This window comes from Paenibacillus sp. J22P90 (assembly GCF_059692195.1).
The window spans coordinates 1,095,760-1,153,430 of record NZ_JCAUAY010000001.1; the positions used below are offsets into that span (position 1 = coordinate 1,095,760).

43 protein-coding genes (2 of these 43 only partly in view) are annotated in these 57,671 nt (G+C 44.3%); 26 read left to right on the forward strand and 17 right to left on the reverse strand.

Annotated features, from left to right (window positions below):
* A protein-coding gene (locus AC58UX_RS03830) for an LTA synthase family protein (protein WP_497249764.1) crosses the window boundary here: on the forward strand, positions 1-234 show its 3' end. The gene continues 1,602 nt to the left of window position 1, outside the view; 234 of the gene's 1,836 nt are visible here — the last part of the coding sequence; its start codon lies off the left edge, out of view; it ends in the stop codon at positions 232-234.
* Here AC58UX_RS03830 and AC58UX_RS03835 read toward each other — a convergent pair.
* From AC58UX_RS03835 to AC58UX_RS03850, 4 genes are all read right to left on the reverse strand, one after another.
* Positions 187-717, reverse strand: coding sequence for a DNA-binding response regulator (locus AC58UX_RS03835; RefSeq protein ID WP_497249765.1), 531 nt, complete (start codon positions 715-717; stop codon positions 187-189). The two genes, AC58UX_RS03830 and AC58UX_RS03835, sit on opposite strands and share 48 nt — an antisense overlap.
* Before the next feature lie 134 nt (positions 718-851).
* Entirely contained in the window at positions 852-1,430 is a 579-nt protein-coding gene (locus AC58UX_RS03840; RefSeq protein WP_497249766.1) for a Uma2 family endonuclease, read from the reverse strand.
* A 536-nt stretch (positions 1,431-1,966) separates the two neighbouring features.
* Positions 1,967-2,953 (reverse strand): GNAT family N-acetyltransferase, encoded by a 987-nt coding sequence (locus tag AC58UX_RS03845; protein WP_497249767.1) that lies wholly within the window; start codon positions 2,951-2,953, stop codon positions 1,967-1,969.
* 111 nt (positions 2,954-3,064) lie between these two features.
* Positions 3,065-3,967: an AraC family transcriptional regulator gene (locus AC58UX_RS03850; RefSeq protein WP_497249768.1), complete on the reverse strand. Its 903-nt coding sequence runs from the start codon at positions 3,965-3,967 to the stop codon at positions 3,065-3,067.
* 117 nt (positions 3,968-4,084) lie between these two features.
* On the opposite strand from AC58UX_RS03850, the gene AC58UX_RS03855 reads away from it, so the two are divergent.
* From AC58UX_RS03855 to AC58UX_RS03905, 11 genes are all read left to right on the forward strand, one after another.
* The gene (locus tag AC58UX_RS03855; RefSeq protein ID WP_497249769.1) at positions 4,085-6,598 is read left to right on the forward strand and encodes a glycoside hydrolase family 2 TIM barrel-domain containing protein; all 2,514 of its coding nucleotides are present in this window, start codon (positions 4,085-4,087) and stop codon (positions 6,596-6,598) included.
* Positions 6,599-6,634: 36 nt separating this feature from the next.
* Positions 6,635-7,777, forward strand: coding sequence for a glycoside hydrolase family 88 protein (locus AC58UX_RS03860; RefSeq protein WP_497250052.1), 1,143 nt, complete (start codon positions 6,635-6,637; stop codon positions 7,775-7,777).
* 121 nt (positions 7,778-7,898) lie between these two features.
* Complete coding sequence (locus tag AC58UX_RS03865; protein WP_497249770.1) at positions 7,899-10,202, forward strand: helix-turn-helix domain-containing protein; 2,304 nt, start codon at positions 7,899-7,901, stop codon at positions 10,200-10,202.
* 219 nt (positions 10,203-10,421) lie between these two features.
* A complete protein-coding gene (locus tag AC58UX_RS03870; RefSeq protein WP_497249771.1) occupies positions 10,422-12,044 on the forward strand; it encodes a type 2 periplasmic-binding domain-containing protein in 1,623 nt (540 codons plus the stop codon).
* A gap of 76 nt (positions 12,045-12,120) precedes the next feature.
* A complete protein-coding gene (locus tag AC58UX_RS03875; protein ID WP_497249772.1) occupies positions 12,121-13,089 on the forward strand; it encodes an ABC transporter permease in 969 nt (322 codons plus the stop codon).
* 12 nt (positions 13,090-13,101) lie between these two features.
* On the forward strand, positions 13,102-14,016 hold the full coding sequence (locus tag AC58UX_RS03880) for a carbohydrate ABC transporter permease (protein WP_497249773.1): 915 nt from the start codon (positions 13,102-13,104) through the stop codon (positions 14,014-14,016).
* Between the two features lie 15 nt (positions 14,017-14,031).
* On the forward strand, positions 14,032-16,260 hold the full coding sequence (locus AC58UX_RS03885) for a glycosyl hydrolase family 95 catalytic domain-containing protein (protein WP_497249774.1): 2,229 nt from the start codon (positions 14,032-14,034) through the stop codon (positions 16,258-16,260).
* 889 nt (positions 16,261-17,149) lie between these two features.
* Positions 17,150-18,250, forward strand: coding sequence for a nuclease-related domain-containing protein (locus tag AC58UX_RS03890; RefSeq protein WP_497249775.1), 1,101 nt, complete (start codon positions 17,150-17,152; stop codon positions 18,248-18,250).
* 295 nt (positions 18,251-18,545) lie between these two features.
* Positions 18,546-22,565, forward strand: coding sequence for a DEAD/DEAH box helicase (locus tag AC58UX_RS03895; protein WP_497249776.1), 4,020 nt, complete (start codon positions 18,546-18,548; stop codon positions 22,563-22,565).
* Between the two features lie 121 nt (positions 22,566-22,686).
* Positions 22,687-23,283, forward strand: coding sequence for an ATP-dependent Clp protease proteolytic subunit (locus tag AC58UX_RS03900; RefSeq protein ID WP_497249777.1), 597 nt, complete (start codon positions 22,687-22,689; stop codon positions 23,281-23,283).
* A 126-nt stretch (positions 23,284-23,409) separates the two neighbouring features.
* Positions 23,410-23,661 carry a hypothetical protein gene (locus AC58UX_RS03905; protein WP_497249778.1) on the forward strand — a complete coding sequence of 84 codons (252 nt, stop codon included), beginning with the start codon at positions 23,410-23,412 and terminating at the stop codon, positions 23,659-23,661.
* Between the two features lie 803 nt (positions 23,662-24,464).
* Here the strand turns inward: AC58UX_RS03905 and AC58UX_RS03910 are convergent.
* Complete coding sequence (locus AC58UX_RS03910) at positions 24,465-25,025, reverse strand: helix-turn-helix domain-containing protein (protein WP_497249779.1); 561 nt, start codon at positions 25,023-25,025, stop codon at positions 24,465-24,467.
* Between the two features lie 180 nt (positions 25,026-25,205).
* On the opposite strand from AC58UX_RS03910, the gene tdh reads away from it, so the two are divergent.
* A complete protein-coding gene (gene tdh, locus AC58UX_RS03915; protein ID WP_497249780.1) occupies positions 25,206-26,294 on the forward strand; it encodes an L-threonine 3-dehydrogenase in 1,089 nt (362 codons plus the stop codon).
* Positions 26,287-27,468 (forward strand): glycine C-acetyltransferase, encoded by a 1,182-nt coding sequence (locus tag AC58UX_RS03920; protein WP_497249781.1) that lies wholly within the window; start codon positions 26,287-26,289, stop codon positions 27,466-27,468. The genes tdh and AC58UX_RS03920 overlap by 8 nt, the downstream gene beginning before the upstream one ends.
* A gap of 75 nt (positions 27,469-27,543) precedes the next feature.
* Here the strand turns inward: AC58UX_RS03920 and AC58UX_RS03925 are convergent, their stop codons facing one another.
* From AC58UX_RS03925 to AC58UX_RS03935, 3 genes are all read right to left on the reverse strand, one after another.
* A complete protein-coding gene (locus tag AC58UX_RS03925) occupies positions 27,544-28,020 on the reverse strand; it encodes a CBO0543 family protein (protein WP_497249782.1) in 477 nt (158 codons plus the stop codon).
* A 65-nt stretch (positions 28,021-28,085) separates the two neighbouring features.
* The gene (locus tag AC58UX_RS03930) at positions 28,086-29,168 is read right to left on the reverse strand and encodes a YncE family protein (protein ID WP_497249783.1); all 1,083 of its coding nucleotides are present in this window, start codon (positions 29,166-29,168) and stop codon (positions 28,086-28,088) included.
* A gap of 87 nt (positions 29,169-29,255) precedes the next feature.
* Complete coding sequence (locus tag AC58UX_RS03935; protein WP_497249784.1) at positions 29,256-30,122, reverse strand: helix-turn-helix transcriptional regulator; 867 nt, start codon at positions 30,120-30,122, stop codon at positions 29,256-29,258.
* 145 nt (positions 30,123-30,267) lie between these two features.
* On the opposite strand from AC58UX_RS03935, the gene AC58UX_RS03940 reads away from it, so the two are divergent.
* Complete coding sequence (locus AC58UX_RS03940) at positions 30,268-32,244, forward strand: glycoside hydrolase family 127 protein (RefSeq protein ID WP_497249785.1); 1,977 nt, start codon at positions 30,268-30,270, stop codon at positions 32,242-32,244.
* A gap of 159 nt (positions 32,245-32,403) precedes the next feature.
* Here the strand turns inward: AC58UX_RS03940 and AC58UX_RS03945 are convergent, their stop codons facing one another.
* The gene (locus AC58UX_RS03945; RefSeq protein ID WP_497249786.1) at positions 32,404-33,273 is read right to left on the reverse strand and encodes a phytanoyl-CoA dioxygenase family protein; all 870 of its coding nucleotides are present in this window, start codon (positions 33,271-33,273) and stop codon (positions 32,404-32,406) included.
* 141 nt (positions 33,274-33,414) lie between these two features.
* Here AC58UX_RS03945 and AC58UX_RS03950 point away from each other — a divergent pair, with 141 nt between their 5' ends.
* From AC58UX_RS03950 to AC58UX_RS03965, 4 genes are all read left to right on the forward strand, one after another.
* Positions 33,415-34,269, forward strand: a complete 855-nt coding sequence (locus tag AC58UX_RS03950; RefSeq protein WP_497249787.1) for an AraC family transcriptional regulator — start codon at positions 33,415-33,417, stop codon at positions 34,267-34,269.
* 61 nt (positions 34,270-34,330) lie between these two features.
* Positions 34,331-36,265: a hypothetical protein gene (locus AC58UX_RS03955; protein ID WP_497249788.1), complete on the forward strand. Its 1,935-nt coding sequence runs from the start codon at positions 34,331-34,333 to the stop codon at positions 36,263-36,265.
* 89 nt (positions 36,266-36,354) lie between these two features.
* Positions 36,355-37,065 (forward strand): YebC/PmpR family DNA-binding transcriptional regulator, encoded by a 711-nt coding sequence (locus AC58UX_RS03960; RefSeq protein ID WP_497250054.1) that lies wholly within the window; start codon positions 36,355-36,357, stop codon positions 37,063-37,065.
* Positions 37,066-37,445: 380 nt separating this feature from the next.
* On the forward strand, positions 37,446-42,833 hold the full coding sequence (locus AC58UX_RS03965; protein WP_497249789.1) for a S8 family serine peptidase: 5,388 nt from the start codon (positions 37,446-37,448) through the stop codon (positions 42,831-42,833).
* A 71-nt stretch (positions 42,834-42,904) separates the two neighbouring features.
* Here AC58UX_RS03965 and AC58UX_RS03970 read toward each other — a convergent pair whose 3' ends face one another.
* From AC58UX_RS03970 to AC58UX_RS03980, 3 genes are all read right to left on the reverse strand, one after another.
* Entirely contained in the window at positions 42,905-44,137 is a 1,233-nt protein-coding gene (locus AC58UX_RS03970; RefSeq protein ID WP_497249790.1) for a helix-turn-helix domain-containing protein, read from the reverse strand.
* An 85-nt stretch (positions 44,138-44,222) separates the two neighbouring features.
* A complete protein-coding gene (locus AC58UX_RS03975) occupies positions 44,223-44,915 on the reverse strand; it encodes an LrgB family protein (RefSeq protein WP_497249791.1) in 693 nt (230 codons plus the stop codon).
* Complete coding sequence (locus tag AC58UX_RS03980; RefSeq protein ID WP_497249792.1) at positions 44,912-45,319, reverse strand: CidA/LrgA family protein; 408 nt, start codon at positions 45,317-45,319, stop codon at positions 44,912-44,914. The genes AC58UX_RS03975 and AC58UX_RS03980 overlap by 4 nt, the downstream gene beginning before the upstream one ends.
* 161 nt (positions 45,320-45,480) lie before the next feature.
* Between AC58UX_RS03980 and AC58UX_RS03985 the strand changes: the two genes are divergently transcribed.
* Together AC58UX_RS03985 and AC58UX_RS03990 are read left to right on the forward strand one after the other, a co-directional pair.
* Positions 45,481-46,293 carry a helix-turn-helix domain-containing protein gene (locus tag AC58UX_RS03985; protein WP_497249793.1) on the forward strand — a complete coding sequence of 271 codons (813 nt, stop codon included), beginning with the start codon at positions 45,481-45,483 and terminating at the stop codon, positions 46,291-46,293.
* 154 nt (positions 46,294-46,447) lie between these two features.
* The gene (locus AC58UX_RS03990; protein WP_497249794.1) at positions 46,448-48,736 is read left to right on the forward strand and encodes a copper amine oxidase; all 2,289 of its coding nucleotides are present in this window, start codon (positions 46,448-46,450) and stop codon (positions 48,734-48,736) included.
* A gap of 106 nt (positions 48,737-48,842) precedes the next feature.
* Here the strand turns inward: AC58UX_RS03990 and AC58UX_RS03995 are convergent, their stop codons facing one another.
* Positions 48,843-49,649: a helix-turn-helix transcriptional regulator gene (locus tag AC58UX_RS03995; RefSeq protein WP_497249795.1), complete on the reverse strand. Its 807-nt coding sequence runs from the start codon at positions 49,647-49,649 to the stop codon at positions 48,843-48,845.
* Between the two features lie 140 nt (positions 49,650-49,789).
* Here AC58UX_RS03995 and AC58UX_RS04000 point away from each other — a divergent pair, with 140 nt between their 5' ends.
* Positions 49,790-50,554: a phytanoyl-CoA dioxygenase family protein gene (locus tag AC58UX_RS04000; protein WP_497249796.1), complete on the forward strand. Its 765-nt coding sequence runs from the start codon at positions 49,790-49,792 to the stop codon at positions 50,552-50,554.
* Positions 50,555-50,611: 57 nt separating this feature from the next.
* Here the strand turns inward: AC58UX_RS04000 and modB are convergent, their stop codons facing one another.
* Both modB and modA read right to left on the reverse strand, forming a co-directional pair.
* Positions 50,612-51,283 (reverse strand): molybdate ABC transporter permease subunit, encoded by a 672-nt coding sequence (modB, locus tag AC58UX_RS04005; protein WP_497249797.1) that lies wholly within the window; start codon positions 51,281-51,283, stop codon positions 50,612-50,614.
* 2 nt (positions 51,284-51,285) lie between these two features.
* On the reverse strand, positions 51,286-52,089 hold the full coding sequence (gene modA, locus AC58UX_RS04010; protein WP_497249798.1) for a molybdate ABC transporter substrate-binding protein: 804 nt from the start codon (positions 52,087-52,089) through the stop codon (positions 51,286-51,288).
* Positions 52,090-52,261: 172 nt separating this feature from the next.
* Here modA and AC58UX_RS04015 point away from each other — a divergent pair, with 172 nt between their 5' ends.
* The gene (locus AC58UX_RS04015) at positions 52,262-53,218 is read left to right on the forward strand and encodes a substrate-binding domain-containing protein (protein ID WP_497249799.1); all 957 of its coding nucleotides are present in this window, start codon (positions 52,262-52,264) and stop codon (positions 53,216-53,218) included.
* A 40-nt stretch (positions 53,219-53,258) separates the two neighbouring features.
* Here the strand turns inward: AC58UX_RS04015 and AC58UX_RS04020 are convergent, their stop codons facing one another.
* Complete coding sequence (locus AC58UX_RS04020) at positions 53,259-53,531, reverse strand: hypothetical protein (RefSeq protein WP_497249800.1); 273 nt, start codon at positions 53,529-53,531, stop codon at positions 53,259-53,261.
* Between the two features lie 344 nt (positions 53,532-53,875).
* Here AC58UX_RS04020 and AC58UX_RS04025 point away from each other — a divergent pair, with 344 nt between their 5' ends.
* Together AC58UX_RS04025 and AC58UX_RS04030 are read left to right on the forward strand one after the other, a co-directional pair.
* The gene (locus tag AC58UX_RS04025) at positions 53,876-54,604 is read left to right on the forward strand and encodes a hypothetical protein (protein WP_497249801.1); all 729 of its coding nucleotides are present in this window, start codon (positions 53,876-53,878) and stop codon (positions 54,602-54,604) included.
* The gene (locus AC58UX_RS04030; protein ID WP_497249802.1) at positions 54,570-55,403 is read left to right on the forward strand and encodes a hypothetical protein; all 834 of its coding nucleotides are present in this window, start codon (positions 54,570-54,572) and stop codon (positions 55,401-55,403) included. Before AC58UX_RS04025 ends, AC58UX_RS04030 begins: the two co-directional genes overlap by 35 nt.
* Before the next feature lie 324 nt (positions 55,404-55,727).
* On the opposite strand, the gene AC58UX_RS04035 is transcribed toward AC58UX_RS04030, so the two are convergent.
* Positions 55,728-57,239, reverse strand: a complete 1,512-nt coding sequence (locus AC58UX_RS04035) for a sulfatase family protein (protein WP_497249803.1) — start codon at positions 57,237-57,239, stop codon at positions 55,728-55,730.
* A 153-nt stretch (positions 57,240-57,392) separates the two neighbouring features.
* On the opposite strand from AC58UX_RS04035, the gene AC58UX_RS04040 reads away from it, so the two are divergent.
* On the forward strand, positions 57,393-57,671 hold the 5' portion of the coding sequence (locus tag AC58UX_RS04040; RefSeq protein ID WP_497249804.1) for an AraC family transcriptional regulator. The gene runs 570 nt beyond the window's last position; only the first 279 of its 849 coding nucleotides appear in the window; it begins with the start codon at positions 57,393-57,395; the stop codon falls past the right edge of the window.

Consider the following 57,671-nt stretch of genomic DNA (forward strand, 5'->3'; position numbering starts at 1 on the left):
ACATTTTATAACCTGCTGCCGCAGCGTTATTATTTGCCTACAGGCTCATTTGTGAATAATGAAGAGCTCTTCATGTCTGGTAAAGGATTTGAGGATGGCAGTTATTTTACACTTGCCGGCAATGCCAATGATCATCAATCTGCGACAGAAGATGAATTTAATCATTCCTTGAAGCTGCTGCAGTTATCAGATAGCTACGTTAGTCAGCTGCCGGATCGTGTGGAGCCGGAATAAAAGATGTAAGTAAAGTCTTGCGATTATATCGCAAGGCTTTTCTTGTTCGACCATAACACTGCCGCCGTATAGTTTGCCTAGTACTTGCTGGATGAATTGTTGACAGCGTCTTGGTTTCTCTTTAATGGAATCAAGCGGGAAACGGTAAATTTGCCAGCCGTCCAGCATCAATTGGTTTTGTCTTTCTCGTTCGTAATCAAAGCTACGACGAGTCACATTTTTGGCATGCGAGTTGAAATCATCGACTTCCCAATTGATCAGATAGGGTGGTCTAATGTAGGCGAAATCCAAGTAGAAGACACCGTCTCGATAATTCATAACTTCGTACTCCGCATGCAAAAAGTCTAAGCTGCCGACCGCAGGCAACCAGATGTCTTGGGCAAACAGTTTCTCATTGTGAGCATGACCTTCGTTTAACCTGCGAAGCGCTTCACCTTCCCGATTTTTCCTCTGATTGGCTAACCATATCTCATATTGATCCATTGTATTCCCTCCTAAGTTGAGACAAAAAAAGCACACCGCCCTCCCAGTTTGGTAAGGAGCGGTGTGCTTCACGCGCAACAATATATAAGGTTAACTATAGCTGAAGGATTGCGTATTGTCACGAGATTTGAAAGTTAGTTTTCTTGGAACCTAGCAATAGCTGCAAATAACGAGTTAAGATCAATATCAAGGCAAGTCATGATGTCCGAAGAAAGTCTGTCCCCAGTCCCGTAAGTAGCATGCAGCTGCAGCTTCTGTCCTTCAAGCATAAATTGGTCAATGGTGTGTATCACCGGATCGACAATCCAATATTCCTTAACACCGAATCGTTCGTATAATGATTTTTTGCGGATTTTATCATGGCTCCCCGTACTTGGGGAGAGAATTTCAACCAAAAGATCGGGTACGCCTACAATTTTGCGGTTGACGATGATATGTGCGTTTTCATTTGAGATAAAAATGAGATCGGGCTGAACAGTGTTTTGTTCGCTCAAATGTACATCCATTGGTGCCACGAGAATGATGCCGTTCTGGCTGCAAGTTGTCCGTAATGCATAATTAAGTTCGGTTACCAACACTTGGTGATCAACTGCAGGAGATGGCTTACAATCGTAACGAACGCCGTCAATAATTTCATGACGGTCATTGTGATCGTAGACTTCTTGATGTTCTTTTACCAAATGGGATGGTTTGGATCGGTTTTTATCTGTCACGGACATCACCTCCATTTACTACTACTTGTATCCAGTATAGCATACGAAAACGCTCGTGAGTAACGTACCGAATGGACTTTAGAACATACAATCCCCTAATCATTCACTAATCCAGGAGCTAAGAATTAGGAAGTTGCGACCGTACATCGGTTGAAGCGAAGAGAACTGACCGATTCTTAGATGAGTTTCAATTGTATTTAAAAAGCTTGTACGGCATGAAAATAGCGGATGTCAAGATGGCGGTTGTTTAAAACGCGCGGAAGTGTTAGTTACCGATAATATAAGCAAAAGTGCAAATAGGCATCCTTTTTTATCCCTATAAGGTCTTGTTTGGAAATGCGTGCAAAAAAGCACTTATTTCTGCCAGTACTCCTCTTTTTGGCACCTTTTTGGGTTTAAAGGTTGCGCTTTCGCAATAATTTCTCATATTTAGCTCATTTTCCCCGAAAATAAGTGTACTTTCGCATTTTTGCCCAGCCATGAGCAGGCAACAAACAAAAGGAGCTAAGCGCAAACATGCCACTTAGCTCCATTTCTCATCCAAGCTCACAAACCATCTTATAGCTGCCCGGCTCCGCGCGGAAGCCGATGATATCGCGGTTGATATGCAGCATTGGGCCATTCATGGAATCATTGTGAGTTTTCAAGTAGGGTACACCGCATGCGAGTGCGGTTTGGACACCGAGCATCTTCAAAGCGAGTGCAATCCGGCGGCCTCGGTATTCGGGAAGTACACCGGTGTATTCATGATACATCGCTTTGGTCTGCTCATTTTGCTGCAAGGTGACAACACCGATGTAGCGGTCGCCATCTTTGGCGATGTGGATCCATTCGGGGCGTACACCGTTTTGCGCGATGGTCCACTTTTTCCATTCCTCGAACCAAGGAAAGTCGCCGGAGTAGCCCGGGATATCTGGATGCGTGATCTTATACAGCTCGTGTAACTTCCGCTCACTTGCCTCCCCAGGCTCATCCGCGAGTGTGATGAACTGGATGCCCGCGCGTTCTGACTCTTGAATCGCATCAACAAGTGAACCGCCATCAAAAGAGGCCAAGTCAAGAACGGATTCGAACAAGTGGCGATCTTTGACGTGGTTGCGACGCTCAGCAAATTCAAGTGACCGCTCGTCGGTCTCTTTCATGTGTCCAATGAGCCGAGTGGCTTTAACTTCAAGAGCCCATTTACGAAGCACCTCATACAAGGCATTTCCTACACCGTTCCCACGTATTTTCGGGTCAACAACAAGGTTATAGATCAGTGCGCCAGGCTCCGTCCATGGAGCACGCCAGGCAATGGCATAGGCCACCACTTGTCCGTTCTCGTCTTCTGCCACCCATTTGGGACGATCCCATCCCATTAGTTGTCCTTCTTCATTATAATGCAGCTTGCCGGGTGGAATTTTGTCCTCATCTTCATTTAGCTGTTCCGCTGTTGTAGGCTCCGACCAGATCAGATTGAGAAGAGGTGCTACAGCGATGAAATCGTCGGGTTGCTGTAATTTTCGAATGAACCAATTTGGCACGTGATGACCCCCATTAAGGTTTAGAATCTTTTGATGTCATTATCACATGCCAAGAGAGGGGTTTCATGGTAAAGTCTGGATATAATTAAACATTCTACCCCCAACCTCAGATCACTCGATAAAAATCGTATAAGCACTCATCCCTTTGAATTTGTAGGGCGTGAACCCCACATGCTTCTTAAACAGTTGACAGAAGTAAGAGAAATTACCTAAACCGACAGCCTCTCCGATATCTTGAACCGACATATCCGTCGTGCGTAGAAGCCAGCAGGCTTGCCTGATCCTTCTGGCGGTTAAATACTCCGTAATTGTGCTGCCAATGGATTGATGAAATGTAGCGGATACATGGTTTGGCGACAGGTGAACCGCCGAAGCAAGCTCGTCCAGTTTGAACGGCTCCATGTAATGCGACTCGATCCAAGCAAGCATTCGCTCAGCTGTTGATGAGCCTTTCAGAGTAAGCATAGGAATGGAATCCGATTGGGACTTAGCGGCCTTGTCCGAATCCGTGCGAAGCTGGTGCAAGAAGGCGGTGAGGAAGAGCACCTGCTCTTCCAGCAGTCGTTCCGGCCCACGGTCCTTGGCCGCAACAAGCCTAGACGTGTAGCTCCGCAGTAAAACTTCAAGCTCCGCCAAGTTTTCGCTTCGGAATGCCTGCGGCATGAAGGGGTCCTTCCATAGCTTCCTAAGAAACTCGCGGAGTGCTGGGAATATGGCATAAGCGGACTCCAGCAAGGCTGGCTCCAGTACAAATAGCGATCGAACGTAGCGATCCTGAGGCAAATTATGGATACGTATTCGATGCAGCTGAAAAGGTCTGAAACAGAAAATCGTGCCAGGCTGCAGCTCGACAATTTGTTGTTCTATTACGACAATCCCTGTGCCTTCATGGACGACAAGCAGCTCCATGCCTTGATGGGCATGAAACACTTCCTCGAAGGTGTGGGTTCTATCTTTGAAAAACGATAGTTGCACAGGATGCACATTTAAGTTTAAGTAGTTCATCAGCTTCATAGGTGATCTCCTCGCCGTAATCTAACAACATTTTATCATAAGAGGGCTAAACTTTTTTAGCCTTTTTTTTGATACGATGGAGACAAGTGAAAGCGCAACTAGGAGGAGACAAGTAACATGTTGAAGCAACGTTTAATTGAGCAATGGGAGCACTATCGCGGATCCTTAGGAGGTGTCTGGGAGGTGTGGCGTTCAGATAAGCTGCAAAATCATTATAATGTGCCATGGGAATCGGTTACGCTTCCACATACATACAACGGGTATGATGTGATGGACCCGGATACCAAATATTATCAAGGACAAGGCTGGTATCGAACCAAGCTGGAGGTGAATAACCCGTATCCGAAGGGCAGAACGCTGCTGCATTTTGAAGGCGCGGGGCAGCGGACGGACGTGTATGTGTACACGGAGAAGGTGGATTCCCACCTTGGCGGATATGATGAATTTACGGTTGATATTACGGAAGCAATCGAAAAAGCCAAAGGTATTGAGCGATATGCGGGCATTACTCCCGTCGCGATTGCTTGTGATAACAGCCGAGAGCTAGAGACGATTCCTTCGGATGCGAGTGATTTTAATCTATATGGCGGTGTCTATCGCTATCTAAATCTCGTGTATGTGCCGCAGATTTCTTTGGCTCAAGTACATGTGGAAACGCAAGTGGAAGTTGTCTCTGCACATACAGCAGGAAGCGGGAATGTAAAGGTACGTGCGAAATTATACAATCCGGATCAGCTCGCAGAGAATATCAAACTCACCATCGAGCTGAAGCAGCAAGACGGAACGATCGTTGATCGTAAGGAGATTTCGGTGCCTGCCTGGCAGGGTGAGAAAGAGATCGCGGCTTTCGATGTGTCGACTCCACACCTATGGTCAGTTTCTGATCCTTACTTATATTACTGCTCCGTTTCCCTCCTCTGCGAAGATGGCGAAACGACAAGCCAAGAACGGTTCGGCTTCCGCACGTTTGAATTTCTCAAACAAGGTCCGTTCAAGCTGAACGGCGAGCGCCTTTTGCTGCGTGGCACGCATCGCCATGAGGATCACGCTGCAGTCGGGGCGGCGATGACCGAGGACATGCTCAGAGAAGAGATGCAGCTAATCAAGGCGATGGGGGCTAATTTTATCCGCCTCGGTCATTATCAGCAATCTCGCATTGTGCTCAATCTCTGCGATGAATTAGGGATTCTCGTCTGGGAGGAAATTCCATGGTGCCGCGGTGGACTGGGTGGTCCAGAATACCGTGAGCAATGCATTGATATGCTTACGGCAATGATTGAACAGCATTATAATCATCCATCTGTAATTTTATGGGGACTCGGCAATGAGAACGATTGGGAGTGCGATTTCGATCATTTTGATCAGCAGGAAATTCGTACCTTTATGAAGCGATTGCATGATCTCTCACATGAGCTTGATCCTAGCCGATTAACCGCGATTCGCCGATGTGAATTTTGCAAGGATATTATTGATGTGTATTCGCCTTCCATTTGGGCAGGCTGGTACCGGGGTGTTTATACCGACTATGAGTCAAGCTGTCAGACCGCATTTGAAAATGTGGATTCGTTCTTCCATATGGAGTGGGGCGCGGATAATTTACCAACTCGGCATGTAGAGAAGCCGTACACGGGCTTTGCCTTTATGAAAAAAGCCGATGGTGTCACGGACGAGCGTGACGGGGATTATTTGTTAACTGGCGGCGAGCCGCGTGTATCCCGTGATGGCGATTGGTCAGAAACGTACTTCTGTGAAATGATCGATTGGTACTTGAAATCCCAGGAGAAGATGGATTGGCTGACAGGTGCAGCCCAGTGGTCGTTCAAAGATTTTGCCACACCGGTACGCCCGGATTCACCAATTCCGTATCTGAACATGAAGGGAATCGTCGAACGTGATCTGACGCCGAAGGAAGCCTTTTATGTGTTCCAATCGTACTGGTCAGAGAAGCCAATGGTTCGCATCTACGGTCATACGATGCCGATTCGTTGGGGCGCTGAGGGCGAACGCAAGCTAATCAAAGTGTATTCCAACGCTGAGCAAGTTGAACTCTTCCTGAATGGAGAGAGCTTGGGTGTGAAGCAGCGCGATTCACAGGATTTCCCTTGTGCGGGACTTCGTTGGGAGACGGAGCTTCAAGCAGGAGAGTACCACTTGCGTGCAGAAGCAATCTGCAACGGCGAGGTTGTGAGCGACGAGCTGCAATTCACGTATCAGTCCGAGGCTTGGGGAGAGCCGACAGAGATTCAATTAACGTCGGAAACTTTAGCGGATGGACGGGTTTACGTGGAAGTGCGCGCGTACGACGCGAATGGTGTCTTTTGCCCAGATGCAGCAAGCTTTGTGCGATTTGGATTAGCTGGAGATGGGAAGCTGCTCGATAATCTCGGCACGATCCGTGGGTCTAGACAAGTGCAGCTGGCCGGGGGACGTGCAGGCATCTATGTGGATACCTGTGGTGGATTGCCCGCTGGGATTACGGTAACTGATTTCGTGAGCGCAGGGGGTCCAGCCTCCTCATTGGCTTCCAAGTCTAATGGCGCTGGAACAGATCAGCGAAAATACACCTCCGTGATCAGTGCAGCATGCGAAGGAATGTCTACGGTAACAGCTATTATCGAAGTTTTGAAGTGAAAACCACTTAGAGGAGGAAATAAGATGAGTGAACTTATGGAAGTATCACAGTGGCAGGGCGCTAAGAAGCTAGAGGACATTTTGCCTGACCTATGGAAAGAGCTGCAAGTGAAGGTTGACCGAATGATCGAGCAGATCGGGGAGAAATCCCCTCATGTTGCCAAAGATGACGGCATCTATGATGATTTGCGGGTCGATTGGTGGACGTCAGGCTTTTGGCCAGGCATTCTTTGGATCATGCATGACATGACGGGCAAGGAACACTACAAGGACGCCGCATGGGAGTGGGACGGCAAGTTCGAAGAAAAAAGCATCCAGGATAATAATTTTCATCATGATGTCGGTTTCCAGTATTTGCCGACAGCGGTCATTAAACATAAGCTGACAGGTGATTCAGATGGGCTGCGTCGGGGATTGCAAGCGGCTAATTTCCTGGCAGGTCGATTCAATATCGCCGGCAATTTCCTGCGCGCATGGAACCAAGATAAGCTAGGTTGGGCCATCGTGGATTCAACGATGAATCTGTCTATTTTATTTTGGGCAGCTGAAGTGACAGGCGATCCGCGCTTTGAACATATCGGCAGAGCGCATGCTAACACAGTTGTAGAGAAGTTCATCCGTGAAGACGGCTCGGTGAACCATATTTTGAGCTTCGATCCGAAGACAGGCGAGCTTATTGAATCACTAGGCGGTCAAGGCGCCGGACCGCACTCGGCTTGGAGTCGAGGGGCATCTTGGGCGCTGCATGGTTTGGCCAATGTATACCGTTTCACTGGGGATACACGGTATTTGAAAGCGGCACAGCGTGTAGCCAACTACTTCTTGGCAAGTCTGCCAGAAGACTATGTGGCGCATTGGGACTTCCGCGCGGAAGAGTCGCTAGATAACGAGCCTAGAGACACCTCGGCCGCTGCCTGCGCAGCTTCTGGTTTAATTGAACTTGCGGCTGCCCTGCCTGGTAAAGAAGGCGCCTTGTATCGCCGTGCCGCAGAACGGATGCTGTTGTCACTGACACAGCATTATGGGACATGGGATCAGCCGGAGCACCAAGCTATCCTGCGCCAGGGTACAGGGCACAAACCGGCTGGACAGAACGTGAACGTATCGCTCATTTACGGCGATTACTACTATGTTGAAGCACTTGCGAAGCTTATCGACTGGAAGCAACGAATCTTTTAAGCATCTGATGACGAAGCAACACCACTTTTCTTTCAATAGGGAAAGCGGTGTTTCTTTTTGCTTTTCGTGTATAATTAATTGAAATCAATTTAATTTGAACACGGGGGAACTAGCAGTGACAATGAAAAATTTACGATTTAGCACGCGGAGTGTCATGGTGAATTGGCTTATTTCCTACATTTCTGTGCTGCTCGTTCCTATACTGATCAGCGGTATTATTTATACCGCAACCTGGCATGTGATTGAATCCGAAGTCAATCGCGCCAATGAATCGATGCTCAAACAGATTGAGCAAGCCATTGACAGCAACTTGGCTGGTATCGAACGCTTAAGTGTCGAGATGGCTTTAAGCAAACGTCTTGCAGGCTTCATTACGGTATCAAAACCGTTGAAGGATGAGCAATATTATGATGTCGTTGAAATCGTAGACGATTTGCGCAAATATAAAGTGGCTAACGATTATATCGATCAAATTTATGTCTATTACAAAAATAGTGATACCGTGGTCTCCACACGCGATCATATGAACAGTCGTCAATTATATGAGCGTGTTCGGGCGCGCGAAGACATGAGCTATGAGGAATGGCAGGCTACTTTTGATAAAAGATATATCCAAGAGTACGCGCCAGTGACGATTCGCGAAGATGGACAAGCGGTCAAAGCCGTGATGTATGCCAAATCGATTATTCTCGATACCCCAGAGCAGCCAGGTGCTATTATCCTATTTACGATTAAAGATACAAAATTGCTTGAGGATATTATGTCACCTAATCACTCTTCAATAGCGGTACTCGATCGGCAAAATCGTGTGATTGCTTCAACGGGATTGGAGAAAAATCCTGATTTTCTGTCTGTCGATAAATTAACAAGCGAGAATGGCTTCTTTTATGATCAAATGAAAGACAAAGAGTATGCGGTTTCGTATACAACTTCGAATAGAGCGGGTTGGAAGTACATTTCGATGATGCCTGCGGAGCTTTTTGATGAAAAAATGAAATACGCCAAAAACTTGATCTCGATTAGTATCGCGCTCAGTCTCCTTATTGGCGGGGTTGTCACGTTTCTGATGCTCAAACGCAATTACGATCCGATCAGCAAGCTGATTCGAAGTTTATCCACGCGATCTAGCATTTCCTTCAAGGAAGGCTCCAATGAATACGGCTATCTGCAAGCTGCGCTGAATGATACCTTTACGGAGAAAGAGAAGATCGGTCAACGTCTGGAGCAGCATCGAGACACGATTCGGTCTCATTTCCTTCAAGGCTTATTAAAAGGCTCGCTTGAACGTAATGTGCCTATTCATGAATCGCTGGCCGTTCATAATATGGAGCTGGCGACGTCTCACTTTGCTGTTTTGCTGTTCCATGTTGATCATTATGGCAAATTGGAGTCCTCCGAGTTTGCTTACGCCGAGAAAATCAAGCATGTCCAGTTTATTATCATGAATGTAGCGGAAGAAGTTGTTGGCATTAAGCATCAAGCATTTTCTACCGAATTGGACAATTTACAAGCATGTATTATTAATTTTAAAAAGAACCCTGAACCTGATGAGGTTGAACATATCGCGGAACAGGTAAAAGCGTTCATGTTGGAGCATTTTCATGTGCATTTGACGATTGCGATTAGCCGGATTCATCAAGAGCTGGCGGGCATCCCCGTGGCTTATCAGGAATCACTCGCAGCGCTTGAATACCGCATGGTGATGGGGAGCGGCGAAATTATTGGGTACAATGACTTACCCGATGCGGGTGAGGAACGTGAATCTAGCTATTATTATCCGTTGCATGTGGAACAGCAGTTAATTAATTTTGTGAAAACGGGCGATTATGACCAGTCGAAAGCGATGATTGATGAGATTATAGAAATCAACGTATCGGGTGTATCTCTTTCTGTTCCGCTTGCGAAATGTCTCATGTTCGATCTCATCTCCACCATGCTCAAAACCATCGACGAAATCGGAGCAGGCAATAAGCGGGAATTTATGAATCAGGTCAATCCTATTGACCGCTTAACGGCGTGTACAACGATCAAAGAGATGAGAGTGCAAATCGGTGATGTGTTGAGGCAAGTTTGCCAATCCATTCAGGAAGATCGTAAGCAGGATCATAACCAGCTCAGTCAACAAATCGTTGCCTATGTGAAAGAGAATTTCAGTTCCGCCGATTTGAATATTACGATGATGGGGGATGTGTTTAACTTAACCCCTTCGTATTTATCCAAGCAATTTAAAGCTCAGACTGGCGAAGCGCTGCTTGAACATATCAATAAGACGCGGATCGACGAGGCGAAAAAGCTTTTAGCTGCAGAATCGTCCTCGATCGTGGACATTGCAAGACGAGTGGGCTACGAGGATATCAATACATTCAATCGTATTTTCAAAAAATATGAAGGAATTACACCTGGGAAATACAAAGACTTTGTGTAGCCTAGCGGGGGAAGCTGCCACCTTATGGGTGGCTTTTTCTCATTTTGCACGTCAGTTTCAATTTTAATGATGTGAAAATACAGGTTTTGAAGATGGTTTTCTGTTTTTGATGATACCCAAATAGCGCTGATCTTCGCATAATAACGTTATCGGTGCACCGCACAAGATATTGCGAGCTGCATGAGCAATCAGGAATAAGCATTTACGAGGGGGATATCCATGAAGAAGCAGATGAAGACAATTGGCACGACACTCTCCATTATTTTAGCAACAACAAGCTTACTAGCCGCATGTTCGAAAGAGGAAGCAAGCAGTACACCTAAAGCAGCATCATCATCAACCGCTCCAGTTACTGAGGCAGTAAAGTATCCAATTGCAACTACGGGATCGATTACTTCTTGGGAAGAAATTAATCCAAATATCACATCCCTTGTTCCTAACTTAGGAGAATCAGCTTTTGGTAAACAGCTAGAAAAGGATACAGGTGTCAAGGTTAAATATACACATCCTGCCGACGGTCAGAAGAAGGAGCAATTCAATCTCTTAGTCGCTTCCAACAATTTAACCGATGTGATCGAATATGATTGGAGCAAAGAATATCCAGGCGGACCAGAGAAGGCGATTGCGGATAAAATGATCATTCCTTTGAACGATCTGATTGATAAGTTCGCACCGAACCTGAAGAAGCTCTTACAAACGGATAAAGAGTTGGATAAAATGCTGAAGACGGACAGCGGCAAATACTACGTATTCCCGATGATTCGTCCAGATAACGGTCTCGTATTCCGTGGTCCTATTCTTCGGAAAGACTGGTTGGATGAACTTAGCTTGCCAGTACCAACCACGATTGATGAATGGTATACCGTGTTGAAAGCGTTTAAAGAAAAGAAAGGCGCTACCGCTCCTTTCACTGCGCAATACAACACAGGCGACCAGATCAATATTCAAGATGCCTTCATTGGTGCTTTCAAAACAGCGAATCGCTACTACATTGACGATCAAGGAAAAGTGAAATATGGTCCGATTGATCCACAGTTCAAGGAAGTTCTGACTCTTTTCCGCAAATGGTATGCAGAGGGTCTTATTGATAAAGATTTTGCCCTGAATACGGACTCCAAATCGCTGGATAACAGAATGCTTAGCAATTCATCAGGTGCGACTGTAGGTCTGCTTAGTGTTATCGGCCGCTGGATGGATACTGCGAAGAAGAAAGAGCCGAGCTACCACCTTGTTGCAGCACCTTACCCAACCTTGAAGAAGGGGGAACGTGCTTTCATTGGTCAGCGTGATTTTAAATATAATCCGTTAGCAAGTAAAGCCGTTACAACAGCTGCGAAAGATCCGGAACTTGCGGTGAAGTGGTTGGATTACGCCTACAGTGAGAAAGGGGCAACGCTCTTTAACTTCGGTATCGAAGGCGAAAGCTTCAATCTCGTGAATGGTGTGCCAACTTGGTCTGACAAAATTACGAAGGATCCTAAATTGAACTTGCAGCAAATGGTATCGCAATATACGAAGCCGAACGGGCCGTTCTTGGGTGATTCCAGAAAGAATTTCAACACGTATAAAGAGCAAAACGATGCTATGCAAATTTGGGCAGAGACGGATGCTGTGAAGCACGTTATGCCGACTTTCATTACACCAACGGTAGAGGAAAGTAAGGAAATTGCTAAACTTAACACCGCGATCAGCTCCTATAAAGAAGAAATGTTTATTAAGTTTGTCATGGGCAAGGAGCCAATTGATAAATTCGACGAGTATGTGAAGCGTATTCAAGAAATGGGCAGCGACAAAGTGCTCAAAATTTATCAAGATGCTTTCGATCGTTACAATAAACGCTAAGCATTTGACAGAGAACGTGTCGGCCACTGGCTGGCACGTTCATCTTTAAGAAGACTGTTGAAGGGTGGACTATGAAATGGAAGCTATCAAACATGAATCGACACCTGTTTTCTTAGCCAATAAACGGAAGAAAGCGGGCACTAAGCTCGGTCTGATCCTCGATATACGTAAGAATAAATACCTGTATGTGATGTTATTACCTGTCTTGCTGTATTATGTTGTGTTTCATTATGCACCTATGTACGGGGCCATTATCGCGTTTAAAGACTTCTCACCAAGGCTTGGTATATTGGGAAGCGACTGGGTAGGTTTTGACAATTTTCAAACGTTTTTTTCAGGCCCTTATTTTTGGCGAACGATTAAAAATACGCTGCTCATCAGTTTAAACGAGCTTATTTTTGGCTTCCCAGCACCGATTATTTTAGCGTTATTGCTCAATGAAGTGAAAAATGCGCTGTTCAAGCGCAGCGTTCAAACACTGACCTATATGCCTCACTTTATTTCACTCGTTGTTATTTGTGGGATTTTGAAAGATTTTACGTCCAGCGAAGGCGTTATCAATGACTTGATCGCATGGATGGGGGGAGAACGCACGACGTTTTTGCTTGAAGCGGATATGTTTCGTCCGATCTATGTCTCTTCCGGCGTCTGGCAGCATATCGGTTGGGGCACGATTATTTACTTGGCGGCGTTAACGGGCATTGATCAAGAGCAGTATGAGGCAGCGCGCATCGATGGCGCAGGTCGATGGAAACAGGCGATTCATGTTACGATTCCAGGGATTATGCCGACAATTATTATTTTGCTTATCCTTGAAATGGGGAAAATGATGAACGTAGGCTTTGAAAAAATTATTTTACTGTACAATCCAGGCACGTATGAAACAGCGGATGTCATATCCTCTTATGTATACAGGGTAGGGTTGCAAGAATTCAATTACAGCTTCAGCTCGGCAGTTGGTTTATTTAATTCCGTGATCAATTTCACGCTGCTGATTTGTTCCAATTGGATAAGTCGGAAATTAAATAATACGAGTCTATGGTAGACAGGGAGGAGGATGGACATGGAGATCAAAATGAAAGCTAATTTAAAAACGAACAGACCTTCGTTGGGTGAACGAAGTTTTGATTGGAGTAATGCGCTGTTTTTGACCATTCTCATGATCGTGACTATTTATCCAATTATTTATGTTGCGCTAGCTTCGATTAGTGATCCCGGTCAGCTCATGGCGTACAGTGGCATGCTTTGGAAGCCGCTTGGCTTCTCACTGGAAGCTTATAAGAGTGTATTTGAGAATCCGATGATTTTAAAAGGCTACGGAAATACGTTTTTTGTTGTTATCGTAGGACTTGTGTTCAACATTTTATTAACAGCTTTAGGAGCCTACGCCCTTTCACGCAAAAGCTTGCAATATCGCAAGCAAATCATGCTGTTTATCGTGTTTACGATGTTTTTCAGCGGCGGACTTATCCCATTTTATTTGACGGTAAAAGGGGTAGGGCTGAACAACTCGCTATGGGCGATTATTATCCCGCATGCGATTAATACATTCAATTTGATCCTGATGAAAACGGCTTTTGAAGCCATCCCCGATGCACTAGAGGAATCCGCAAAGATTGACGGTGCGAACGATTTTGTTATTTTGTTCCGCATTATTTTACCGCTATCAATGCCAGTCATTGCTGTTATGCTGCTCTATTACGGTGTAAGCCATTGGAACTCATGGTTCCATGCGATGATCTTTTTGCAGGACCGCAGCTTGTACCCGCTTCAGCTGATATTACGAGAAATTTTGCTGAAAGGTGAGGCTAGCTCAATGACAGGAGGGGCATCAGCTGACGACGTAGCTATGCTGTCTGCAACTTTGAAATATGCAACGATTATTGTGGCTACCGTTCCGATTCTTCTCGTGTATCCGTTCCTGCAGAAATATTTCGTTAAAGGCGCATTAATTGGAGCCATTAAGGGATAAGGAGTGGTGTTGGTAATGAGGGATGAGATCAGCTTAGATGTGGATTGGAAAAGCTTTCTGGCACCGAATGATATGGAATGGGTTGTGAAGCCTGTTAGCTGGGATGAGGGTGCCTTTATCGGGAACGGGCTCATCGGTGCGATGATTTACGGTGAAGAGCATGCTAAGAAGCGGCATGTGCTGCGCTTGGTAACGGGGCGGACCGATGTTACGGCGACTCGGACGGATCGTCCGGGTTTTCCGCCTCGTGTGCCAATTGGTGAGTTGGACTTGGAGCTGGAAGGGATGATCTATCATCCGACAAAGCTGCGTTTGGATTTGTGGAACGCGGAAGTAAGCGGTGTGCTGACAACGACGAAGGGCGAAGTGAAGCTTCGTGCTTTTGTGCATAGTGAAGTGCCCGTTATGTGTGTGGAGCTTGAAACGTTGATCGGAGAGACTGGGGCAGGTTTGCAGTGGTATCCGCATGCGGAAGTCGATCCTGTATTAGTGAATGCCGACGGTATCAACTTGAACCAGTTTATTCCTGAGGTAAAGCATGTGAGAACGATTCGGGATGGGGTTGCTGTTTCGGTTCAAACGTATTCCACCGACGAAGGGTGCGTCGCTGCTTATAAAGAAGTGCATTTGTCTGAAACGCGAAGAGTTTGCTATTTGTCTGTGGTTAATGGCTGTGACGAGCAGGCACAGGAGGAGGCTGTTAACGCGGTTGTGAAGGCTGCTGCTACACCGTTTGACGACTGGATAGCCTCTCATCGTGCATGGTGGCATCGTTATTATCAGACTAGCTTCATTTCTATCCCGGATGGACAGATGGAGAGCTTTTATTGGATTCAAATGTACAAATTGGCCTCAGCAACAAGGGCGGATAAGCCGTTAATTGATAATCAAGGTCCATGGCTTGCGCCGACACCTTGGGCAGGGGTTTGGTTTAATATGAACGTACAAATGAGCTACTCGCCGGTATATACGTCAGGGCGGTTGGACATCGGAGAATCACTTGTACGGGCGATTGAAGGGAATGTAGAGCGCTTGATTCGGAATGTGCCTGAGCCTTATCAGCACGATTCCGCAGGACTCGGACGCAGCTGCAGCTTTGATCTCGATAGCTTGGTAGACGATGAAGTCGGGAATTTGACTTGGGTGTGCCATAATCTATGGAGGCAATACCGATACAGCATGGATGAACGATTGCTGAAGGATACGCTGTATCCGGTTCTGCGCAAAAGCGTCCATTACTATCTGCACCTGCTGGAAGAAGGAGAAGATGGTGATCTTCATCTACCGCCTACGATTTCTCCAGAGTATGGCTCTTTTATGAAAACCAAAGTAAGGGACTGCCATTACGATTTGGCACTTTTGCGTTGGGGCTGCGAGACACTGCTTCATATCTGCGAACGACTAAAAGTGGATGATGTGCTCCAAGAAAACTGGCGTAACGTCTTGATGCGATTAACACCGCTGCCTGTCGACGAAACCGGCTTCATGGTAGGCCAGGATACTCCGTTAGCCTATGGACATCGACATTTTAGCCATTTGCTTGCGATATTCCCGCTTCACTTGATCGGGTGTGATTGTGAAGAAGATCGTGAACTCATTGCGAAGTCACTGCACCATTGGATTCAAAAGGAAGGCGATCTTCGTGGCTTCAGTCTGACGGGCGCCGCCTCTATTGCGGCAACGTTAGGCAGGGGAAGCGAAGCGCTTCGTTATCTAAAAGCGTTATTGCACATTCTGAAGCCGAACACGATGTACAAAGAGGCTGGTCCCGTGATCGAGACCCCGCTCGCTGGAGCGGAAGCGATTCACGATATGCTGCTCCAGAGCTGGGGCGGGACACTGCGCGTATTCCCAGCGGTACCCGATGAATGGCGCGAAGCAGCCTTTCATGATCTGCGCGCAGAAGGCGCGTTTTTGATCAGCGCTGTGCGGCGGGAAGGTCGAACCTCATGGATTCGAGTGAAGAGCTTGGCAGGGGAGCCCTGTCAGATAAAGACAGGCTGGCAGGGACTTGTTCGTTGGAAAATCAGTGGAAGTGATACCCCGTACAGTATGATATTGAATGAAGGCGAAGGTGTGCTTCAACTTCATTTAGCTAAGGGGGAAGAAGTTATTTTGTACCAAAGTGAAGAAATGCCAGACCTCAGTATTCGACCAGTCTCTGCGGCGGATCGACCTATTCGTCCTTTTGGCGGGTTAAAGCCTTGGCGGCTATATGGCTTTCCGGTCATTTCTGAAAATTAGCAGCTGTTTGTGAGGTGCATGAGATCGCAATGCGAAGCTTATTCGAAAGACTTCAACCAGCTCCCTTGAACCGCCATCTCAGTTCCATCTGAAGGATTCATTTATCTGGAAGACATCCGGTGGCTACGAGTTAATCGCGAAGGATATGGACGGCAATATCTGTGATGAAAAGCATGCGGGCATCCACGCCTACTCCGCGAATGGCTTGGTTTGGGAGCTATCGGAGAAGCCGACTGATCTATTGCGGCCACAGCTGATGGGACAGGCGGATTTGCACAGGCGCGGAAAACCTGGAATATGGTAATTCCGTTGGCTGATGAGTTAAAAAGAGGGTTTCCTTAAGCTATTTGTGGCTGGGGAGGCCTTTTTTTGCAAAGAAGGAGGGCATGAAGTATAACCTGCGAATGAATTACAATTAATTCTAGGCTGCCTCATTCTTTATTAAACTCACGAGATAGCGTTGAGGTAAAAGAAAACCTCTCGTATCTGTTCCTCGCGAATATAACCCTCTATCAACATCAACAGTCGTCTGCATTCCAGATTACTATCATTTCATTTTTTGTTGGCGTGGTGACAATACCATTAAAGATTGCATCAATCGTATCAATGGTATTGTCCGAGGCATAGTGCACACAGTGTTCTCGCTATTGTGTATTTATCCAAATTTATAATTCTGATTGCTAATAAAGTGTAAGGTCCATTAAATCTCCTATGTATTTTTTGTAATTTAGTCATGGTATAGGACATACGTTCTCATTTTTTCGGATTTGCAAAGATTTGAAAATATTTAATAGTGGCTGAGGAATGTAACATCCCAATAATGGTAATACATAATAAAAACATATTTGAGGGCGGGTTTCCTGTGAACAGTACTACTAAAATCCTAAGAATGGCTTTAAAAGATAAAGTTGGAGTATACGGTGTGATAATGCTATTAACAGGTTGGGTACTGGCTTTTTTATCAATAGTGAGCAATAACACTTGGTTTTTTCAATTTTGTTTATTTTTTATTATGGCGAGTTGCATTCCAATTGTTTATATATCTCTTATTAATACTAAGACTATCTATGGTTTTATTGGGGAGGTATCAACGGCTAATGAGTTAAAAAAATTAAGCAGCCAATATAAAATCATGAATGGTAAAATCGTTATTACACGAAAAGGTGAAAAAATAATTAAAAGTCAGTTCGACCATATAGTTATTGGGACCAATGGAGTCTTTCACATTGAAACTAAGCATTACAAAGGTAATATTTTGTTTACAGATGATGATCTTTTTTTTAGGGATGAAGGAAGGCATGCAACGAATCCGAACATCCAAGTGAAACGTCATGAAGATACATTGAAAACACTAATTAATTCAAATGTTGATATAGTTGGGATTATTAATTTTAGTAATAAAGATGTATATATAAATGGGAACAATAGACAATACCTTGCGATTCAAACTAATGAATTAGTAAACTTAATTACAGAATACAAGCCGAAAAGATATTTATCAGGTGAGGAAGTAATTCAAATCTACGAAAAACTTGAAAAGGACAGTTCCACTCAATGGTTATTTAGACTCACATCTGTTCTGCTCTCGCCTTCGTTTCGGGGTATAATGATTACTGCACCGTTATTAATCACATTGTTGATTGGGACGTCATTCATCCTAAAAGACAATTCTTTACACCCTACAGTTTTTAGTTCTATAAATGTAAAGAAAAATGCATTGAACGCAGCTTTAAGTCAATTGGAGGAGATAGATACTAATGATCCTAAAAAGCTTTATACTCAAATAAACTCATTCTACAATTCGTGGAAGGATTACGGATTATTGCCCGCGAATATAAGAAACCAAATCTTTTTCTTAAATCCAAGTGTTTCTCAATTAGGAGTAATGCTATCGGATGGTAGTGAATGGCATGTTCAACAACTTTCAAAAGATGTAAAAGATAAAATTAATGAACTAATATTCACCATGAAGAAATTAGAAAGCCTATAGTCGACATAAATAAATTTCTAGATAAAAAGCCAGTTGAGGACATCCAACTAGGCTTTTTTTTTGCGATTTCCTTTTTGTTTCACTCCTAACATTAAATTTCAATAAAGTCGGAGGAATTATCTTCCTATTATCGAAGATGATAGCAACGAATAATTCGATGCACGATTAATGTTTGTGATTGAAATGGAATTTATTTTTTTAATTTTGAATAAACTTAACAAGAACAACTTTAGAACTTAATTTGTTGTATATAACATACAAAATGAGACTTGTAAGATACTAATAGGGGGATTTTATGCAGCAACAATCATCTGACCAGGCATTATCAGTTTCAGCACTAGCCAGTTATTTTCATACGATGTGCGACAGGCAGATTTTTTTACAGAGTTTACCTAGTAAAAAACAAAAGGAAATGGGGATACAAGTTGAAAGTAATGAATTAACCTCAATGCTAGGGGACAACTGGGAGAAAAAAGTGATCGGGCAACTTAGGCTAACAGGATTTACAGTTATTGATGTTAAGGGCGAACTGGACTCTGAGCGTGATATACGAGCTCAACTAAATAAACTATCGTCATATTTAGATTCAATGAGATCTGGTCGAGTTTATATCTATTCATCAAAATCTGAAGTTCCTGAATCTTTTTATGAAGATTATAACATTAAGATTTCTAAGATAAAGACTATTGAGGTTGATCTAATAGAAATAAAAAAAGAACCGAATTCAGGGAAGTATCTACTTAAAATAATTGATATGAAATCTAGTAGTCAAATTAAAGCAAGCCATAAAATTCAAGTGGCATTGTACAGTTTGATTTTAAAAAAGATAGTAGAGGACTCAGAGTTAAAGGAATTTTATTGTATGGACGAGTCGTTAGAAGCTACTGGAGGGGTCTGGACAAAAGGTGATTTAGTTGGATACCAAGATTTTAAGCTAAAAGATTCGATTGATATCATTACCTCCTTTTTGTCAGATGACATTTCAAGCATAATCTCAAGTTCTGATTATAAAAAATTACATTATCATGTTGATTTGAAGTGTGAAAATTGTAAATTCTTCAATTTTTGTAGAGATGATGCAATTGAAAATGATCATGTGTCTCTTCTACGGGAAATTGGGCCGCGCGTTTCAAAGCAACTTTCAGAAATCCAATCAGAAGTATTTGGAGTGAGCACACCGACAATTCCTACATTGTCTCTAATGATTGATTATCATCGAGATATATTGGAGAAGCTACCTTCAATAAATAAGCGTTTAAGTAGCTTCGAACTAGCTATAAGTAGCAGACAGGAAAATGAACATTGGCAAAAAATCAATCAAGAGATTTTCGATTTTCCGAAGCAATGTGACGTTTATGTGTGTATAACTATGCAAAAAGATCCACTCAATAATATATATTATGGAATGTGTTTATTTTCTGAACGTGATCCAGAGACTCAAGAAGTAAAACCTGCTAGAGTGTTCACACTGTTACCTAATAAAGATGATCAACATGAAATGAACAGTATTTTCGTTAGTCTAATTCATGGTAGACTTTCTAAATATTCTGTCCAAAATAAAGCTTATCACTTCTGTTTCTATCAACAATATGAACAAATTAACTTCACAAATTTAGTATGTGAAGTAGTTCAAAAATCTTCAGATAGAGATCTACAACAAGAGGCTCAACAATTGCTGTTTCTCTTTTACTCTCACAATTACATAAACGCAGGTGCTCCTACAACTAGAGGTTCTTTGCAACCTTTTGTGCATTTTCCATTTACCATAATAAAGTCTTTTTTTGAGAAAAACTGTGTTTTGCCGATCAATTTTACTTATAACTTAGATGCTTTATATAAGTTTTTTATTTATGAAGGTAAAGCGATAACTGATGGCTATTCCCAGCTAGGGGAAAATATAAAGCTAGAATACTTTTATTCTTACATTGAAGAAGTTGTAAGAAGCAGTAAAGAAGAGAAAGCGAAAGTAATAAGAAAACACCTTTTTGCTAGGTTGGAACAATTGCGAAGTATTATATATATTATTGAGCATTATTGGAATGGTAGCAGAGATATGATACTAAACGCTCAAGCTATCAAGTTCCCTCAAATAACTAAGTATTCTAGTGAACACAGTACTAAATTGGCATTCATAATCAAATATGAAGATTTTAAGCAGCATTATGAACTTGTTCATTCACGTCAGCAATCATTAAATGAACAATTCGATAAAGGTAGTCTCCTTCACATTAATTTTATTAAATTATATGATGATGGAGTTGTTCGATTTAAATTAATTAATCAAATTAACGAAAAACCACACAATAACATTATGCATTTAATTTTTCGAAATGATAATCAAAGCTGGGTCAAACTGAATGAAATAAAAGATATTGATATTAAAGGTGGTCTTCAGTTAGTAGATTGGGATGAAGAGAAAAGCGAAATTTTAGTAAAACCTTATAAATTTCAAATACCAATTGAGTTCCTAGACGTTGGAATTGACGCCTTTTTAGCTCCAATACACAGCAGTTTTATTTCGGATAGAATTTTAGACTCAATTTTCAATTTTGATAAATTTAAAGAGAATGCTTATGCGATTTTAGATGATCCAAAGGGTTTTCAAATAGAATATTGCAATGAGATAACACAGCAAGAGGAAGAGGAATTAATAAATAAAACTCGATTGACTTTAAGCCAAATGGAAGCATACAAGCATTTTATTAAAAATAAAATGACACTTCTGTGGGGACCTCCAGGCACAGGGAAGACAACTTTTATCTCAAATGCGGTGCTTTTTCATATTAAGCAGTACTACAAACAAACTCCGACAGGAAAATTCAGGATATTAATTACTGCTCAAACACATTCAGCAATTGAAACATGTATCAAGAAGATAATAAAGGTATTAAATGAAAACGAGTTTTTCAATGAACTTAGAGACAATGAGAGTTTTTTTGGAATTTGTAAGATTAAAGGAATAGTATCTAATGATAGATCAGCATTTAGTTCATTTTTGAATTTCAGTGAGCCTACCAAAGGGAATTATAACGATTTTTTAGAACAATTTAATGTAACAATAACCGGTAGTACATTTTTTCAACTTCAAACTTTCGTAGAGAAGGAAGTTAACTATGATGTAATAATAATCGATGAAGCATCACAGGTAAAAATAGCAGAGTCCCTCATAGCAATAAATAAGCTCAAAAATGATGGTCGATTACTACTTGTTGGAGACCATTTTCAACTTCCACCAGTATTTAAAGTAGATTTTAATGAGAGTGAAAAGTATTATACTCACTCAATATTTGGATATTTGATACAAAAAGCTGGGATGCCGTACTGTCAATTGACGGATAATTTCAGAATGAACGATGTTATAAGTGGCTATTCGGCCTCTAAACTTTATGGGAAGGAGTATAGGGCCTCTAAAGATGAGATTGGAAGACAAATCTTGGGATTAAATCAAAACAAAATTAATGATGACTTGATTGCAGACATTATGCAACCAAGTGCTCCATTTTCATTATGTTCCTTAGAAGAAATTGATACAGGACGCGCAAATTTGTATGAAGCTAAAATCATCGTTAGTTGTGCACAAGCACTTGCAATCTCTTATGCTGGATACAATGTGGAGAATAGAACCTACGCCTCAGATGTTTGGAAAGACCCTGTAGAAGGTAAGGAAAGACTGTTCATTGTTTGTCCTCATAAGGATCAAATCAAGCTAATCAAAGATGAGTTTAGAATTAATGGTATACCCATTCCTCTTATTGGTACTGTTGAAAAGGCACAAGGTCAAGAAGCGGAAGTTGTTATGGTAAGTTACGGGGTTTCAGATGAAGAATTGATCGAACAGGAATCTTCTTTTCTTTATTCTCTCAACCGCTTAAATGTAGCCGTGACAAGGGCGATGAAAAAGGCGATAGTCTTTATCCCAAAGAAACTCTTTTATCCATCGTACTCAATACTCCTAGATGAAAAGAATGCAGAAGATTTAAATTATTTTTTAGGTATGCGCTCTTATGTAAATCAGTCAACTAATTATAAGTACGAAATAGCCGATCTCAATAAGCAAGTAAGCATTACTGTATCCCACCGTATGATGCAGCTTGAAGATAATGTTAAGCCTGGAACTACTATACTACAGTTACAAGAAATCAATCAGCATAAAGATATCGGGCTTCAAACAGCAAAGGTAAGAGAGTATGAGTTCTGGTGGGAAAGTCTTATTAACGGAAAAATTGATGATAAATATAGGTTGATCAAAGAAGAAGTAACCACTACCGAAATGCATTCATATGAAAAATGGCACTGGTGGAAGTTGTTCATTTAGGAACAAGACTACGATAGTGAAAAATGAATTAGTATCTTTCTAAAGAAATGTAATGTTTACGTTATTGTGATAATAGAATCTTAATCTACAGAGAACTCTATATTTCAGGAGGAATTAGTATATGAAAAGAGCAGTTATTAGATTTTCCGGAAAAGTGAATGAGCGCTCAGTTAATGAGCTTGTAGACAGTTTGCTATCTCTAGAGAGTGAGGGTGTTGAGGAGGTAGATTTGTTTATAAATTCAAACGGCGGTAGTACTGACTCTTCATTTGTTGCTTTTGCAGAAATCGAAAATCATTGCAACAGAATGAACATTACGACTTACAACTTATCTAGTTGTGGGTCAGCTGCATTTTTATTGCTTCTGGGTTCTAAGAATAGAAAATCATTAAAACCTGCAACGTTTATGTTTCATGAAGTTTCAACTACGTTTAATCAGCCATTGCTAGAATACGAAATACTGGCAGCCTATAACTTAGCGAAAGATCAGAATGAAAGAAATATCGACATTATTTCAGAAAATACTTCTATAGATGATGTTGAAGCTAAATATTATCGGGAATTTAGATTTGATGAGAGCGATGCCTTGGAATATGAAGTTATCAATGAAATTGTGAATGATTTACCTTTCGGACATGATATTTCTATAATAATTCATGGCAACCAAGACAATACAGTAAATTATAAGAGGCATGATATGAAATTAAACACTGATTAATGATCTCTTCAGCTTGATGATCCAAGTTTCAGTGAATTCATAGTGAAGCAATAAATTTTATTAATAGGTATTTCTTTGTTTAAGTTTAACTAGTGACTTAAAAATCCTTATGTTAGGAGAAATAATTTGGAACATGAAGTAATTTATGCAGAAAAGGAACTAGATAGCAACGCAGTATATTTAATTGGAAGATCAGGAATTGAAGGAACGTGGACAACCATCTGGAAAGCTAAGTGTTACCCGGATAATAATTTCACTGTTGATGCTATCCAGCATGTTATTGGAACTGCTGATGACAAAGAGTTGAGAGAATTCATTCTAGAAGAAAGGATAAGATTTATTAATGGACAAATTCTTACAACTACTCTTTCAATTTAATTAGTTTTACCCATCAATTATTCTTTAAATCGTATTCTAATTCTAACAATGTATGTGTTGTTGAAAAATTAAAGATTGATATCATTTTTGGATTTATTACCAAACCAGAAGTAATGACTCGGTTTTCTTTTCTACTGATCTAATTCAACTTGCTCGAGTTTTTCGCTATCTTGAGTAACTTGGATATCAGGATCGTAAAAGAATATCAAATCGCATTTTCTCCTAAAAGAATGATTACAGTTCCAAGTAATATTTCTCATGGTATTAAACTCCTGGCTACATTTTTTTCAAAGTAACTAAGAGTAACTTAAAAGTTTGTTAACATTCAGTCTTTTTGCCTTCAACAAACGAAAAATCTAAACTTCCTCTTTTAGCCGCGTTGCTTCCTCGCCAGTAGGTTCTTCTTTGGCACTTCTGAAGAACGCTATATTTATTGAAGTCATATATCTTTTTTTATTGGAATACTTATTTTCAGGCTAATGTGATTGTCGGTTTTTGTTCAGTTCATGTTCATATAGGGATAACAGGGGTGAAATGCAAAAAGGCAACCTTGTTTATGGCATATACTTGTAAATCTGAAATGCGTGCAAAAAGGCAACTACTTCTGCCGAATTTGACTCTTTTGGCCCATATTTGGTCTAAAAGGTTGCACTTTTGCATTAATTCATCCATTTTTAGCTCTTATCACAGAAAAAGAGTGCCTATTTGCATTTTTGCCGATTATTGCTTGTACTTGACGTAAAGCATCCAAAAAAGAGCTTCTACAATGCAGATTATCTGCTTGTAGAAGCTCTTTCTTTTCCTTACAAAGGATAACAAATGATCGTGTTAAACTTCGTTTTCACATCGGCTAAATTCTCATACACGTGGGGCTGATCGGCGGAGAAATGGATGGCGTCTCCTGCTTTCAACTCATACGTTTCATCTTGAATGCGGAGTCGAAGAGCACCGCTAATCATTAAAATATATTCCTCGACACCTTCATAATGGGCTTCCGAGGCATGGGTACAGCCGGCATCAATTTCAACGGTGTAGATCTCAAATTGCTTTTTCTGCTCAAAGGGAACGATCGGAAATGCCCGATATTTCCCATCTTCTTCTAAGAAAGGTTCAATTTCTTCGAGTCGGATGTGAGTCACCTTCGGGACATTATCCTCAATGAGCGAAGTAAACGAGATATGAAGTCCATTTACAATTTTCCATAAAATAGAAATGGTTGGGTTCGAATCCCCACGCTCAATCTGCCCGAGCATCGCTTTGCTGACGCCTGTTAATTCTGCAACCTGATCCAGACTGAGCGATCTTGCTTTGCGTATATTTTGAAGGTTTTTCCCGATCTTTTTGTGAATTTGCTCCTGATCCATCGATTTCTCCTCTTCCTGCAATACCTCAAGTATAAACCCAATGTAGCATAGCTGCATAATATTTTCAATTAGCTATGTACAATATCATGTCCATATGTATAATATATTGTATATGCAAGATAACGCACAAACGGTTAATATAGTAAACTTTCTTCTTTTCAAAAAAAGGGGGCATACACCATGAGAGAGACGATGATCGGGCTTGTCAAAGAGGTTCGTGGACCTGGTGCAGTTTTACGTGAAGTACCAATACCACGTTGTGGACCTGATGAAGTGCTGGTAAAAATAAAAGCAACCTCAATTTGCGGGACGGACGTCCACATTTATAAATGGGATGACTGGGCGGAAAGCGCAGTCGTTACACCGAATGTATTCGGTCATGAATTCGCCGGCGTGGTTGAAGCCATTGGCAGCCAAGTGACCAATGTCAAAGTCGGAGATCATGTTTCAGCAGAAGGCCATATCGTATGCGGGGTATGTAAAGCTTGCCGAACCGGCAATGCGCATGTCTGTCCGAATACGGTAAGCTTTGGGATTACAGCGCCGGGCTGTTTTACGGAGTTTGCGGTCGTGAAAGCAGCGAACGTCATTCACAATCGGCCGGATATGCCATTCGAGCTCGCTTGCTTACAAGATCCGCTAGGTAATGCGGTGCAAACTGTTTTGGCAGGAGAAATCGTTGGAAAATCGGTCGTCGTCATTGGTACGGGGCCTATAGGATTGATGGCTGTTGCTGTTGCCAAAGCAAGCGGGGCTGGCGTCGTGATGGCTGTTGATATTAATCCTTATCGCCTTTCATTGGCGAAAAAAATGGGTGCAGACTATATCATCAATAGCCGAGAGGAATCCATGGTAGATGCTATTCGAGCTTATACCGGCGGTGAAGGCGCCGAAGTCGTTTTGGAAATGTCAGGTTATCCCGATGCGATTCGCGGGGGCTTTGAGGCAGCGGCTTCTGCGGCACGTGTTTCTCTGCTGGGCATTCCTACGCAAGAAGTACCCCTTGATTTATCACGCCATATTATTTTCAAAGGCTTACGAATTGAAGGGATAACGGGGCGGCGGATGTATCAGACCTGGTATCAGTTAAAAGGCTTACTAGATCAACAACGGATTGATTTGAAACCGTTGATTACGCACACTTTTTCCCTGCATGAATACGAAAAAGCCTTTGATTTAATGATATCCGGGCAATGCGGGAAAATTGTGTTTTTGCATGATACAGAAATTAAATTACCTTCCATTAAGGAGTGTGCGATACATGGCTAGTTGGAACACCTTGGAGAACGAACTGGAGCAATTGCAAAAGGAGGGGCGCTATCGTCCACTCACGGTATGGGAAAGCGGTTCTGGTGCATGGATGACAGTGAAGGGGCGCTCGGTGCTGCAAATGTCCTCTAACAATTATTTGGGACTTACCGATCATCCTGGGATGAAGGAAGCAGCAGTTCGGGCGATTGAAAAATATGGCGTTGGCAGTGGTTCCGTACGTACAATTACTGGGACGCTTGACATTCATCATCAGCTTGAACTGGAGCTCGCTAAATTTAAGGGGACGGAAGCGGCGCTGGTGTTTCAATCAGGCTTTACCGCCAACCAAGGTGTTCTGGCTTCGCTGCTTGGACCTGAGGACGTTGTCATCAGCGACGAGTTAAATCACGCCAGTATTATCGATGGCATTCGGTTAACGAAAGCGCAGCGGAAGGTTTTTGCTCATAAAGACATGGATCAATTAGAGGCAGCATTAAAAGAGAGTGCCGGATATCAGAAGCGGATCGTTGTGACGGATGGCGTTTTTAGCATGGATGGCGATATTGCTCCGCTTCCAACGATCGTAGAGCTCGCTGAGAAGTATGATGCCTTTGTCTATGTAGATGATGCCCATGCAAGCGGCGTGCTTGGCAAGAATGGGAAAGGCTCGACGGATCATTTTGGCTTGCACGGACGCGTACACATCCAGATCGGCACGCTTTCCAAAGCGGTAGGGGCTGTTGGGGGATACGTGGCTTGTGACCAAGTTGTCAAAGATTATTTGATCCACAAGGCGCGTCCATTCTTGTTTAGCACCTCCCAAACTCCAGCGGTAGCGGCTACTTGCCTCTCGGCGATCCAAGTGTTGCAACAGAGCGGCGATCTCATCGCCAAGCTATGGGAGAACGCGGCGTATTTCCGCTCGAAGGTGCAAGCGCTAGGCTTCGACACCGGTGCCAGCGAGACGCCTATCATTCCTGTCATCGTGGGGAACCCAGCAAAGACCATGCAATTTTCTGACATGCTGCTGCAAGAAGGTGTTTATGCACAAGGGATCGTCTATCCAACGGTGGCGATGGACAAAGGTCGCGTGCGATTTATTGTCACAGCTCAGCATACACGGGAGGATTTGGATTTTGCGCTAAACGCGTTGCAGAAGGCAGGCAGACAGCTCGATCTCATCACGCAATAATTATTCAGTTGAACGCAAAATCACCATCACCCATGCGCGTCATGCAGGGAGATGGTGATTTTTAATATGCTAATCTTACTTTTTATTTGTAAAATTAACCCCATGCTTATTCGCAAGGGCATAGAATCCATACACAGCCGTTACAGCGATGAAATAAGAGACAAAGGTCCAACCAATATTCCATCCGTGCCCGTATTCAACTTTTCCAACCAAGTAGGCAATATACTCGAGAGCAGTCAATATGACACAACTTACAAGAATTATGATCAGCGGTTTCTTTTTTTTGAAATCAATCCAGTAGACCGCTAAACAGCCTGCTAACGGATACAATCCAATGTCAAAAGGCAGCGCGGAAATCGTTTCATCATCTTCAATCTTCGGTGTAAAATCCCAAAATTCTACGTGATACCCAATTGCGTTAATCAATGAGGAAATGATGGCGGAGACAGGGAAGATGAGAATAGCGATGGTAGGTGCTTTTTTGATCCATTTAAGTGCAAATAACCACGGAACAATAAAACCGATAAGGATATTGATAAAAATACGTCCCACTCCTCTTGATAGTCGTACTACCAAGTATGACCCGTCCCACTTGACTTATATACACACCAGAATGGTCAAACAGAATCCTGAATAACGGTAATTGTCTTTTCCCCGCCTACATACAGGCGATTCGTTCGCGGATTTAGCAGTAACGATCCTGATCCTTTGCCAACCTTTAACTGAGTTAGCGGTTTCAAGCTGCTGCCATTGTAGACCTTTAACGGTGCTGTACCCGACTCAGGCGATTCCGAGATGAATAAATGGTTCGTGTTCGGATTTATCAGGACATCAGCAAAAGTAGGGACGGTTAACGAACCAACAAGTTTATTCGTAAGGCTATTAATGACATACAGTCTGCCCTTCACTGATATTTGTGCGCTTGAGACATAGACCCGATTCGTCATGGGATTAATCGTGATGTCTCTTTGCCGTCTCCCGAGCTGAATCTTGCGGACTTTCCTCGTTCGAAGATCAACAACCGAACAGTAACGACTGAGGTTATTCGCGACATAAAGGCGACTTGTTTTTCGATCTAATACGGGTTGTATGACGGGATTTCTACCGACTTTTACGGTAGCAAGGATCGTATTCGTACTCCCTTTGATAATGGATAATGTATCCGTGGTCGTATTCGTGACGTAGATGCGATTGGTCAATTCATTAACGACTAGTTGAGCAGGGCGTCCGGTAAATGCGATGCGAGTTTTCACTTTATTCGTAGCTCCGTTCAGGACGACGAGATCCGCGTTCCGCGAACTTAAGGAGATGGTGGTCACATAAATCAGATTCGTACGTGTGTTAACGGAAATATGATCGCAGCGTTCACCCACTTTGATCGTAGAGATAACTCGGTTTGTAGCCCCGTTAACGACGGACACGGTACCATCAAAGAAGTTCGCCACATAAATTCGGTTCGTCCGCGTATTGACGGCCATATGGTAAGGCATTTTGCCAATCGGAATGATCTTGATGATTGTATTAGTTGTCGTGTCCAGAACTCCAAGGCTGTTGTCATCTTGAATAAAATATACCCGATTTGTAATCGGATTAATGGCAAAATAAACAGCTGGACTGCTGACAGGAATAGATGCAATCTGGCGCGGCAAAGAGCGTGTGATTCGCAGTTTTGAAACGTTCACAGCTTTACGGATAAGCATGCTGGATCCCCTTCCCCAAGACATGTGTTTCCTAAATCATATTCATGTGCATGGTTGTGGGGAACCTTTTTGCTGTGCGTTAGCCACTTAAGGTGAATACTGCTTACGAAATCGCAGAGGCGACATACCAATTGCAGCCTTAAAACAATTCGAAAAGTAAGGCCCATTCAGAAAACCAACATGCTCGGCGATACGCGCGATGGACCATTCAGTCTTAATGAGCAGCAGCTTCGCTTGCTCAATTCGGTATTCATGCAGATAGGCCATCGGTGTGCAATGATAGCTTTCTTTCATACACCTCACGATATAATTAGGGTGAAAATGAAACTCCTCTGCGAGTGTGCTATTCGTCACATCGGATTGATAATGCTGGCGCAAGTAGGCTTCGATCTTGTCGGCCAGTATCGAGGCTGGGGACGCATCACTGCGGCTCTGACCAGCATCGAGCAAGTGCAGCAACTCCATGAACAGCTGCTGCTCACTCCAATAAATCTCGGATCGATGATGAGCCGAATCCGCCAACAGCTTGCGGAGATGCCGTTCAGCTAGCGCGAACTCGGGTGGTGAGCTGTATTGCGGGATCCGGATGCGATACGGGTTCGCCCATGCATGTCTGGCTTGTGGGTGGATCGTACTTTCCTCATGATTCAACGAATGCCGCCATACGCCTTGAAAGTCGAAATGAATCCAATAGAATACCGTTTCTGTATTGCAGGCTTTTACAGGAAAATGGTAGCGGTCTGGCAGCAATAAGAGAGCTTGTCCTTCCGCAACCTCCCACTCCTTATCGTCCTCCCCGATAAATAACGTCCCTTTGACAACCCACAGAAGATCGAAAATACCAAGGTTTCTACGACCTGGATGCGTTTCTCCTATACTGTAAGTGGATAAACCGATCGTGATGTAATAGGGCAGAGGCGGAAGCTCCATCCAAATATGGCCATGTTCACTCATTGTCAGACTCCTCTGCAAGTAGTGTTAAATTTTATATAAAATAAGTTTGATTTATATCTATTTCTTGTTTATTTATAAGGATAAACTTGAAAAGAGTGATAATCAAATATTATATAAATTATTTTGTCTAAAGGAGAAATTACATATGGTGAATTCGACGGGGACGCAGAATACCATGAACAGGGTTCGCATTCATGACTCATTTTGGAATCGGTTTACAGAGCTCGTTCGAGGGACGGTTATTCCCTATCAATGGGATGCGCTGAATGACGCGATTCCAGATGCGGAGCCCAGCTATGCTATCCGCAATTTTCGTATCGCAGCCGGGTTGCAGGAGGGGGAGTTTGGCGGTCTTGTGTTTCAGGATAGCGACCTAGCGAAGTGGCTCGAAGCCGTGGGTTATTCGCTTGGGAATACCCCTGACCCTATATTGGAACAAACTGCGGATGAGGTCATTGATTTGATCGTCTTGGCGCAGCATGAGAACGGTTATTTGAATACGTATTTTACGATAAAAGAGCCCGGTCAAGCATGGACGAATTTATATGAAGCGCATGAATTGTACTGTGCTGGACATATGATGGAGGCGGCTGTTGCTTACTATGAAGCGACCGGCAAGCGGAAATTACTTGATGTGATGTGCAAATTCGCGGACTATATCGAAACCATTTTCGGACGTGAGCCTGGTCAATTGCGAGGATATGATGGACATCAAGAAATCGAGTTGGCACTCGTCAAACTGTCTCAAGCAACAGGGGAAGAACGGTATTTGAAGCTGGCGCAATTTTTTATTGATGAGCGTGGAACGGAGCCGAACTTTCTGATCGAAGAATGTAAACAAAGAGACGGATTCAGTTATTGGACGCAAAAGAAACAGCCGATTCCGACGGTTGCACAAATAGCCTACAATCAGGCGCATAAGCCGGTTCGCGAGCAAGATGTCGCTATCGGGCACTCCGTACGTGCTGTCTACATGTATACAGCGATGGCTGATCTTGCCAGAGCGACGGGGGATCAAGCTTTGCTTGCTGCCTGCCGCCGGCTTTGGGATAACACGACCAAGAAGCAGATGTACATCACTGGCGGTATCGGTTCAACGCATCATGGTGAAGCATTCACGTTTGATTACGATATGCCAAACGATACGGTATACGCGGAGACCTGTGCTTCCATCGGTCTGATCTTTTTCGCCAAACGCATGCTGCAGTTGGAAGCAAAGAGTGACTATGCTGATGTGATGGAGCGGGCGCTGTATAACAACGTCATCGGCAGTATGTCACAGGACGGCAAGCATTATTTTTACGTAAATCCGCTGGAAGTGTGGCCGAAGGCATCCGAATTAAATCCAGGTCGCCGTCATGCCAAAGCGGTGCGGCAAAAATGGTTTGGCTGCTCCTGCTGCCCTCCAAATGTAGCGCGTTTGCTTAGCTCGTTGAATAGTTACATCTATACCGCTTCTCCAGAGGTAAACACGGTCTATACGCATCTATTCATTGGCAGCGAGGCGCGTTTTGAGCTTGCTGTGGGTGAAGTCGCTTTTACCCAACAATCCAAGCTGCCTTGGGAAGGGTATGTCCGTCTAGAGCTGACAGCCGCTCCAAAAGATCCGTTTACACTTGCGCTGCGCATCCCATCTTGGTGTCACGGTGGAGCAGTTCTGAAAATCAATGGCGTTGGTACAACATTTGAAGCAGTGAATGGCTATGCGTCGGTTGAGAGAGCATGGGCGCAGGGTGACATCGTGGAGTGGGAGCTGGCGTTGGAGGCACAACTGACCGCCGCTCATCCTCAGATGCGGGCGAACGCAGGCAAGGTGGCCATTGAACGTGGGCCGCTCGTGTATTGTTTGGAAGAAGTAGACAATGGCACACCATTGGCGTCCGTGTCCATTGCAGCCGGGCTAAACGCTAGTTACGAGTCGGGGCTGCTAGGCGGTACCGTCGTTGTAGAAGCGGAAGGCTTGGCTGATGAATCGGCATCTTGGTCGGAAGATACGCCGTATCGACCGCTTACTCAGCAGAAGGCAGCCGAGCGAGTGAAGCTCAAAGCTGTACCGTATTACCTATGGGGCAACCGCGGTGAAGGCGAGATGACGGTTTGGATTCGAAGCGCGGGCGCTTAACAATCCGCTGCATGTGTCAGTGGGCTGTGCATCCGTCGATGCGCTAATCGTTCGTCTGCATGAATTTACGGGCTCACGCCATAACATTGCGATCACCAGCGATAAATCATAGAAAGGCAGTTCTGAAGTAGAGGGTTCTACTTTAGGACTGCCTATTATTTATTCCAGCCCGTGCTCAGGCTTTTCTGCGAGCCAATCTTCTAATGTAGCCACACGGGAAGGGAATTTGTGACTTCTGGCTAAGAAGCCAACGCCATGCTGCAGCATTGGATCTTGATCTGTCGGCTGATAGCGAAGATCAACACTCCAGCGAACCGTATTGGACATGTTCGGCGTAGACATATGGAGGCAGCGATCGTTGAACAAAATGGCGCTTCCTGCGGGGACAGGCAGGGCAACGGTTTCCGTTTTGCCAAGTTGACTATCTTTGAGCGCGGTATAGCCTGTTCCTGTGTGGGTTTCACGATGCCATTTGAGCACTCGTTTGCGATGGGTCTGTGGCTTAATATGGAGGCATCCATTCACTTCATTCGCATCAACTAGCGGGATCCATACGGTAATGACTGGATTCGCGTTCGCATCCGGCCAATATGATTTATCTTGATGCCAAGGAACGGCGCCAGCTGCTACTTTCGGTACCTTTGGGCGTACGTTGTATACCGGATTCGCGAATAGCTCTCCGCCAATTAACGATTCAACCGCGTCCAAAATTTTGGGGTTGCTCATCAGTGTAAAATAGCCTGGGATGCGGTCGCGCCAGCTTCGGCCGTATTTCAAAAATTTTTCGGCGGATAAATCCTGAAACAGTTCAGCCAATCGATTGGGGAATGGCCGATGCTCAAGCTTATCCGTGATAAGTCCATCTGCGAACAGTTCATCCGCAATCATGGATACCTTCTGCGTCATCGCTTCACGTGCAGAAGCTAGATCCTCCTCCGACAATAAATGAGGGATGATAAGATAGCCTTGCTCCTCGTAAAACTGCGATTGTTCGGTAGTTAAACTTCCGCTTCCATTTTTCTCGATCAACCTATTCACCCTCCGATATGTGTTGTAATATAGAAAATAATAACATTTCGTAGAAACCTTGTATTTACTTCCCCGTTCGACCATTGATCAATTCTTCCGGTCATTCATTTCAATATTTTACAACCGATTGCGAGGGGCGCTATGTCTTTCATTACTTCCGTAAATCCCTATGTCAGAGTGGGCCATTATTATCAATTTCCCGTTGAACGCAACAAAGCGGAGGTCGGCAGAATCGGGTATTGCTATGCTTTTCATCTCGTTGCCAGCGGTAAAGGGTCTGTTTCCATCCGTGGGAAAACCTATCCTATCAAGAAAGGCGATCTGATATTTTTCCCGCCTGAAGTAGGGCACTCCTTTTACGCTCATCCCGATCATCCATTAGCCACCTACAATCTGTATTGTGATATTTGGAATTTTAAAATAAGAAGTGCACAGCATCTCGTATGGGACGAGTCTGATTTTAATCGTGACTTGCTGACGCATATTGTCCCGTGTCCCGAGCTGGACAGGCTGCCCGTCGTGACGCCGATCCAGCATGATGCTTCACTGAACCAATTATTCATCCATGTTGTGTCTCAATTGAGGCAAAGCGACCCCTACGCAGAATTAATCGTAAACAATCTCCTTAAAGCATTCATTTTAGCAATTGTGCAAATCGCTTCAACGTCTTCCTTCGTAGATTACCGAATCGCTCCGATCATTGAGCGAATGGACAGGGAAGCGAACGCAAGTCGCGGTTATGAGGAATGGATGAGTCAGTGCGCGCTTCGCAAAACGCAATTTCATGAATTATTCAAACAAGCAACGGGACTCTCGCCCAAAGCGTACTGGACGAAAGCGATTATGAGGCAGGTGGAAACGGCTCTGTGGGAAAGCAACCGGACGATAACGGCTATTGCGGAGGATTTCGGGTATTCGTCTGTGCATCATTTTTCCAAACAATTCACGCAATTTCATGGTGTTTCGCCAACCGAGTTTCGGAAGAGGAAGAGCTAGTTGTCATAGAAGGAATCCCGGCAAAGTAAGGTGTAATAGAACAGGAAGGGGCGACGATGCTATGGAAATGAAGGAGAATACGCACTGGAGAATCGGTGAAAACGCAGGAATTATCTGGGACATTCAGCTCGGCGACCTTGCCCATCAGGATCATGTGGAGATGAGCGGGAAAGAGGTTTCCCTCATCGTGACGTATGGGATCGATACAACTGGGGGTGTAATTTTAAAACGAAAAGTCGTGTGGCCAGGGCTGCGCACGATTCCGAATGATACACATGCGAGTTTAATAGAGACTTTTGGTCAGGAGCTATTGCCGTGTATGCGTGTTGGGGGTCAACCTGTTCAAGAAAAAATGTACAGAATCACGTTCGACGGGATCCTGCAATTGGCAGCTGTATCTGATCAGGGGATTTTGGTAACTAGAACGGTTTTTCCGGCGAGAGATAAGCCGTATGCGCTTGAACGTGTACACATACAAAACGTGACGGAGGACGCCGTCCAGCTTGAGATAGAGCCCGTAGCAAGCTTACATTATCGCAGAGGAACCAAGGGGATTTATGCGGTGGAAGCGGGACATGATGCGCCAGCCTCTGTTGTGCTGCAGGCAGGTGAGACGTTTGAATACATGAGTTGGATTGGCGCTTCGACCTTACATGCACCTTGCGAAAAAGTGGACGTGGTTTATGAGGAAGGGCTGCGGTGGCAGTTTTTGCAGGAGCTGAGTGTGTCATTGCAGCTTGAAACACCTGAGCCAGTATTGAACCGGATGTTTGAGCTTGCCAAAATTCGCGCGGCGGAGAGTATTTTTCGCACCAAGAGCGGTTTGATGCACTGCCCTGGAGGCGGATCCTACTACGCGGCAGTTTGGACGAACGATCAGGCGGAGTATGCGGGGCCGTTATTTCCTTTTCTAGGCGAGCAAGATGCGATGGAGGCATCCTTGAATGCCTATCGTTTATACATGCCGTTCATGGGGCCGGACTTCCATCCGATCCCATCTTCCATCATTGCGGAAGGGTTGGATATTTGGGAAGGAGCAGGAGATCGCGGCGATGCAGCGATGTATGCCTATGGGGCGGCACGGTTCGCGCTGGCGAGCGGCAGTCAACCTATTGCAGAGGAGTTGTGGCCTGCCATCGCATGGTGTTTGGCCTATTGCAGGCGTAAGCTGACCAAAGATGGCGTTATCGCTTCCGACTCCGATGAGCTGGAGAATCGCTTTCCTAGCGGAGACGCGAATCTATTCACTTCATCGCTGGCGTATGACGCGCTGCTCTCCTCGGCACGGCTTGCACGAGAATTAGCAAAAACGGATATCGCTGCACGTTTAGAGGAAGAAGCTGTGGTGTTGCGGCAAGCGATTGAATCCCATTTTGGCTCAACGGTTGAGGGGTATGAGACTTATCAGTATTATGAGGGGAACGATATCCTGCGTGCATGGATCTGTGTGCCGCTGACGATGAATATTTGGGATCGGAAGGAACAGACCATCGCGGCCTTGTTATCTTCCCGTTTGTGGGTAAATGGCGGGCTTGTGACGCAAGCAGGTGAAACCACGTACTGGGATCGATCCACCTTGTATGCCCTGCGAGGTATTCTCTATTCTGGCGAAACTGAGCAGGGGATCACGCGACTCCTCGAGTATTCCCGAAACAGGCTGCTTGGCGACCATGTGCCTTATGCAGTTGAAGCTTTTCCGGAAGGAAATCAACGGCATCTCTCAGCGGAGAGTGCGCTATATGCGAGAGTCATTGTGGAAGGGTTATTTGGTATTATTCCTACGGGGCTAGACTCTTTTACCTGTTGTCCGAGGTTACCTGCGGGCTGGGAGAAGATGGCGCTTCGCTCAATTCGTGCCTTCAACTCGTGCTTCGATCTCGTCGTTTCACGTTGTGACGATGGGGTTGTGATCGAATGTAGGACGTCTGATCGGACCCAGACATATACGTGGGATGAGGAAGGCGCTATCGCTATTAAGTTAGCGTCTTACAAATAAAATCTTGTAAAATTGAAGCAAATATTTTAATTTCGTGTGGAAATAGGTTATGATAGGAGATGAAATCATAACAGAAAGTGGGATCCATAGTGGGACGTAAGTGGAATAACATAAAAGAGAAAAAAGCTTCAAATGATGCAAGCACGAGTCGAATTTATGCAAAGTTCGGTCTAGAAATTTATGTAGCAGCACGCAAAGGTGAACCAGATCCTGAAGCGAACCGTGCATTGAAAGTCGTGCTTGAACGGGCTAAAACGTATAATGTGCCAAAAGCGATCATTGATCGTGCGATTAATAAAGCCAAAGGCAGCTCAGACGAAGTGTATGAAGAACTTCGTTATGAAGGCTTTGGACCTAACGGTTCCATGGTGATCGTAGACACACTGACGAATAACGTGAATCGTACCGCGTCAAGCGTGCGTGCAGCTTTTAGTAAAAATGGCGGCAATATGGGCGTAACCGGTTCCGTTGCTTACATGTTCGATGCTACAGCAGCTATTGGTATTGAAAACAAGAGCATCGATGAAATTATGGAAATTCTTTTGGAAGCGGACGTAGACGTACGTGACCTTATCGAAGAAGATGAACTGGTTATGGTCTACGCAGAGCCAGATCAATTCCAAGCCGTTCAAGATGCGTTCAAGAATGCAGGGATCACCGAGTTTACTGTTGCGGAACTGACGATGATTGCACAGAACAACATCTCCCTATCAAGTGAGGCTCAAGTTCAATTTGATAAGATGATGGATGCGTTGGAAGATTTAGAGGATGTTCAACAGGTTTATCATAACGTGGAATAGGGATTTAAGTGGAAAAAGCGGTACGAGATTTAGTCTCGTACCGCTTTTTCGTATGGCATGAGAGTGGGAATTGTTGGTAGCGGGCAACTCGCAGTTAACGAGTTTCAAGAGTAGAAGAAAACACATAAAGTTTCTGATAGGATCGATAGGAAAAATGACCCAACTTGTATTGAATGAAACGCTTGCGCCTCTAGCATTTAGGGGCGCACTTTTTATATTTTATGGTAATTGCTCGAAAATTATATGATAGATTTGCTTTGAAATCGCAAAAAAACAGCCCAAATTCCCCCCATTTACGTCTTTTTGATGTGCATGTAGACTAATTGTACTAGAGTCAATTAAATGCAAATAGAGAATAAACGTAAGTGAGGAGAGAGATTATGCGCATAAGTAAATTCAACCAAATGGCAGTGAAAGCTTTAGCTGGTTTATTAGTTGTATCTTCATTTCTTCCCTACCAGGCATTTGCTAATAGTCCTTCTCAGCAAACAGAGAGAATATTAAAAAATCTATCAACTGAACAAAGGAAAGCGCTAACTGACATACACGTAGGACGTCCTGTCATTTCGCCAGAAATAAATCTGAAGAGCGCTACGTTGACGAACGTTATCATTGAATTTAAGCAAGCTCCTGCTAAGGTTGAAGTGATTAAACAAGCAGCAGAGGGGATTCATATTTCAACTGCAGCGGCGCAGGAGAATGCGGAAGAGAGTCATGACATATTCAAAAAGTTTGTACAAAACATGCCAAGTAAATCGTCACCTACTCCTGGGATTAATCCGCTAGTTTTTGGTGAAAGCAATATACAAATTACTAGAGAATATCGCATGGCGTTAAATGGTGTGGCAATGACGCTTCCGGGAACAGATATTGAAAAGTTATTGCAATCAGGCGTCGTAAATCGAATTTGGAAAGACAATGTCGTAAAGCTTGATCCAGCGGAAGTACCTTTAACTGCTGCCCAAATTGAAGCGCAGATCCAGCAGCAACAAACCGATGAGAATCGGATTCCTCTAGAGGGCATTGACGAACTCCACAGCACAGGAATCAAAGGGACTGGTATTAAAGTTGGCGTACTTGATACGGGGATCGACTATAATCATCCTGACTTAAAGGATGTGTATAAAGGGTATAAGTCTCAACCGAATGTTGATCCGAAGTCAATCGATATCGCATCCGTTAAAGGCTGGGACTTTATTGATAACGATGCTGATCCTATGGAAACGACATATAAGGATTGGGAAGATGCGGGTATGCCTGAAGGAGCTACTTACTTCACTTCACATGGAACCCACGTATCAGGAACCATCGCAGGCCAAGGTGCGAACAACGTTGCTTCCCCCGCGTTAGGTGTGGCGCCTGAAGTCGATCTCTATGCTTATCGCGTACTTGGCCCGTATGGCAGCGGAGCTGAGAGCGGGATTATTGCAGCCATTGATAAATCGATTGCTGATGGGATGCAAGTCATTAATTTATCCTTAGGAGCTACATACAATGACCCTTTAGCACCTGAATCTACGGCTATTAACAACGCAACGCTTTCGGGCGTAGTTTGTTTGGTAGCTGCTGGGAACTCAGGACCAAATGAGAGAACGGTAACGGTACCAGGAGTGGCTGCGCTCGGGATTACGGTTGGAGCAAGCAATTTCTCAATGTCTATTCCAACGGTTTCTGCGAGTGTGTATACAACTGTGTATACACAACTTCCAGAAATGAAATTGTTAGCCAAAAATATGACAGATAATCTGGAAGATTTAAATGGACTGACATTCCCTATTGAATTCGCAGGATTAGGTATGAGTAGTGATTTTACTGGTAAGGACTTCACGGGGAAGGTTGCACTCATTCAACGAGGCGAAAATGGCTTGGATGAGAAAGTCGTGAATGCTAGAGCAGCCGGAGCAAAAGCGGTTCTACTATTCAATAATGTGGATGGAGAAATTCCACACTATACAGGACAAGGTCCTAAATTCGTCCCGGCATTCCGATTGACCAAAGCAGAGGGCGAGTACTTACTTGCGGTGAACAGTAAACCAACCATTACGTTTGGTGCTGTTAGCAGTATAGCAACTGAAGGCAATAAATTAGCTGACTTCAGTGGAAGAGGACCAGTCAATACGAATTACGATATTAAACCGGACGTAGTCGGGCCAGGTGTAGCCGTTTACTCCAGCTATCCAGAGTATATTAATAGTCCAGAAGATGGGATCGATTATTCGTCAGCCTATGCTCGTATTTCTGGAACATCCATGGCAACGCCACATATGGCTGGTATTGCCGCATTGATTTTGCAACAAAATCCGAGTTATACCCCTTTTGATGTGAAGGCTGCACTAATGAATACCGCGGATGCCCTCAATGGCACTTATTCCGTTTATGAAGTAGGTGCAGGATTAGTTGATGTGGTAGAAGCCGTTTATGCGACGACATCCATTAAAGTAATCGACAAAACCTTAAACGTAAACAATGAAGGTGAATTAGTTGAAATCGAAGATCCAACCGGCTCTATATTTTTTGGGAATCATGCAAAAGTAGCAAATGAAGATGTCATAGAGAATCGTCAGCTAGTCATTCAAAATAGAGGCGATGAGGATAAACAGTATACGTTCTCAGTTGAGTATCTGCCTGCTAAGCCTGGTGTACCGAATGCAATTGCAAATGGTGTTACGGTAACTACTCCAAACACTGTGAGTGTTGTAGCCAAACAAACCGCCGATCTGACAGCTAGCATTCTAGTGCCTGACAATGCCGCATTAGGCAGGTATGAAGGTTACATTACCATTGTTAATGCGGACCCAACACAATCGGATGAGAAATATCGTATTCCTTTCGCAGTTCGCGTTGTTGAGCCGGGCATTGAGTATATGCAATTAAGCAACCAGGCAATAATGACGGAAATTCCTGAAATTATGCATCCTTTTCTTGAAGAGCCGCTTAAATTATTGTTTTTCAAATTAAATAGTGCTATTCAAGCCATCGATTTGCTGATTACGGATAAAGATGGACATGTAATGGGAAGTGCTAATGGTCGCACGGTTAACGCGACAGATGCTCCGTTAGACCAAGAAATATATCTCTATCCCGTTGGTGGATGGGTGTATCCTTTCATTGGAGATCCTTCTAACAAGAAGATTAGCCCTGAAGTCGTCATCTTACCAGAGGGCGCCTACAAAATCAGGATGATTGCAACGGAAGCGAATGGTCACACCTTTACGAAAGAACAAAATTTTGTTGTGGACAATACATTACCTGAACTCCAATTCTTAGACTATGCGCCGGGAGTTTACGAGATAAGCGATGATATGTATACACTCGAAGAGATTAATGGTAAAAATCATCGCGCGCTCTGGGTACATGCCAACGTACATGACGAAGCTCTCGACTTGCTAAAGTCGTCAAACGTCACACAATCTGCTAATCGATTGTACTATTATGAAAATCAAAATGTTTTTCCAGATGGAGAATTTCCAATTCAAGCTAACGGGAATGTGAAATTTGGTGTAACCCCGGAGGATATAAAAGAGCATCCTTTAACGATGAATGTATTTCCAGTTGATAAAGCTACAAACGGTCGTTTGATTAGAGATTTCCATCACTATGGATTTATAAAAGCGGGCTCCGCCTATGTCGTTCCGGAGTATAACAAGAACAAAGTTTATCTGGGTGATGAGATTACGATGACCCTAAACTTAAACAATGTTGAAAAGCTTATATCAGGACATTATGGTGTGGATTATTACAAGCATTTTGAATTTGTGGACGTGAAGGTAAATCCAACCTTCAAGGCCATTGCGGACCGTGAAGGACTGACGGTGAATGTGAATCACGAGATAAGTGAACACGAGTGGAACTCAAACCAAAAGACAGTGGATGTAGGAGCGACAATTTCGGGAGATAATTTCCACGGGTTTGATGGTGACGGTGCCTTCCTAGATGTCACGTTTAAATTAGTGGATGATAAGTGGTTTGGGGTTATCAGAGACAAAATGAATGTTGAAAAAAATATCGAAGAGTTTTCCTACAAGAAATACGGCGATTCCGAAGAAACTGCTGAAATGGTAGTGCCGGTATTTAACCAAATCAATGGATATGATATTATTCCGAAGCATTCAAACATTGAGACCATTTTAAAGGCAGAGGCATTTTTGGACGAATTTGGTGGCTTAGATTGGACCAGTGATTATTCGAATTTAGCTTCAAAAGTATACGCAAAGGATGCAAATGGAAAAATCTTTGAGGGTACCATCGAACCTAATGGCGCTATTTTCTTTTTTGATGTCCCGCTCAGCGAACAGGCTTATGAAATTATTATAGAAGTTGCTGGGCATCTCAAAAGTAAATTCTCTGTACATTTAAGTAAAATGGACAGTGGCGAGTTGATGGGGATCAATGCAAGACTGAATGACATACAACCACGAAACTATGCTGGTGATGTGAATGGCGACGGTATCATTAACCAATTAGATATGAGTCAAGTGACGGAACATTATGGACAGAGCGGAACGGAGACTACCTTCCTAATTGAGGATCTCAATCAAGATGGCACGGTAGATGCGAAAGATATGGATTTCGTTGTACGTAATCAAGGGAAATATAGTTTTGATTACGGCGTTGAATCTCAACCAAGTAACCCTGGATCAGGAATTAGCGTACCATCTGCGCCAGCAACAGATCCTTCTACTAAAATTGTGGATCCTAAGGACCTTTTTGGTACAAAAGGAATAGCTACGGTTACAGTACCTGCCGACACGAATGAAGTTAAATTGCCTTCGAACGCGGCGGAACTGTTGGCTCAGAATAAGCTAGTAGTGAAGTCGGACAACATTACGTTCGAGATTCCTTCCGAATTATTGAAACAACTTACGGGTTCCTTGACTGCTGCAGAGCTGAGGGATAGCTCCATTTCCTTCAAGTTTGAAGCCTTAACCGATGAGAAATCCAAACAAATCGTTGAGCAGCAAAATACAGATGTGAAACTGGCTGGGCAAGTCTACGATTTCACATTATCGGTTACGAGTAAAGATGGTAAAACGATTACGACACTATCGAAATTCGATGCGCCAATTACGATGACATTTAAAGTAGATGCGACTGCGAACACACAAAACGTAGCGGTATACTACATTGCTGATGATGGCACGCTTGCATACATCGGCGGAGAGTTCAAAAATGGTGAGATTGTTGCAACGATCCATCACTTCAGTAAGTATGCTGTTTTGGAAGTAGCCAAATCATTTAGTGACTTGCCTAGCACACATTGGGCATCTGCTGTAATTAAAGATTTAGTCGCTAAACAAATTATTAACGGCACGAGTGATACAACATTCAATCCAGAAGGCAACGTAACTCGCGCTGAGTTTACGAAGCTTCTTGTACAAGCGTTGAAGCTAACAGCAAGTGGCGAAATTTCATTCACGGATGTTGATTCCAAAGATTGGTACGCGAAGTATATTGCTATCGCTGTAAAAGCGGGCATTGTAAGTGGAAAGAGCGAAACAATCTTCGCTCCGAATGCGCCAATTACACGTGAAGAAATGGTTGCGATGATGATGCGTGCTTACGCGATTATGAACACGGCTCCACAATCGGGCAGTGAAGTTGCCCAATTCTCTGATGCAACTGAAGTTTCCTCTTGGGCATTAGAATATGTAATTGCTGCTTCCAAGCTTCAATTCATTCAAGGCCGTGCAGAAGGCAAATTCGTTCCAAAAGGGACGTCAACTCGCGCTGAGGCCGCACAAGTGATTTACAACATGCTGAAGAAGTAAATGTTACTTGATGCCAAATGCGCCGCAGATGACAAAATAAAAAGACACCCGTAGGGGTGTCTTTTTTCAAACTAATAATCCCTTGTAATCATGCCGTTGGCAATCTCCAAGGCTTTATCTAGTTGATTCGTTTGCGTGTAATAGGTAAACAATTCTTTCTCCGAACTCTGGATGAGATAGGTATTGCCTGACTCCCGAAACTTAGGTAATGCGATCTCGCTTAAATAGTGATAATACTCAATTTGCTTTTTCTGAATGGAAAGGGTATGGAGATGAAGAAGGAGTAGGTAGAAGGTTTCCTTTAACTTTTTGGCTAGGGCTAGTCCATCTTGCGTGATTTTTAGTAACTCATGATTGGGTAGTAGATCTCCATATAAACAACTTCGAATATATCCCTCCAAAGAAAGCAGGTATGCGCCTGTTTTCTTTTCTTTTAAGTGCATAGATTGCTGATAGTACTTACTCGCTAACTCGTAGTTTTCTCTACGCATATACTCATAAGCCAAATTATGTAGAACTCTTGCTTTACGAATCGGTGCATGGCAGATATCACAGCTTAGCAATAGTTTCTCAAACCGTCGAATCGTTTCTTTAAAGTCGCGGTTTTTATCATCTTTGACTTGAACCAGCATTAGCATTTCGGCGTCGATGATTCTCAAGAAGCTATTGATACCTTTGAAAAAAACGAGCGATTTCTCAGCGTAAAAGTAAGCCATAACGGGCGACTGAATGGCGTGGTAGGCTGAAGCCAAGTGATAGTAACATTCTGGATTATTGTAATCTTCATGTACAATGGCAGTCAACGTATCAATGGCTTTCAAGTATTCCTGTTTAGCCAAATAATACATTCCCAGCACATGCTTGAATAAATTGTTTTCATAAGGAGCGAGTTCGTGAAGCTCCTTTTGAAAATGCTTGATAATTTTATAAGCGTTGTCAACTTGGTTGTGCATCAGATAATATCGAGCCTTTAACAAATTGTAAAGCGGTTGGTAATCTGAGATCTGTAGAAGGGGCTCCTTCTGAAGTTCTTCATTCAGCGCATCCATTTCCTCGAATAACTGTTCAATAATCACATCATGCCAATGATGGAGTCGTGTTCGTATATTTTCAAGGCGAATGGCCTCTTTTGAAATATCGATTTGAAGTCGTTGGGATAGAAACGTAATAATTTCAGGAGAATACTCCGTGGATCCTCGTTCTATTTTGCTAATATGTGTATCAGAGCAAATACCTCTCCCGAGCTGTTCTTGGGTTAATTGGGATTTTTCTCGATAGAATTTAATAATTTTGCCTTCATACATACTAAATTCCTCCCAAATTCGTAGAAAGTGATGACGCTCTCATTGTACAACAAAACATGTGTAGTCGCACTTTCTGCCCATCCCTCTACATAAACCACCAATACACCGGAATAAACAAAATCGACGTAATAATTCCGGCAGCTCCCATGGCAAAGCCGCTCATACTGCCTTCTTCCTCCGAGTCCTTGATGAGGCGTGCCGTGCCTATCCCGTGCGCTGCGGTCCCAACTGCAATGCCGATGGACAAGGCATCCCTGAATCCGAGCGACGTCAGCAGCTTCCTGCCGACCATGCTGCCGAACAAGCCAGTCAGCACCGTTAGGACGGCTGTCAGTTCCGGCAAGCCGCCGAGATGGCGCGAGATTTCTAAAGCGATCGGCGAGCTGACCGATTTCGGCAGCATGCTGAGCAGAATCTCGCGGCTCCCGCCGAGGAGGCCAACCAAGGCAGCGGCGCTGACAATGCCGGTCAGCGATCCCAACGTAACGGCGATCAGGATGCCGGTTATATGCTTTTTGATCAACGCCGCGTTCTTGTACAGCGGCACGCCGAGAGCCACGGTTGCTGGCCCCAGCAGCACGGTAATCATGTCAGCGCCGACCTTGTAGGCGGCGTAAGGGATGTGAAAGCTGAGCAGGATGCAGATGATGAAGCCTGAACAGACAAAAAGCGGATGCAACCAACGCCACCGCTGATGAATTAGTTGAGCAGCCGTGTAAGCCACAACGCTGAGCGCGATGCCGAACAGCGGGTTCATTAGCCAAGCCGAAGTGCTCATTTCATTTCACCTCCAGCTGTCTTTTGCCCATTTGCAGCAGTAATATTAGTATGAATCCGATGTCCTTTATCCTCACGCCGCTGCAATTTGGAAGTGATAAATCCAGTGACAATCAGAACGGCCACCGAACTTCCCATAACGCCAACCCCAATGGAAAGCCAATTTCCTCCGATCAGAGGGAAGAACGCCATCGTCCCCACGACAAAAGGCAGGAAAAACAACATCATATGCCCTGTAAACCAATTGGCCGTCGTTTCCACCCATTCCAGCTTAATCAGCTTCGTAAACAATGCAATAGTAAAAAGAATGAGTCCAATCACATTACCGGGGAGCGGGATGTGAAAACTGGTTTGGAGCCAGATGCCGAGGCCATTAAAAGCTAGCAAAATCGCAAGTCCTAACATGTTGTCTCCTTCATAGAGGCACAAAAGGCCCTAAATATTTTATTGCGTCACTTAATATATCTAGTTATGTCATATATATTGACATTTAACGAAGTGCTCATTACTATTATGACTTATAACCAATCGATCACCTGGAGGGGATGCAATCGATGATGGATCACATGACGGATCGAGCGAACAAATATATCCCTTTGCAGCCTGAAATGGCGTGGCACACAGCCGATTATCAGGAGCATATGGCTTATGGCAATGCTCACAGCATTCCTGCGTTATATTATCAATTCAAGTCCAAGGGCTTGGATTCACCAGATTTTATCGCCATACCTGATGGTCATGTGGACATCCTGTTTTGCTGCGACGATGCACAACCTGACATTCAGGTGTATGGGTCCGTTTTATCCAAGTTTAACATCACTTTGAAAAAGAATACAGTGTACTTCGGAGTCCGCTTTCTATCTCTTCATTTGTCGGGTAAATCCAAGATTGATATGAAAGATTTGATCAGTCAATCGTGCGCCCTAGCTGACTTTATCGCCATCAACGAGAAAGAAGTAGAGTCTATCTTTACGGCGGCTAAGCTATTTGAACGAATACAGTTATTCAATAGCGTTCTCGGTGATCTGCTGGCGATACAGCCGGAATCACGCTTAGTTCGCTATGCTTTACAACAGATGATAATGGCGAAAGGAAACCTCAGCATAAAGGATTTGGCCACGCAAACCGCCTATTCGGAACGCTATCTCCGTAAGCAATTTGAGCACTTCGTTGGCTTATCCCCCAAGGTGTTTAGTCAGATTACGCGGTTCCAGCATGCGCTGCAGGGGTTGCTTAAGTTCTCAGATCCCTCATCACTATGGGAAAGTATTTCAATGAATGAGTACTATTATGATCAGCCTCATTTTATCAATGAATTTAAAAAGTTTACGCAAGAGACGCCCCAAGCTTGGGTGAAACGAGCCTATAAGGTTCGATAAAGAAAGTAATGGGGCCACATCGAGTGGTCCTTTTTCTATTTGGTGTCATAATTCCTAACATAAGAACCGATTTTTCCAATAATTTCGAAAACCCTTCTAGTATACTTACCACATCGAGATGAATACCACTCCACACCAGAAGGGGACTACACGTATGAAAATGGCATTTTCTTTTAAAAAGAGCTTGATCGTCGGAACGATGCTGACTATGGCCTACACGTCATTTCTCCCATTTGGCTCGCATCAGGCTTATGCACATGGCGGCAGCTTTGAAGATGAGTACATCCAATTGCGACAATCGCTGGAGGATTTCGGTGCTGCTGTGTATTGGGATGAAACGTCGAAAACAATTCAAGTTGTAAAGGCTGGAAAAGTGGCTCAGCTCCAAATGAATAGTAAGGAAGTGAAAGTAAACGGGCAGCTAGTCACGCTAGCTGGGCCTGTTGTGATGAAGGATGGGATTACGTATGTGTATCACGATTTCATTAATGCGATTTTCCAATCTGACGTTATTTCAACAGTGCAAATTTCAAAAGAAACGAACCCCTTGAATCCACTGACGGCCAAGGAAATTGAAAGTGCGGTCAGCATTATGAAAGGATCAGAACAGTATAAAGATAGCTTGCTATTCACCGAAATAGCATTGAAGCCGCCGTCTAAGGCTGACGTGTGGAACTATGTACTTGGTTCAGATAAAAGCAAGCATATACCTCGAGTTGCTCAATTCGTTGCGTTAGATGGCAAACACGTGATTGAGGGCGAGGTCAATCTCGCTGAACGGAAGCTTTCCAAGTGGGAGCGCAAAGAAGGCGCGCAGGGGATGGTCACCTTGGACGATATGATCACCGTTCAGAGTGTCATCGAAGCCGACGCAACTTATGCCAAGGCCATTGCGAAGCGGGGCATTTCTGATATTAAGAAGGTTGTAACAACGCCTTTAACGGTAGGTTATTTTGGTGGGGAAGATGATTTGGTGGAAGATGCGCGTCTCTTAAAGGTTGTGTCCTATTTGGATACGGGAGATGGCAACTTCTGGGCGCATCCGATTGAAGATCTTGTTGCTGTTGTCGATTTGGAGAAGAAGCAAATTATTAAGCTGGAGGATAGCGGCGTTATTCCAGTGCCAATGCAAGCTAATCCATATGATGGGCGTAATTTTGCCGATAAATTAGCGCAGAAGCCGCTTGAGACCCTAGAGCCTGCTGGGAAAAGTGTTGAGATGACTGGGAACATGATCTCTTGGGGGAATTGGGACTTTCATTTGCGTTTGGATAGCCGGGTAGGTCCGATTCTATCGACGATGACGTATAACGATCAAGGTGTAAAACGTAAAGTGATGTACGAAGGCTCCCTTGGCGGGATGGTCGCTCCGTATGGAGATCCGGATATTGGCTGGTATTTCAAAACGTATTTCGATTCCGGGGAATATGGGATGGGCACATTGACGTCTTCCTTGGTAGCAGGGAAAGATGTACCTGATAATGCGATGCTGCTAGATGCAGTAATTGCAGATACCCAAGGTAACCCGCGTACGATTCCGAATGCGATGGCCATTTTTGAACAATACGCAGGTCCCGAGTACCGTCATGATACGATGTCTGCACAAGGCACGGATAGCAAGGAGCGCCGTGAGTTGGTCGTTCGCTGGATTTCTACCGTAGGGAATTATGATTATCTTTTCGACTGGGTGCTGCAACCGAATGGTACGATTAAGATTGATGTTGGGGCTTCTGGGATCGAGGCGGTAAAAGGCGTCCTTACGACCAATATGCATGATGCAACTGCTGCTAAGGATACTCGCTATGGCACATTGCTAGATCACAATATTGTCGGCACAACACATCAACACATTTATAATTTCAGACTAGATATGGACGTGGATGGCGAACAGAACTCCTTGACGGAGATTGATCCCAAAGTCGCAGAAAACACGGATGGTGGACCGCGCAAAAGCGTAATGATCACAGAGCACAATACCGTGAAATCCGAGCAAGAGGCTGCTCAAAAATTTGATCCATCCACTATTCGCATTCTTAGCAATCCGAACAAAGAGAATAAGGTGGGAAATCCGGTCTCTTATCAAATTATTCCATTCGCTGGCGGTACACATCCCATTGCCAAAGGCGCACTCTTTAGTGAAGATGATTGGTTGTTTAAACGTGCAAGCTTTATGGATAAACAAATTTGGGTGACAGCTTATAACCCGGAAGAAAGGTATCCTGAAGGTAAATATCCAAATCGGACGGCAAATGATACGGGTTTAGGTCAATTTACATCGGATAATGCTTCCATCGAAAATACAGATGACGTTGTATGGATTACGACGGGGGCGACGCATGTCGCGAGGGCGGAGGAATGGCCGATCATGCCAACGGAGTGGGTTCACGCGATGTTGAAGCCGTGGAACTTCTTCGATCAAACACCGACAATGAATTTACCATAAGGGGTTAAAATGAAGGGGCCTTGCGGCAAGCAAGGCCTCTTGAGGTTTGGACTGTGCGTACGCTCTAAATGCCAACCATCGGAATGCTCTCTCTATATATAATGTTTCAGTTTCCCTGCCAATTGCCATTCCGATATTCAGACGGCGTTGTCCCTGTTGATTTTTTGAACATGCGGGCAAAATGAAACGAATTTTTAAAGCCGCAGAGCAAGGCAATTTCCCCGATGGCTAAGCCTGTGTGCGCGAGGTATTCACTGGCCTTTAGAATGCGGTAATTCCAAACGAATTTGATAGGTGTCACACCCTCATGCTTGCGGAATAAACGAACCAGATGCTCGGGCGAAAGTCCAACTTCATCTGCGATAATTTCGAGCGAAAGGTGCTCTTGGTATTGACGCTCAATCCATTTCTTCGCTTGCCCTATGGAAGGATGCATGGGCTGAGAAGGATTCAGCGCAGATTCCGCAATGAATAGCTGCAGGGCGGCCATGCCGAGTGAACAAAGCGGTGCTGAGTTGGCTTCATAGCGTGTCCGTAAGGACATCAGCATGTCCGTGATCCGATTCATCTCTTCTGAAATGGCTTGGATTGGCGGCAACTGCTCCAATAGATCAAGCTGATCGTCCGAAAGTCCGTCAACATGGACAGCTATCCAGCGGTGCCAGGTTTCTTGCTCTTTAGCAAAGGTAAAATGCTCGAGGTGTCCAGGCTTCAGGAGGATGACCTGTCCAGGTTGAATATGGAAGGGGATGTCATCGACGAGAACTGTCATCCCGCCGGTGTGCAACAAGACGAGTTGGAGATCAGGTTGGATACGCGGCCCGAAACGACTGCCAGGCGGGTAAAGGACGGTTCCTCCAACGGCTGATCGTATCGAGGAAAGAGAAAGAGGCAAGGACAATGATTCCGCCATGGGAAGCTCCTCTCGCTATCATTTAAGTAAATATCAATTACAGATATATTGTTGTCGGTAACAGCCATGTTCGAAAGAGGCCTCAGTCTGTATGCTAAGTATATCGTTCAAGCTTGTATTTTGAAAGGAGAATTTAGGGTATGGACAATCAAATCAAGGATCGTTTAACGCCGCTAGGGGCGGAAGAGTTAGCTTTTTTTCATGAGCATGGTTATTATTTATTTAAAAAGGGATGCAGTGCTGATCTCGTTGATGCCTTTAATGGACATATTCATGGCATCCGATCTGCGGAGGAAGTGCCGGATTGGGCGCGCCCGACAAAAGGCGGTCAGCCTGTCACGGATAAGGATCGTTTCTCGGTAAGGCTCTTTAATCCGCATAAGCATGATGGCTTTTCGCAGCAGTTAATGAAGCTGCCGGTTGTCAGGGGGGCGCTTGCTCAAATGATGGGCGATGAAGCATTCTGTGTGCAAAGCATGTACTTTTACAAGGAGCCGGGCTCGCCTGGCCAAGCACCGCATCAGGATTATTACTACATCAAGGATGATCCGAAGTCCATGATTGCGGCGTGGATCGCCTTGGAGGAACTCGTCGATGAAGAAAATGGCTGTTTGTGGGTCATTCCAGGGACACATAAGTTGGGGTTGCTGCCGCATGGGAAAGTTAAAAATCTCGAGGAACATGAAAGCTGGACAGATGAAACCGAAGGCGTAGATCTCAAAAATGAGATTCCGGTTGTTATGGAAAAAGGAGATATTTTATTTTTCCACGAGCTGCTTATTCATTCTTCCTACAAAAATCGCAGTAAAGACCGCTGGCGCCGCTCGTACGTCTGTCATTATATACGCAACGATTCCACCGTTTTGTTTCGTGAAGATTTGCGCGTGAAATATCCACTCTACTAATTGAAAAATCCGCAGCTTGGACAGGAGGGTTAGCTCTTGTGCATGCTGCGGATTTTTTCAGTTCTTCGTTCTATGATTTGCGATAAACAATAATCCGAACGAGATTAAAATAATGGCTGCAGCCCAATACCAGGCCAGCGTTTGATTACCGGACTCGACTGCGATATAAATCGCAGTAGGCAAGGTCTGGGTTTTATGCGGAATGTTGCCCGCAATCATAAGCGTCGCGCCGAACTCGCCCAGACCTCTGGCGAAACCTAAAATATAGGCCGCCAGGATAGAGCGCCATGCCAAAGGCAAGGAGATATGCCAGAGCACCTGCCACTCGCTGGCTCCGATCGATCGTGCAGCATCCTCTAGGTCTTTGCTAACCATGGCAAAGCCGGTTTTCATCGTTTGGTACACGAGGGGGAAAGCGACCACAATCGAAGCGATTACAGCGGCTCCCCACGTGAAAATAATCGATTGATGGAACAGATAGTCCATCAGGTGCCCGATCCAACTCCTTTTGCCCAGAAGGATGAGGAGGATAAAGCCGACCACGGTTGGAGGCAGCACCAAGGGTAAGAGGAATGTCGTCTCAACGAGTATCTTTCCGTGGAAGCTCCGGCGGGCCATAGTCCAAGCTGCTAAGCCGCCGAAGATGAGAACAAACACACTGGATACAATAGCAACCTTTAGCGATAGGAGGATAGGGTGTAGGAATTCAGTCCAGTTGATCTGTGTCATACTTATTTAGGAATCGAGAAACCGAATTTAACGAATACATTTTGTGCTTCTTTACTTTGCAGGTAGGTGTAAAAGTCATTCGTTTCTTTGCTATGTTTGGTTGCTTTTACAATACCTGCAGGGTATTCGATCGGTGTGTAAGTTTTAGGGTCGACGCTGAAAGCGACTTTGACACTCTTGGATGTGAGTGCGTCCGTTTTGTACACGAAGCCAGCTTCAGCATTCCCGGACTCTACGTAAGTAAGTACTTGGCGCACATCTTTGCCTTGCACGATTTTCGCTTGAAGGGAGTCCCAAAGCTTCACATTCGTTAACGCTTCTTTGGCGTAGCTGCCCGCTGGAACGGTTGCAGGTTCCCCGAGAGCTAAGTGTTTAATGCTGTCACTGGCTAGATCTTCAGCTTTCGTTACAGCGACTTTGCCATCTGCCGGTACGACAGCTACTAATTCATTGATAAGCAAGGTTTTTTGCTGTGTTGTATCGATCAATTGCTTGTCGACCAGGGTTTTCATATTTTTAGTGGCTGCTGAGAAAAATAAGTCCGCTGGAGCACCCTGTTCGATTTGCTGCTGCAAAGCTCCTGATGCGCCAAAGTTAAAGTTAAGTTTAATTTGTTTGTTTTTGGATTCGTAGTTGGTTTGAATTTCTTTCAAAGCATCGGTTAAACTGGCTGCGGCAGAAATCGTTAATTGCGTCGGAGACGCGCTTCCAGCTGGTTGTGCCTTCTCGCTTGAGCATCCTGTGATTAGCATCGTTGCTAGTGCGAAACCAGACAAAACAGCACTAAACTTTTTTACCTGTAACATAAATTCCCCTCCGATAATCGCATTTCTATCTATTTGGATATAAATAGTTATATCTAATTATATTTGATTATATATAAGCATAATGAAATCGTCTAGATCAGGATTGAAATACACCTTGTATCGGCTTATGATAGGGAAGAATGGTTTCGAAAGATACCTAATGGAGGTTCCTATGACAGCTGACGTTTCCTATACAACGGAAGAAATATCTAAACTTTTGAAAATCTCCAAATTAACCGTTTATGATCTGATCAAAAAAGGTGATCTAGCCGCTTATCGTGTCGGTAAGCAAATGCGTGTAGATGCATCGGATCTTGAAGCCTATAAAATGCGGGCAAAAGGTGGAAAAGCTCCTGTCGTTCAACAGGAAATATCTGAGCCTTATGCACAGCAATCTGTATATGCTGGTGCTGGACAGTCCAAACAGTCGCTTGTCATAACGGGACAAGATGTGAGCTTGGACATTTTAGCTAAACATATCGAAAAACAGATTGCACCTCTCAGACCGCTCCGCGCCTATGTCGGAAGTCTGGATAGTCTGATTTCCATGTACAAGGGCGAATCTGATATTGTGAGTACGCATCTGCTGGATGGTGATTCGGGTGAGTATAATTTGCCGTATATCCGGAGATTGCTAATCGGTTCTTCCTACGTAGTAGTGAATCTGGTGTCCCGCTCGGCTGGGCTGTATGTTCAGCAAGGCAACCCGAAGCAGCTCTACGGTTGGGCTGATCTTAATCGGACGGATCTTCGCATGGTGAATCGTGAGAAAGGTTCAGGCGCACGTGTACTGCTAGATGAGCAGCTGCGTCTTCACGGCATTGCGCCTCAATTGCTGCAGGGTTATGAGCAGGAAGAATCGAATCACATGGGCGTTGCGGGGAAGGTTGCCATAGGCGAAGCGGATTTTGGAGTAGGCATCGAAAAAGCAGCATCCATGGTCGGCGGCGTTGATTTCATCCCGCTCATTCAAGAGCGTTACGATCTTGTGATGCTTAAAAAGCCAGAAAACCTGGCTTGGATTGAACGGGTCAAGCGGATTTTGCAATCGGAAGCTTTTCAGAAGGAATTGCGTCCTATTCAGGGGTATGACTTATCACTGACAGGGCGCGTGATATACGAGACGTAAAAAATGGAGATGCCTACAAATCGTAGGCATCTCCATTTTTTTATATAGCAGCAGGGGTTAAGGCGTTATTCGACTGTGGCGGGATAAATTGTTCACTGCGACTGCAGTCGATATACATGGGATACACACCTGTACCTTCCTGAATAGGAGAGGCGATCCTATTGATAGCGACAGATACCGTTTCAACAATGGGTTCTTGCGGGATGGAAACTGATTGTCTGAGGCGTTTACTCTTCTCGAACACATCGATGACGAGATAGTACATGATACATAGTACGATAAAACCCAATCCACAGATTTGTAAGTTTTGCATGCTAGTACGCCTCCTATGAATCATTTTTCACCACATTAAAAAGTATACGTTTTCGGTTCCAGAAAACGTCTTGATAATTGGCGATAAAAACTACCATTAAAACGCGGTCGCTCATCTTTGAAATACTTCGATAGAAGTTATTTTCATAGATTAACGTATTTAATATGCGATGTCGCTCGAAAGGCGGTGTCGTTTTCTGACATATTGTCAAAAGACTCCTAAAAGTGTTTGTTCATCTTGACATTACCAGTGAGAAACATTATCATTCGTTGTAGTGAGACTAAATGAAAATGATTATCAATGATAATACAAGTGTGAACGGCATCATGAGGGGGCTAGTCAAGATGAATCATAGTGAGAACGGAATTGGCGTCGGGACGCTGCAGGTCATTGCCGATTATCAATTAGAGCGCTGGCTGCATGCCCTCACGCATGAAGATCAAGGGACGATTTCTGAGGATCTGACTTGGCAGCAGCTTACCCAATTCGCGGCCTACCATGCCATCGACGCATGGTACACATTGCCGGTAGCTGCGCGGACGCATCGTGTTTTGAAGGATGAATTCGAAAAAAAGTGGACCAATAAAGTTCAGAAGTTTGGAACGGGTACGTTTTATAGCGAGGTTAAGCAAAGTGTCATCGATCAGTTGTATCACATTCTGACGCACAAGAGTCGGATCGAATGGCCGCTTCTATTATTTGAAAGCATGGATGTGTGGATTGAAGAGCTTGATATGGGATTATCGATGATCGTTCAAGCGATGGAATCCTCACAGCAATCCGTGGTGATCCATAAATTTGTCATGGAAGACAGTGCGGCATCGCTTGCTCTGTTTACACATATGTCGGTTGTTTTTTGCAACAAAGCTTTCGGAGGGATACCTGTGCAGCTGCAAGTCATTAATCTGATGAGCGGTAAACGGCATCACATCGAGATTACAAAATATGCGATGGAACAGTCGCTTGATTATCTTAGACTTGTGAAGGATTTGTATTTGGAAAGTCGCACATGTACTTGCTGCAGAGAGGAGGGGCTTCATGGAAATAAATTCGACATGGTCATCCACCAATGATTTGCTGTCACTACGGTTTACAACGTTAACGGCTTCTCCTGATGGCGTATTATATGCGGGGACTGAAGGGCATGGCGTTGTTCAGTTCTCGCCTTTGCGATCTTGGGAAAGCGCATCACAGGGACTGCCTGCATATGTTCATGTGTTTCGATTAGATTGGGTAGAAGCCCAATTATTCGCTTCCACAAGCCACGGGCTGTATCACTTAGAAGATGAGGTGTGGCAGCAAACGAGCATCACAGATCCTTGCTACCGCGCGCTAAGTTGGGGCGATCGCTTTGTTTTGACGGAGAATGGCTTGCTCTGCGGGCATGAAGCGGAATGGCTGCCGCTGGCCTATCGAGGAAAGAAAACCTATGATTTGCTGGTTACGCCTCATTTTATTTTTCTAGGTTATGAGGATGGCGTTGCTTTTTACGATTTATTTACAGGGGACTGGTGCAGTATGCCGCTATCACAAGCTGTGACAAGCTTAGCGGTATTCAAAACGATGCTAGTCGGGACGACGGAGTGCGGAGGCTTGGTTGTAGGCAATAAAAGAGGCGGCTTTCACCAGCACCGGTTTGAGGGGATGTTTTTAACCCGGTTGGTTGCTCATCGCGGAGAGGTTTATGTGTGCGCGAATACGGGGCTGTATAAACTGATCGAGATCAGAGGCAACATCATCCTGCATGCGCTGAATGCACAAGCCGAGGTGACCGATCTGCTGATTTGGCGAGATATGATGGTCATATCGACGCGCGGTTCAGGTGTAAAATATAAACATGCAGATAAGACAGGTTTTCAAACGGTCTTGTAAAAAAAAGAGAAGCTCCTCGCGATTCGATCGCGGGGAGCTTGTTTTATCGGGGGAAAACTTTGTGCGGTTCACAGCTAGCAAAAATGCAAAAGAGCATCCTTTTCAGTTAAAATCTCTTCATCGGGTTTAATAAATGCAAAAAGGCATCCTTTCGGGGGCGAAAAGTCTATAACGAGCTGAAAACTTTAGAAATAGATGCCTTTTTGCATCAATTTCAGTTGAAATCGAGTATTTGCTAGAGAAAAGTTGCCTTTTTGCATTTCTCATTAGATGGAGGGACATCTAGTTGAAGTTTACAGCCTGGAGGAAGTCCACTCCCAATGCCTAAGCGTGCCATATCCGTGGCATCGCTAACGGTTCCTTCCCAAGCTCCGCCCAAATATAGGACAGCAGCAGCTTGGCTTTCAAGTCTTTAAAATCCGCATCATCCCACAGATTTCGAATCTCACCGGGATCTTCCTGAAGATCAAAGAGCTCGCCATACGTTTGATTATAGTAGACGGTTAGCTTATAGCGATCGTCCACATATGTCTTTTGATGGATGGTCGTTTTCTCGTGACGGAACTCACAAATGGCGTGCTCGCGTAAGCGTTCCTCACGACCCGTCCATACGCTGCTCTGGTCGATGCCCGTCATGAAGCTAGGGATTGGCAGACCCGCCATGGAGAGGAAAGTAGGCGCGAGATCAACGAGTGACTGAATCGCATTGGACGTTTTGCCTGCAGGAACTTGACTTGGGTATCGAACGATAAAAGGAAGCTTAATTAAATCTTCATATAGGAAGCCGCCTTTATGTTGAAGACCATGCTGCCCGAAGAAATGGCCGTGATCTGTCGTGAACACCACAATCGTATTCTCCGCAAGTCCTAGCGCCTCAAGCCGATCCAAGATACGTCCAATGTGTGCGTCCATACAGCTGATCATGCCGTAATAGGTTGCTACGAGTTGTTTGCGCTCACTTTCCGGCAGACGGGAGTGGGAGTGATACCCGTGAATGCCATAGCCGCTCTCGCGCAAATAAGAGAAATCAGGATTCTCTTCCTGCGTCAAGCCAAAGTGTGGGGGATTCTTCTCGTGCTCGCCAGGCGTGACGGTTGGGATGGTTAACTTCTCTGGATCATACATCTTATCCCAAGGGGACGGGACTAAATAATCCGGATGCGGATCGAAAAAGCTCGACCACAAGAAGAAGCTTTCCTCCGACTGCTGGTACTGCTCCAGAAGCGCATTGGTTCTCTCTGCGATCCAGGTATTATAGTGGAACTCTTCAGGAATCGCCCAATGGTGAAGCTGTTTAGGGTCCATCGTTCCGGTCGGAGCCAAGAAATAATCGCGCCAATTCGTGAGCCCTTTCTCTTCCATCCATAGTGCATAATGTTGTCCCACATGCGCTTCGTTCGTATGGTTGCGAGCTAATTCAACATGATCAAAGCCATAGAAGGGTTGGTCAAATGTTTTCCAGTAATCCAGATCTTGCAGAAGTGGATAAGCTTCAAGCGAGGGGTATTCCTCCGTCCCTTTGAGCGGTTGAAAATGGGCTTTACCAATCAACGCTGTGCGATAGTTGGCTTTTTGAAAATCCTCGCCAACGGTATGGCGATCTTCCAACAGCTTCGTACCGAGCGTCCATGCGCCATGTTGACTCGGATATTGCCCTGTAATTATGGAAGCCCTAGTCGGAGTACAAGTCGGATTGGGGCAATACGCTCGTGTAAATGTCGTGCCTTCCTGAACAAGCCGATCCAAATTAGGCGTGGATAATTCGGGATTGAATGCACCAATCGTGTTCCAATGCTGTTGATCACTTGTGATGAGAAGAATATTCGGTTTCTTCATTGCTCAGTTCCGCCTTTCTCTTGCCTTTATACCTACTAGGATTAGTATAAAAATACGAGACAAATAACAAAATGATAGAATGTTAGAAGTTGTCATTATGTTGGCTTTCTTTTATTCTTAAGATAATAGAATAGGCGAAGAGGAGGGCATGAAATGCAGGAATATGAAATGGAATTTGCAAATGTCTGGTTTGCAATCCCTTCCCTTTTTCAAACCGCGAGCGGGTGTTGGATTGTCCGAGGAGGGCAGAACATTGCGAAGCGAACATATCATATTGGTCCAAAAGTGATTGAGCAGACGAGCTTTCATTGGGTGATACAGGGCAAGGTGAGAGTGACTACACTAGAACATACCGTCGAATTAAGCGAGGGAGATTTATTTTGTTTATTTCCCGGACGTCCTTATGTGTATGAAACGATGCAAACAGAAGAG

Bases quoted from the DNA above. Each gene is read 5' to 3' on its own strand.
- AC58UX_RS03835 (WP_497249765.1), bottom strand. From the start codon at position 717: ATGGATCAATATGAGATATGGTTAGCCAATCAGAGGAAAAATCGGGAA.
- AC58UX_RS03850 (WP_497249768.1), bottom strand. From the start codon at position 3,967: ATGAAGCTGATGAACTACTTAAACTTAAATGTGCATCCTGTGCAACTA.
- AC58UX_RS03855 (WP_497249769.1), top strand. From the start codon at position 4,085: ATGTTGAAGCAACGTTTAATTGAGCAATGGGAGCACTATCGCGGATCC.
- AC58UX_RS03860 (WP_497250052.1), top strand. From the start codon at position 6,635: ATGGAAGTATCACAGTGGCAGGGCGCTAAGAAGCTAGAGGACATTTTG.
- AC58UX_RS03865 (WP_497249770.1), top strand. From the start codon at position 7,899: ATGAAAAATTTACGATTTAGCACGCGGAGTGTCATGGTGAATTGGCTT.
- AC58UX_RS03870 (WP_497249771.1), top strand. From the start codon at position 10,422: ATGAAGAAGCAGATGAAGACAATTGGCACGACACTCTCCATTATTTTA.
- AC58UX_RS03875 (WP_497249772.1), top strand. From the start codon at position 12,121: ATGGAAGCTATCAAACATGAATCGACACCTGTTTTCTTAGCCAATAAA.
- AC58UX_RS03880 (WP_497249773.1), top strand. From the start codon at position 13,102: ATGGACATGGAGATCAAAATGAAAGCTAATTTAAAAACGAACAGACCT.
- AC58UX_RS03885 (WP_497249774.1), top strand. From the start codon at position 14,032: ATGAGGGATGAGATCAGCTTAGATGTGGATTGGAAAAGCTTTCTGGCA.
- AC58UX_RS03890 (WP_497249775.1), top strand. From the start codon at position 17,150: ATGGCTTTAAAAGATAAAGTTGGAGTATACGGTGTGATAATGCTATTA.
- AC58UX_RS03895 (WP_497249776.1), top strand. From the start codon at position 18,546: ATGCAGCAACAATCATCTGACCAGGCATTATCAGTTTCAGCACTAGCC.
- AC58UX_RS03900 (WP_497249777.1), top strand. From the start codon at position 22,687: ATGAAAAGAGCAGTTATTAGATTTTCCGGAAAAGTGAATGAGCGCTCA.
- AC58UX_RS03910 (WP_497249779.1), bottom strand. From the start codon at position 25,025: ATGGATCAGGAGCAAATTCACAAAAAGATCGGGAAAAACCTTCAAAAT.
- tdh (WP_497249780.1), top strand. From the start codon at position 25,206: ATGAGAGAGACGATGATCGGGCTTGTCAAAGAGGTTCGTGGACCTGGT.
- AC58UX_RS03920 (WP_497249781.1), top strand. From the start codon at position 26,287: ATGGCTAGTTGGAACACCTTGGAGAACGAACTGGAGCAATTGCAAAAG.
- AC58UX_RS03930 (WP_497249783.1), bottom strand. From the start codon at position 29,168: ATGCTTATCCGTAAAGCTGTGAACGTTTCAAAACTGCGAATCACACGC.
- AC58UX_RS03935 (WP_497249784.1), bottom strand. From the start codon at position 30,122: ATGAGTGAACATGGCCATATTTGGATGGAGCTTCCGCCTCTGCCCTAT.
- AC58UX_RS03940 (WP_497249785.1), top strand. From the start codon at position 30,268: ATGGTGAATTCGACGGGGACGCAGAATACCATGAACAGGGTTCGCATT.
- AC58UX_RS03950 (WP_497249787.1), top strand. From the start codon at position 33,415: ATGTCTTTCATTACTTCCGTAAATCCCTATGTCAGAGTGGGCCATTAT.
- AC58UX_RS03955 (WP_497249788.1), top strand. From the start codon at position 34,331: ATGGAAATGAAGGAGAATACGCACTGGAGAATCGGTGAAAACGCAGGA.
- AC58UX_RS03965 (WP_497249789.1), top strand. From the start codon at position 37,446: ATGCGCATAAGTAAATTCAACCAAATGGCAGTGAAAGCTTTAGCTGGT.
- AC58UX_RS03970 (WP_497249790.1), bottom strand. From the start codon at position 44,137: ATGTATGAAGGCAAAATTATTAAATTCTATCGAGAAAAATCCCAATTA.
- AC58UX_RS03975 (WP_497249791.1), bottom strand. From the start codon at position 44,915: ATGAGCACTTCGGCTTGGCTAATGAACCCGCTGTTCGGCATCGCGCTC.
- AC58UX_RS03980 (WP_497249792.1), bottom strand. From the start codon at position 45,319: ATGTTAGGACTTGCGATTTTGCTAGCTTTTAATGGCCTCGGCATCTGG.
- AC58UX_RS03985 (WP_497249793.1), top strand. From the start codon at position 45,481: ATGACGGATCGAGCGAACAAATATATCCCTTTGCAGCCTGAAATGGCG.
- AC58UX_RS03990 (WP_497249794.1), top strand. From the start codon at position 46,448: ATGAAAATGGCATTTTCTTTTAAAAAGAGCTTGATCGTCGGAACGATG.
- AC58UX_RS03995 (WP_497249795.1), bottom strand. From the start codon at position 49,649: ATGGCGGAATCATTGTCCTTGCCTCTTTCTCTTTCCTCGATACGATCA.
- AC58UX_RS04000 (WP_497249796.1), top strand. From the start codon at position 49,790: ATGGACAATCAAATCAAGGATCGTTTAACGCCGCTAGGGGCGGAAGAG.
- modB (WP_497249797.1), bottom strand. From the start codon at position 51,283: ATGACACAGATCAACTGGACTGAATTCCTACACCCTATCCTCCTATCG.
- modA (WP_497249798.1), bottom strand. From the start codon at position 52,089: ATGTTACAGGTAAAAAAGTTTAGTGCTGTTTTGTCTGGTTTCGCACTA.
- AC58UX_RS04015 (WP_497249799.1), top strand. From the start codon at position 52,262: ATGACAGCTGACGTTTCCTATACAACGGAAGAAATATCTAAACTTTTG.
- AC58UX_RS04020 (WP_497249800.1), bottom strand. From the start codon at position 53,531: ATGCAAAACTTACAAATCTGTGGATTGGGTTTTATCGTACTATGTATC.
- AC58UX_RS04025 (WP_497249801.1), top strand. From the start codon at position 53,876: ATGAATCATAGTGAGAACGGAATTGGCGTCGGGACGCTGCAGGTCATT.
- AC58UX_RS04030 (WP_497249802.1), top strand. From the start codon at position 54,570: ATGGAAATAAATTCGACATGGTCATCCACCAATGATTTGCTGTCACTA.
- AC58UX_RS04035 (WP_497249803.1), bottom strand. From the start codon at position 57,239: ATGAAGAAACCGAATATTCTTCTCATCACAAGTGATCAACAGCATTGG.